Consider the following 57,671-nt stretch of genomic DNA (forward strand, 5'->3'; position numbering starts at 1 on the left):
TTTTAGATTTTAGATTTTAGATTTTAGATTTTAGATTTTAGATTTTAGATTTTAGATTTTAGATTTTAGATTTTAGAGGCTACCCCACGGATAAATGCTCTTTCTTGAGGATTTTCGATTTTCGATTTGGGATTGATTCCACGGATAAATCACGTGGCGGGTATCACATGAAGAAATTCGCTTGTCAGAAAAAGCCTTTACTCTTTCGGGATTGGAAGGTGATTTGCTCCTCGGCGGCAAAGAATTTCAGCTTTTGGGCGATCGCATTTATCGCTGGTACGTAACAGGACTTTCAAAGCCCGTAGTGCAGTGGCTGAGTCAGTGGCTGCAAAATTTGCCCGAAGAGATAGATTTGCGAAATGCTCCGCTGCTAATTCGCTCTTGGGATATTGCTTTTTCTCCCACAAATTACCAGCAATTATTAACAGCCGAACGCCCATTTTTGCCCACCATCAAACTTATTTTTGTGACTCCTACAAGCTTTCGTAGCAAAGGCAATCACTTCCCTTTGCCAGTTACCGAAAATGTTTTTCACAGCTATTTGCGCCGCTGGAATAACTTTTAGGTGGTAAATTTTTACCAAGCATAATTTTTGAACTGGATTGATAAAAATGCAATTATTAGCCGCCACGAATTGGAGTCGCAAAAGGTAGCGGCGGGCAAAAAAGGTATGGTAACGGGATTCACTGGGGCGGTGGAATTTGGGCTAGGGCGATCGGCTCACAATCGCCCTGATTTTGTACAGTTATTTTATGCTTTGGGGCGGTTAGCGCCTTACTGCGGCATCGGCTACAAAACAACTTTTGGATTGGGACAAACGCGATCGCAATGGTTGACAGAAGCCCTACCTGAAGTGTCGATACAAAGCGTATTGGCGGCGCGAATAGAGGAATTGACACAGAAGTTTATGGCGCACAGAAAACGTAAAGGTGGAAGTCGCGCTGCTGAGATTGCGGAAACTTGGGCAACGATTTTGGCGCGCCGGGAATTGGGGGAATCTTTGCTGGATATTGCTGCTGATTTGGAAATGCCTTATGAAACTGTGAAAACTTACGTGAAGTTGGCAAGAAGGGCTGTGAAAGTGGAGGATTAGCGCGAATTTGTTGACTGTTGACTGTTGACTGTTGACTGTTGACTACTGACTGATGACTGCTGACTAATGACTCTTAGGAATGAGAATTAAATAACTTCCACTCTTGAAAGTGGGACGGGCGGGACGCCCATCCCACAATAACAATTAAAATTGTAAGTTATTTAATTCGCGATCCTTAGTGAATAGATATATGTCGTCTCGCTGATATTTTAGTTGAAATTGAGGGGTGTTTTTTAGTTGAGTTACTAAGTTTTTAACAAAAGCTCGATCGCTCATCCAGCCAGGATATCTGAGGTTCAGCAATACATAATCAAATTCTGCGAGATTTGCAGGTGGCGCGTTAGCCTGAGTTAATTTTACCACAGGGCGGTGCGCTAAGTGCGGAGCAATCTGAGCATTTGTTAAAACACTGCCTTTGGTTTCCACAAGAGAAATTGCCTCTTTGGTAGCCGGCAAAGTGTCGATCCCCTTTAAATAAATAGTCCAAAAATAGCCGTATTTCGCTAAAGCTAAGAAAGCAATCAACGACCAAATTACAATGACTCTAGGCAAGGGATAATTAGGAAGTGGCAATCTCTCAAATATTGTTTTTCCCTTTTGCTGATTGGTAGCTGCCAAACTGGAAATTACGGCTACCAACAAAAACGGCAATATCGGCACAGAATATTGATGAATTAAATCCCGCTGAGCGGGGATATCGGAAAGAATATTCATCGCCAACATCGGCACAGCACTAATTAAAGATGACAGATGACGCGGGGACAGCCACCAAATTATAGGTAATAGCAATAACGCTAAATATCCAAAAGTATCTAAAGAAAACAAACGCCCTAAAACTAGATTTGGTTTCACTATTAAATTAATAGCAATTTCAAAAACAGAATTTCCCAAATATTGATATCGCCCGATACCCGCGTGTTCTCTTCCCTGATTAAAATACGGTATAACTGCCTGAGTAACTACCAGAAACCAACCCGCGCCTAGAAAGAGAGCTATGAGCCCACAATTGCGTTTTTTGTCAAAACACAACAGCCACAAACCCATCGCAGCCACAGTTAAAGATAGCACGGCTTTGCAGCTCAAAACTAATACAATAGCAGCACAAAACCACAAGGTTTTATTCAGCCTCGCGGCTAAGATTGCTGCTAGCAATGCTGGTAAAGCAATTACTTCTGGGTGGAAGTCGAAGAGGTTGACATTAAATACTGCGGGATAAAGCAGATATACGGCTGAAATTGCAATTGCTTTTTGTTCGTTTAATCCGGCTTGACGTGCCAAACTCCAACTCGGCCAAGCGCCTAAAGCTAGGGAAACAGCTTGTACTAAAAAAAGCCAGTGAACATCTGGATATATTTTGTAAAGTAAAGCTAGTGGATAGAAAATAAAAGCGGCGTGGTCGCCCCAAATATTGATTGCCATTAAAGAGGAAAATGGCGTTTGATTTTGGGAGATTAAATAAATTGCTTGGTCAAAAATTGCTAAGTCGAATGCAGTTGACTGAAACAAAGCGTGCCGCGCGCTGCTGGCGGTAAATAAGACTATCGTTGTCACGACAATCATTAAAAATACTGGATGAGTTTTTAGGAATTTTAAAGTTCGCATTTTATTATTTAATCAGCGATTCGTTTAAATAGCATAACTTCGTTTTTTTGATAAGTTAATTTAAAATCGGGAGACTTTTTCAGTTGCTTTGCTAAGGTATCACCAAGTTTTTCAGTATCAGGCCAGGGATGGCGCAGGTTTAATAATATGTATTGAAATTCAGCTAAATTTGTTTGGGGCGAAATTTGTGACAGCAATTTTACTATTGGGCGGTGGGCAAAGTGAGGGGCAAGTCTATTATCGGTTAAAATACTGCTTTGCGGTTGAACTTGTGCGACTGCTTCGCGTGTAGCTTGCCAGGTATCTAGTCTATTTAGGTACAGATAAAAATCTTTATATTCGCCCACACCCAGGAAAATTAGTAATGACCAAATTATCATGATTCTCGGCAATTGAATTCCCCGCCAAAGTTTAGAAATTCGGAAGTTTTTAATTTGTGGCAGATTCACCCATGTTAAAAACTGTTGCTTATTTGCTTGATATTCTTCCTTGTTGCCTTTTATTTCTTCCCTCTTCCTGGTTTCTTCCTTCGCGATTACTGCTAAAAATAAAAAGGGAATTACAGGTACTGAATACTGATAGGCTAAGCTGCGTTGAAATGGCAAGTCAGAGAGGATATTGATCAGGAGGGTAGGGAGGGCAGGAATTAGCGCTGTTAGATATTGTATCCGTAGTTTGCCCGAAAATGGCAATAGCAGCCAAATCACAGGTAAGGTGAGGAGAAATAAATATTTGAATGTATCGAAGGAAAGAATTTTTCCTAATACTAACTGTGGTTTTAATATGAGATTGATGATAATTTCTAGTACGGATTTTCCTAAATAGCTGTAGCGCCCGACTCCAGCGACTTCGCTGCCGCTAAAGAAGGGGATTATTTTCTGGGAAGCTATCAAAAACCAAGCTGCACCTAGCAAAAGTGCGATCGCCCCGTACCGTTGCTTTTTTTCGCAAAAAAACAGCCAGAAACCCATAGCAGCAACGGTTATGGACAAAACCGCCTTGCAACTGAGAACTAACACAATAGCGGTACAAAACCACACAATTTTATTTAAACGCGCTGCCAAAATTGCGGCAAAAAGTGCGGGTAAAGCGATTACTTCCGGGTGAAAATCAAATAAATTGATGTTAAATACCACCGGATAGAGCAAATAAATCAATGCGATCGCACGGGATTGTTCTTGATTCAAACCTGCCAAACGCGCTAAACTCCAGGTAGGCCAAGCCCCCAGGGATAATGCAACTGCTTGTACCAACAGCAGCCAATGCACATCTGGGTAAATTTTGTACAGCAAAGCTAGCGGATAATAGATTACCGCTGCGTGATCGCCCAAAATATGAATCCCCATTAAAGAAGAAAAAGGCGTTTGGTTTTGGCTGATTAAGTAAATTGCTTGGTCAAAAATTCCCAAATCGAAAGCAGTTGATTGGAATAAAGCGTGGCGTAAACTGCTACACAACAAGAAAATTGCCGCAGCAGTCGCGATCGCCCAAACCAAACTCGACGGTAGCTGGGATCGACCTTCATCTATATTTTCGGCGATCGAGACACTGATGTCCTCACGGTCATCAGCAAAATTTTCCCTATTCTGCATGAAATCTGGCACCTTGTGGTCAATCGATTTTAGATTTTAGATCTTAGATTTTAGATCGAAGCATTGACCCCACGGATAAATTCGGGGGCTCCTTTATCGGATACAGGTTTTTTATTTCTGGACGGATGAATCACGTGGCGGGTATCCTGGATGCTTTCGGTCACTCAAAATATGATTCCATCGAATGTGCTTTCCACGCAATAGTTAACCACTAATTTTTATCCCCGCAATCGTAATATTAGAATAATCCACAAAACCTTAAAAAATTGTGAAAGCAATAACTCTTCTCGGATCCACAGGCTCGATCGGCACTCAGACTCTGGATATTGTAGCTCAATACCCCGATCAATTTCGGATTGTCGGGTTAACCGCCGGACGAAATGTAACGTTGCTGGCCCAGCAAATTCGCCAGTTTCGACCGGAAATTGTTGCGATTTGCGACGAAGATCAATTACTGGAATTGAAGGAGGCGATCGCAGACATCGACCCTCAACCTATTTTACTTGCTGGCGAGTCAGGCGTTGTCGAAGTTGCCCAATACGGTGACGCTCAAGCCGTCGTCACTGGCATAGTTGGCTGTGCCGGTTTGCTGCCAACAATTGCGGCTATCAAAGCAGGCAAAGATATCGCCTTAGCCAATAAAGAAACATTAATCGCTGGGGGCCCGGTTGTCAACCCCTTAATCGAAAAATACGGCGTTAAAATATTACCTGCTGACTCGGAACATTCGGCAATTTTTCAGTGCCTCCAAGGTGTTATGGTTGGCGGGTTGCGGCGAATTATTCTCACTGCTTCGGGGGGTTCTTTTCGAGATTTGCCGATCGACAAATTAGCAGGAGTAACAGTAGCCGATGCTTTGAAACATCCAAATTGGTCGATGGGGCAGAAAATCACGATCGATTCTGCTACTTTGATGAATAAAGGATTAGAAGTCATCGAGGCTCATTACTTATTCGGAATGGATTATGACGACATTGATATTGTCATCCATCCTCAGAGCATAATTCACTCGTTAATTGAGTTGCAAGATACCTCGGTTTTGGCGCAATTGGGATGGCCGGATATGCGTTTGCCGCTGCTTTACGCTTTGTCTTGGCCGGAGCGAATTCATACAGATTGGGAACGGCTCGATTTGGTAAAAGCTGGGGATTTAACTTTCCGAGAACCAGACCACGAAAAGTATCCTTGTATGCAGTTGGCTTATGCGGCGGGACGTGCGGGCGGTTCGATGCCTGCGGTGCTGAATGCGGCAAACGAACAGGCGGTAGCGCTATTTTTGCAGGAGAAGATTCAGTTTTTGGATATTCCGAAGTTGATTGAGAAGGCGTGCGACAAACATCAAGCCGATAACTGTGAAAGTCCTGGTTTAGACGATATTTTGGCTGCGGATAGGTGGGCGCGGCAGGAAGTTTTGGCAGATAGTATGGAATTGGGCGATCGTATTCTTTCGGTTCGCTAATTCTATCAGCCGACTTGCACTTACCCACAAGCCCTAGGAGTGCATTAATTCCTCGTCTCATAGAAGACAGTCGGTTGAAACTTATATCTTGCACCATTCTCAATAAGCCTTTTAGGAACAGGCAAGATGCCTGTTCCACAAGAAAATTCACTCTTTGTGGAACAGGCATCTTGCCTGTTGCTGATACTGGTGCAATATCAGAGTTGAAACAGACTGCCGAACCTTGATAAATATCCAGTCCTCTTCAGAGGACTTTAGCTATGAGACAGGGGTTTCAACCCCTGACGGACTATGCCAAAAAGTGCAAAATATCGGCAAAACCATATTAAAGCTTGACCTGATTTTAGTTTTTTATTGACTAACTCCCAACTTGTGCCGCAAAATCAGCCGCACTCATCTTTTCGTACATTTCAAAAGGTTGGTGAATCCAAGGATTGTCCGCCAAATAATCTACATAATAATCCGGCTTTGCAACAGAACAAGCCTTGTACCAGAGTACAGCAGTCCGAATTTCCTGAATATCCTCGCCGTAGCGATTCTTGAGCCAAGCGATACCTTGCTCTAAACTAATTCCCGAATCCACCAAATCGTCAACCAGGAGAATGCTGCTGCCCAAATTATCGCCCACCATTGTCAAATCGCGGGCAAACTCGATCGCGCCCCGGACATTTCCCTCGGCCCCACCATAGGACGAGGCCGCTAAAATCGCCAGAGGTTTGTCGAAAATCCGCGACATAGTATCTCCAACCCGCAGCCCTCCCCTCGCCAGACAGACAATTCGATCGAATTTCCACTGAGATTCCTCAATTTTTACAGCCAAATCCTCAATTTTCCGATGGTACTCAGCCCAAGAAACGTAAAGGTCACTCATTCCTAATATTATTTAAATATCAAAGGTATTATTAAATATTTTGGGGAAAATGACATGGATGCAGATGAACTTCTCAGACGGTATGCAGCCGGAGAACGGGTTTTTCACAAAGTAGACCTGAGCGGTGCCAATATGTCAAGGACAAATTTGCGCGATATTGACCTGAGTCACGCTAATTTAAAAGGTGCAAATTCGATCGGTCTCACCCTATACAGAGCTAATCTGTATCAAGCAGATATCAGTCAAGCCAACCTCTCCCAAGCCAACCTCATGTCCGCTAATTTTGGCGAATGCGAGGCGGTGGGAGCGAACTTGAGCGGAGCCATCTTGCGGAGTGTCGTCTTCAGTGGAGCCGATTTAACGGGGGCGAGTCTCAGGGGTGCAGACATGAGAGATGCAAACCTTCAGGGGGCAATTTTGATTCAAGTTTATGCAGTTAACGCTAACTTGCAAGGTGCCAACTTGACAGAAGTAAAGCTTTGCGGAATCAACCTGAGCAAAGCAAATTTAACCGATGCAAACTTAACACAAGCTGACCTCAGCCGTGCTAACCTAACTCAAGCAAATCTGAGTTGGGCTAATTTGACGGAAGCAAATCTGGAAAAAGCTGATTTGAAGGGAGCCGATTTGAGTGGAGCTAACTTGAGCTGTGCAAATCTCCATCAAGCAGATTTGAGCGGAGTTTCCCTTAAGGGAGCAAATCTCCGGGGAGCAAACTTGCATCAAGCTTCTTTGCGTGGGACTAATTTGGATGAAGCGAATCTGAGAGAGGCCATGATGCCTGACGGCACAATCTGTGACTAAATAAGCTGAGAAAATAGAAGTTAAAACGGCAGGGTGCTTATGGCGCACCCTACATTTAGGCTAATGCCTAATTTTTTTAAGGGGATTTAATTCTGCCTTCAAGTGACAGTGCATTTAAAGAGTAGTGGCAAAAAATTTAGCACCGAGTTTAATCTACAACTTTCAGCCAGCCCCGGCGAACTGCGTGGAGCAAGCGGTTGATGGCTGTTTGATCTTCTTCGGTAAGACAGTCATTTAACAGCGCTGTCTTGAGCTGTTGTCGGTGAGTGGGAGTCAGCAGACCGGAGTGATATACCTGAAAGACTAGCTCTGCAATAGTAAATTGAGGTAACAGCGTTTGGGTTGTCATCATGTGTTTTTTTTTGAACTCACTTTTGACAGTATTAACTAATTTTTCCAAAATTTATGTGATTCAACTACGGGAGTAAATGTGATCGATTGGCTCTTGATGAGTGATTTGTGTCAGCCGGACTAGGGGATCGGATATTTCCTCGATAGCCCTGGCACTGTAAACACAAACCCCGTCCCGATTTCTCGCTTTTGGCAACTCCGAAATCTCTACTTTTGGTTAAGAAACGGTGACAAATAAATTAAGATTTATCTATTAAGGAATGAGAATTAAATAACTTCCACTCTTGAAAGTGGGATGGGCGTCCCGCCCGTCCACTCATGACGGGCAGGACGCCCATCCCACAATAACAATTAAAATTGTAAGTTATTTAATTCGCGATCCTAAGAGATTACTAATGACTGCTAGCTAAATCGCATGGCTTAATTGAAGGTACAACTTTTAGCCTGTTTAGGAACCCGCTTTTACCTACATTTACCTAGTTTCTTGGTGTGGTCTTTGTTCCGTGGATATACTTAATAACCCGCCCAAAGACAGATACAAGTTTCCGATAGGAGTGGGCATCGATCCAAAATTTTAAGCTCTAGTTCAAGCTCCCAGATTCATATGTGAAGTCAATCTAAAATCTAAAATCTAAAATCTAAAATCTAAAATCGACTGGCTGCTTCCAATCAAAAATCCCGGCTTCTTCAAGAAACCGGTTCGAGTTTTTCGATCGCACTACAATTTTTTTTTGGAGAGGGTTAATGGATCGACCTACTCACTTCAATCTTATTGTTGGCAAAGCTTGACAGGAGAGAAAGTAAAAATACTCATCTCAACTTTTTGTGTGAGGAGACTAATCGGAAATCCTGACCCATCCGCGGCGGATGGCGTGCAGCAGGCGGTTGACTGCATCTCTGGCATCTTCGCTGAGAGCGCTTTGGCAGAGTTCGCGCAATCCGTGGCTTTGAGTGCGAGTCAGATTGCCTGAATTGGTGACTTGATAGAACAGTTCAGCGATCGCCCGATCGGATTTTAAAGTCAGAGCTTGCATGAAATCTCGTTGAACTCGACTATTATAATATCGAGCATTTGACAAAAGAGTAGGGTGATTGCAGTCGGCTAAGCTGTGCGATCGTTCTTGGCTCGATTTGTGACCGAAGTCTACCAGTATACGTGATTTAAATCACAGCAAACCCAATACCTCGATCGCATAAGCTATGATTGGGGTGGTAGCCTCCAGGTTTGACAAAACCTCGAAAAGCCCTGAACGCAAGGCTTTGAGTTGCCAATACCGCCGCGCAGCAGGAGTAATTCCGCTCAACATTGCAGGCTATGGACTTGCATAGCTGTGAAACTTTTGGTTTAAGACACTTGCAGCTTGTGGCTCAGGGCATAAAGTTGCGATCGGCGAGCCACCGCCTGAGATACAATAATTATAAATACTTCTATCCCATCTATAGACAGGGAGGTCAAAAAATGATAATGATTAGCTACTTTTCTATTGCCTTAATCGTTTTTCTTGTTTGGTTCAAAAGTTTTTGGAATGATACTGCGACATCTAAAAAAGACGTGATATCTTGGATAGCCTTAATAATCGGCCCTCTGTTTTGGCCTGTTGTTCTGCCCCTATCCCTTTTGCAAATTACTAGCAAAAAGTCTGTTGTACAAACAGCTCAATGCGAGCAAAAATTATAATAACTTTTGGAAGTAACTGGCTTCAACACACTCGCTTATCTCTTCCTAAATTATTCGGCGTGCATCGCTTTTGGCAGCGAGTAATTTATCTTGTTTCATACTAAAAAAATGCAGCTAGAAGGTAGAATCAAATAAAAATTCTGAATCCTAAAACAGTATTTTTTTACCGCTATCAAATTCTGCCTTCTGCTTTTTGATCCAGCCCAAAAACGGATACAAGTTTCCGACAGGAGTCGGCTGCTGCCCTAAATTTTAGGATCTTGTTCAAGCTCTCCGATTCATCTGTGGCATAAATCTCAAATCTCCAATCGTTGAACTAAGCGAGATTGACGCACGCCCTAGCCCACGTATCACGCCAAAGTCTCCAATTGACTGATGCCTAATTTTCTTCTGTCACATCGTGAATTAACGGTGCGGCTCAGTCAATCGATTGCGCGATTTTAGATTTTAGATTTTAGATTTTAGATTTTAGATTTGAAGCATTGACTTGCGCGAGATAAATTCGGGGGTTCCTTTATCGGATACAGGTTTTTTATTTCTGGGTACTGAGTCTGCTTTCGGAATGAATCACGTGGCGGGTATCCTGGATGCTTTCAGTTAAAATTGTTCCGGCAAAATTGTCAGACTCACATTGTCGAACAACGACCGCAAAATTTTTTTACTCAAAAATTATCTGCCACCTCAACCAAGCTCAAAATAAATATGTAATGTAACATGGCCTGTTGCTTGCAAAAATATAACTTCAGACATATTTTCGTCGGTCGCTGACCAACTTAAGAATTTTCATTACTTCCGACCACTGCGTACCATTAATCGAAGGTGGGAAAATCCTGGCGAGGCGTGGAAAAACAGCTAGACTCTTTGCCATTTAAGCTTTTCGGGATCCCTTTATTCAAATCGTAGCAGCTCTAAGCAGGAAATTGTAGAGTTCGTTTGCGCCCAAAATCCCTAACTCTTACCGCAGTTAGATAGACAATTCAAGGCAGAGACTGCAATATGAAATAGGCAACCAAAACTGTTTCAAGTCTCAAGTACGACTTATTTTTGGCGATCGGGCATCAGGAGTGTATAACGCGAGCCAGCTAAATTTTTGGAAGTACGAGATGTTTGGGAACTTCAAAAAAAAAGTGCCGTCACGGTATCCAAATTAGTTATTTGCATAAAAAGTAGGAGTCAAAATGAACGAAGTATCTGAGAAACCAATTTATAGAGTTCTTCATCTATTGTCGCTGCTAGCGCTGGCATACTATGGAGCTAGTTCCATCAATTATATTTTCGAGAGTGACTCTCACGCTCACATCTACAAGTACGACAGCCAGAGCAATTATAACGCCTCACCAGCGCAACTAGAAGCACACCGCTAGGAATAAGTAGAGATTTTCTCTGAATGACTGCCGGCTCAAATTTCGGGGAATTGGCTAATCGTTAATGATCGGCTCGAAGTTAACAACCATTAGTAAAAAAGTCTTTGCTAAAAACTCAATATTTTCACTCACAGGTACTAGCCATCGAATGTACCGCAAAAATTAACTATTTAATTTGTTCTCAAAAGAGACCAGAGTGATGAAAGGATGGCCAAGCATTTTCATCAGTAAGAGCCTTAATAGTTTTAGTAATCGCTTCATCAAGAACATTTGAAGGTGGATATGCTTCAGAAGGGAAAATCGCTTTGATTTTTGCCCACTACAGCTCGATGGGAGATAAATCCGGCGAGTATCGAGGTAAGAATTTTACATTGGCTTTGATAGATGCCATCAAAAAATTGACGGCTTCAGCATTCATGATAAACAGGTAAATTATTCATAACTACAATGGGGCTAACCCATAACTGGGGCAGGATTCGCCAGCAGCCCAAAAATTTATATCCTAGTTCCAGTTCCCAGATTCATCTGTGGACTAAATCTAAAATCTAAAATCTAAAATCTAAAATCTAAAATCTAGTGACATTACCCTCACAAATCTACCGGCCCACCGTTCATCCCAACTTTTGACGAAAAGACGCTCGCTACATTGTCTGATTGTGCGGATGGATGCGGATCATGGTTGAAATGACGGATGGGGGTTGAAAAACTGGGTTTTTAGCCAAAATTCTATATTGAGCGTGAGGGATTTGGCTGGAAACATCAAGGCGATGAGGCTCAAAAGTTCGTCCGGGACTGTATTGGGAGCCACTTTTGATTGAATCCGGCCTCCAGCGTGCGTGGGCTTGCTTTCAAAGCGAGTTACAAACTTTTGATTTCTGGGGAACTATTGGCGAAAATCAAAAGTCTGGTCAAGTACAGTGTACTTAAAAAAATCGCAGCTCAGTTCCAGCCTCATTGCGGGCGATCGAACTCTCCGGCGATGACAGGGCCCGCGGGCCCGGTGCAACTTCTCAATCTTGAGAGCATACTTCCATTAAAAATGGTCTCTGTGTATCTTCCGGGTATTGTTTTAATAATGACTAGCCATATCGATGGTCATTATGGTAAACTCGCAAACGTTTAAGTGGAATATTTTCGTGTTAGAGGAGGCAGTGGTGGAGTCGAGAGTCAAAAGCAGGAAACAACCGAGATTTGCTGCTCAACGAATACAGGATTCAACTCGCGCTCCCAGGCTCGCTGCTGACAATTTAAATTACATGACAGCTTATAGCAGCCGGGTCAATTAGGGTCTCAACCGATGTCCGGTTTCATTTATTGAATCCCTTTGGAGGGAAAAGTGTATTGTAGAAAAATGATTGATCTTTTAGGAGGAGTGTAAATGACACAGGTAACAAATCCAACAACACCAACTACACAACCAGGCGGTGTCGGTGGCGGTGGCTCAACCATTATTGGCACCCCCGTAGGCGCTAACAGGTTGAACGGCAGCCCCGGCAGCGATATCATTCTGACTTTTGAGGCCGCTGATGTCATCGCTGGTGGCACTGGCAACGACCTGATTATATCGGGTGGCAACAATGATAGTGTCGGCGGCGGCGACGGCAACGATACCGTCATTTCAGGCAGCGGCAACGATGTGGTCGCTGGCGTTAGCGGCGATGACTTAATCTTTGGCGGTAAAGGGAATGACCTGGTAGACGGTGGCGATGGCAACGACTTGGTTTCTGGCGACAGAGGCAACGACACTGTACTTGGCGGAAGTGGCAGCGATACAGTCTTTGGTGGCCAAGGCAACGATCTTGTCAGCGGTGGCGATGGCAACGACACTCTCTACGGCGGTAAAGAAAACGATACTGTCGATGGTGGCGCTGGCAATGACTTGATCTCTGGCGACAGAGGCAGCGATGTCCTGATCGGCGGTGCTGGCAGCGATACGTTCTACTTCGCGAGTGCTGGTGGCGATTTCGGCGTAGACACGATCACTGACTTTACCCCAGGCGAAGATAAGATCCGCTTGAAACAGGGCGGTGTGTTCGCTGGCTTGGGCAGCAGCTTCGAGGCAAGCGAGTTTGTCGTCGTTTCTAATTTCAACGAAGCTACTCCAGGAACAGCCACGACGAACAAGTTGGTCTACGACCCAACAAGCGGTAAGTTGTTCTTCAACGGCGCCAGCGGAGTGCTAACTGTTGCTCAATTGCAGCCTGGCCTGACTATTACCTCGAACAACTTCGAGTTGTTCTAAAACAACTGGCAGTTGTGGGGCAGCACCGGATAAGATTCGGGGCTGTTCTCACAAAGCCGGTAGTTTTAAAGGATTTCAACCTCACTCTGCTACAAGCGGGGTGAGGTTGAAATCTTCAATGCAGGAACTGAAGCAGGGGCAGTTAAAAAAAATCGATCGACAGTTATTGATAAAATTAACCGATCGCCCGATCGGGCAAAATATAAATAGAAAGTTTTTAAATTAGAATTTCTAGGTTTTACTGAAGCGGTAAAGAAACCGCAACTGCACCGCTAGCAATGAGCACTGAAGAATATATCCGGCAAGCCCAAATTTATTTGAACCGGGGGAAGTTAACTGAGGCGATCGAGTTTTGCAACAAGGCGATCGAACTTCAACCGTTTTCGCCCTCGGCTTACACGACTTTAGGGGAAATTCTCGAAGCTCAAGGCGATCCGACGGCGGCAAGAGACGCTTTTGTGCAAGCTTTGGAGATTTCGCCCCAGTTTTTTCTGGCTCATGCTTATTTGGGTCAACTTTACAGCGACTATGCGTGGCTGGATGAGGCGGTTTTTCACTACCGACAAGCTCTGGATTTGAAACCAGATTGGGCCCAAGTTCATTATAACTTGGGAAATATTTTTCACAAGCAGGGTAATTTGTTGGGGGCGATCGACTGTTACCGAAAGGCGATCGCCCAAAAACCGGATTATCTCGATGCTTTATACAATCTGGCTGTGGTTTTAGGTGAAAATAGTCAGCTCGAAGCGGCAATGGATACCTACCGACAGGCGATCGCTCTAAAGCCGGATTACGTGGAAGCTTACAGCAATCTGGGTGTGATTTTGCTCAAGGACGATCGGGCTGCTGAGGCGATCGAGGTTTACCAGCGGGCGATCGAGATTAAGCCGGATTGGGCGACGCTGCACAATAATTTGGGTCAAGCCTTGCTGGACAAAAATCCCGATAGGGCGATCGCATCTTACCTCACAGCTATTGAGTTGGAGCCGGACATGGTTTTGGCTCACTACAATCTGGGGAAAGCGTGGCAATTGCAGGGGGAACATTCGGCGGCGCTTGCTTGTTTCGATCGCGCGATCGAGCTCAATTCCGACTATATTTCAGGCTATACAGACGCCGGGTTTTCTTTGATGGTTTTGGGCAAAATTGCTGAAGCCATGCCTTATTTTGAGCGGGCAATAGCTCTGAAGCCTGATTTTGTTGAAGCCTACTGCCGCTTAGGAGACAGGCGCAGAGTTGCGGCGGTAGAAGATGATGAATTGTCCAGGGCGATCGCTGCGTGCGATCGATTTCTCACAGCATTGATGGGAAGTTCGGCAACGGATTTTGTAGCGGATGTCACGGATGTCACGGATGTCACGGATGTCACGGATTTAACAGATTTAAAAGTAAATAAAAAAGATGGTGTGGCTAGATATTTGTCAAGTGCAGCTTGCGAATTACCTGTTGCTGAAATTTGCGATAATTTAGCCGAAATTTACTTGCATTTAGGAAATGCTTTAACAGAGTACGGCGGGCATGAATCTGCCACCGCTTATTATCAAAAAGCTTTGCAAATTCAGCCACAAAATGCAGAGATTTACTGGCGGGTGGGAAATTCCTTAGCCCAGCAAAAGCGGTTCATTGCAGCAATTGCCGTTTACCGCATGGCTTTGACGATTCAACCTGCTTTACCGCAGGTTTATTTTGAGTTGGCAAAACTGCTGGAAAAACAGGGGCGCTGGGAACGGGCGCTCGATTATTATCAAAAAGTTTTAGAGTTGCAATTGCACGGGTATGGGGAGCAGAAAGAGTGGAAAAAACTGAGTTTTATCTTGCCAGATAGCACTTCTATCAAACCTCCTGACGGTATTTATTTATCGAGTTGGGATTGGCTGGTTAATGCTAAGTTGGAGGCTGACAATTATGTGGAAATATTTTGGCAACCTGCACCCGAAGCAAGTGCAGAAAATATTCCGAATTCCCAATTTGCGAGATCCAATTCCCAATTGGCAAATTCCGATTGTGCGGGGTTAACTTGCGGGCTGTGTTTGCAGCGACTTTCTAAGTGGTTCGATCCGGTGCATTTGGGTTGGGGAATTTGCCGTTTGTCCAACTCGCAACCGCTACCTGTGGAGTCGCCCAAGACTTTTGTGGCGGCAATTCCCAACGGGCGAGTTTGGATTGTGCCGCAGGAAAATTATTGGCTGATTTGCAAGGCGATCGCTGTAATTACTCCTGACAATTATTTGTTGGCTGATGTGTCGAGAGATTATCCGGGATTTTTGCCGGGATGCGAAAAGCATGATGTGAGGAAACACAGCGTTTTTCAGTTAGAATCCTTTCCAGGTTTAAAGCAAATTGACGGTAGCGTGGCGGTGCTTTCGGGTTTGTCTGGAAATGTCTATTTTCACTGGATGGTTGATGTTTTGCCACGGATAGAATTGCTGCGGCACAGCGGTAGGGATTTGGCGGAGATTGATTGGTTTTTGGTGAATAGTTGTCAGCACCAATTTCAGCGGGAAAGTCTAAGAATTCTGGGCATTCCCGAAGAGAAAGTCTTGGAGAGCGATCGCGTGCCTCACATTCAAGCAACCGAGTTGATTGTGCCGTCTTTTGCGGGATATTTGGGCTGGCCTTCTGGGTGGGCGATGGATTTTTTGAGGCGCGAGTTTCTCAAGGAAATTATACCTAGTTCGAGCTATCCCAAACGCATTTACATCAGCCGCAGCAAAGCAAGATATCGACGAGTTTTGAACGAGGAAGATGCGGTTGAGGTTTTGGAGAACTTTGGCTTTGTTTCAATTTTTCCTGAGTCGATGTCTTTGGCAGAGCAAATTGCTCATTTTTCCCACGCTGAGGTAATAGTTGCAGCCCACGGCAGCGGATTGACAAATACAATTTTTTGTGGCAAGGGAACTAAAGTAATTGAGTTGGTGTCGCCTCACTATATCAGCCATTATTACTGGGGAATCAGTCAATATTTGCAGTTGGAACATTACTTTTTAACGGGCGAGGCTTTTGAATGCTATCCTATTAGACAGTTGATGTATCAGAATTCGCTGACTGAGGATATTTTAGTGAACTTGAGTTCGCTGAAAAGGATGGTTGAGGTGGTGGGTTTGAGTTAGTTGGTGTCTGGAGCAAGTTTAATTATGCCCTCGATTGAGAAGATGGAAAAGGCAGCGGTTGATTTGAGTCGGCAAGCAGAAGTTTATTTAGCCGAAGGAAGGTTAAATGAGGCAGTTGCTGCTTGCGAGTCAGCGTTGAAAATTGAACCGAATTTGGCGGCAGCTTGTCAGACGCTGGGAAAGGTGATGCAGGTTCGAGGTGAAATCGAGCAAGCTAAGCAGTGGTATGAAGCGGCGATCGATCGCAATCCAAATTTGCCGGAAGTTTATGCTAATCTCGGCATTTTGTATTCTCAGGGGAAACAGTGGGAAAAGGCGATCGCCAATTGTGAAAAAGCGATTTCGCTAGCGCCGAATTTTGCTGCTGTTTATCGGCAGTTGGCGAGAATTTGGACGCAGTTGGAGAAGCGAGAAGAGGCGGCAGACTGTTGGTATCAAGCTTTTAATATTGAGCCGAATTGGGCAACTGCTGAGGAGCACGTCACTCTGGGAAATAGTTTGGTTGAATTGGGAAAGTTCGATCGCGCTATTGAATGTTATTCCCGGGCAATTGGGTTAAACCCGCAACTGGCAACAGCTTATCACAATTTGGGGGAAATGCTGATTGGCCAAAAACGGTGGGATGAGGCGATCGCCAATTACCGACAAGCCATTGCCATCAATCCAAATTCTTTTGAATCTTACCACAGTTTGGGTAAAACTTGGGCGGAGCGAGGAGAATTAGATCGGGCGATCGCCTGTTACCGCAAAAGCATCGAACTCAATCCAAATTATGCTCGTGCTTACGTGGGTTTAGGTAATGTTTTGGTGCAGAAGCGCGAGTTGGATGAAGCTATTAAATGTTACCGTCAGGCTCTTGAAATTAATGATAATTCCTACTGGGCATACAATTGTTTAGGGGAAGCTTTGGCTCAAAAACAACTGTGGCCAGAAGCTATTATTTGCTACCGCAAAGCTATTGAATTAAATCCCAATATTCCTTGGTTTTATGTCAATTTGGGAATTGCATTAACCAGTGAACAATCCTGGGATCAAGCTGTGGCTGCTTACCTGCACGCGGTTCAGATTGAGCCGAATTTGACGGGAATCAATCAGAGGTTGGGATATGTTTTGCGGAAGCGCAGCGAATCGGGTTTAGACAGCACAATCGCAACTTATTGTCAAGGTATCGAGGTACTTGCCAGCGGGAAAATTTACCACAAATTGCTGGGAATTGAGTTAGATGGAGCGGAATTTTATATAAATTTAGGCAATAGTTTAGCGAAACAGAAGCAGTTGGAAGGTGCGATCGTATTTTATAGCATGGCACTGAAAATTGAACCCAATGCTGCGGAAGTTGTTGCAAAACTCCAGGAGGTTCGGGCGAAACAACATGAGTTATACGCACAAATTGCCACTTACCGTCGCCAAATAGAAATCGATCCGAGCAATTCTAACCCTTACAACGATTTAGGAAATATTTTACCCCAATTAGGGGAATTGGAAGAAGCAATTATTTGTCACCAAAAAGCAAGCGAATTGAGGGGTTGGCCTGAGTGTGCGGCGAAAGATTATCAATTTACCCAAGATTGGTTTACCCACAATATTCCTATTTGGAAACGGCATTTGCAGGAATTTACCGGAATTGCGGATTTTCAAGTTGTGGAAATCGGCAGTTTTCAGGGAATGTCGGCTTGCTGGCTGCTGGATAATATTTTAACTCATCCGACGGCAAAGATTACTTGTATTGATTTGTATTTCCAACAACATTTTAAGGGCAATATTGTTAAAACGGGAGCAGCCGATCGGGTAATTGAATTAGAAGGTTACTCTCAAAATTTGTTAATTAATTTGACTTCTGAATATTACGATGTTGCTTACATTGACGGCTGTCACAAACCCACAAGTGCTCTGCAAGATGCGATTTTATCTTGGAGGTTGGTGAAAGTTGGGGGATTGATGATTTTTGACGATTACGAGTTTACGTTTCCCGACAGCCCGGAGCAAGATACTAAAATTGGGATAGATGTTTTTTTGGAGATGTTTGGAAGTCAGTTAGAAGTTGTACATAAAGGCTATCAACTGATTGTCCAAAAAATCGGCAATCAAAGTTTGGGCGCCGAGCAAACTTTGTTGTCTCTTGGTTGGGAAAAGTTGGGGGATATTGCGGCAAATGCGGGTTATTTGGATGAGGCGATCGCCCGCTATCAAACAGCTATTAAAATTAAGTCGGGCAACTACTTAACTTACCACAAGTTGGGTAAAGCTCTGCAAGAGAAAGAACTGTTTGACGAAGCTAGGGCAGCTTACCAAGGGGCGATCGCACTCAACCCTAATTTTAGTTGGTCTTACCACTTTTTGGGGGAAACTTTGCAGGCGATTGAGGAACACGAGGAAGCCGCTGCTGCTTACCGCAAAGCTATTGAGTTAAATCCCAATTTTTGTTGGACTTACAACAATTTAGGCGATGTGCTGATGGAGCTTTCTGAGTGGGAGGAAGCTGCTGTTGCTTACCGCAAGTTAGTTGAACTAAATCCCGATTTTTGTTGGTCTTACGACAGATTAGGTAAGGCTTTGGTTGCACTGGAAAATTGGGGAGAAGCTGCCCTTGCTTACCGCAAGTTAGTGGAACTCAATCCCGATTTTTGTTGGTCTTACGACAGATTAGGTAAGGCTTTGATTGCATTGGAAAACTGGGAAGAAGCGGCGGCGGCTTACCGCAAAGCTATTGAATTAAATCCCGATGATTGTTGGTTGTACAATTGTTTGGGGGAAGTTCTGGAATTCCAAGAAAATTGGCCCGAAGCAGCAGTGGCTTTTGGTGGTGCTATTGAGCTAGAATCCGATCATAGTTGGCTGTACAAAAAGTTGGGTGATGCACTGCGGAATCAAGGGGAATTGGAAAGGGCGATCGCAATTTACGAAAAAGGTATCAATCTCGATCCAAAATCCTGTTGGTGTTACGAAGGATTGGGTTTGAGTTTAATGGCTAAACAGCAGTGGGAACCTGCAATCGCTAATTTAGTTCAAGCCCTGCAAATTAAACCCGATTTGTTTGAAGTTTACGATAACATAGGTTATGCTCTGGAACAAAAAGGAGAAGTCGATGAGAGCGAGCGGGGAGAATACAGCAATCAAATCTTACCCTTAAGAATTCTCAAAAAATACTGTGGGTTTACAGAAGATTTGATCGTTGCAGCAGAATCGAATCCGCACCTCACCTGCATTGACATCCATCCTGCGAGTCAAATTAATTTATCTGATTCCAAAACAATCGACAGCAGCCACAGATTTTGGGAGCATCAAAGTCATTCCAGAAAAGCTTTTGTTGCCGTATTGCCAAACGGACGAGCTTGGGCAGATGTGGTGACTACCGCCGTGATTACTTCAAACAATAAACTTGTTACTGATATTTCAATGGGTTGTGCTGAATTGGTAATCACTTCCGACAAATTGCCTCCCGCTGAACACGTCGATGGAAATGTGGCTTTTTTATCTGCTCGCTGGGGTGGAGCCGCTTATTTTCATTGGATGTTTGATGTGATTACGCGATTTGACCTTTTGCAGCGGAGCGGATTGATAGAAACTATAGATAAGTTTGTTGTCAATGCCTCGGATTCTTCCTATCAAGCAGAAACTTTAGAGATTTTAGGAATTCCTCAAGCTAAAATTTTAGAAAGTCGCTGCAATTTACACATTACCGCTGATAAATTAATAGTTCCTTCAATATCTTATGACGGATCTGGGGCAGTTTCAAAATGGAAGTGTGAATATCTAAAACAGACATTTTTAAATGAAAAACAGCCACTAAACACAGACTATTCAGATCGAATTTATATCACCCGTAAACAAGCATCTTATCGGCGACTCGTCAACGAGGAAGAGGTAATTAAATACTTAGAAAAAATTGGGTTTCGCAGTGTCAAGTTAGAAACGATGTCGGTAGGGGAACAAGCATCATGTTTAGCTGCTGCTAAAGTAGTTATCGCACCTCACGGAGGGGGGTTGACTAATCTAGTTTTTTGCAGTCCGGGAACCAAGGTAATTGAGCTTTTTTCTCCCCTTTACGTGCCGCATTGTTATTGGATGATTAGCAATTTGTGCAGCCTGGAACATTACTATTTACTTGGCGAATTGGTGGATGACAAAATTCAGAAATGTCCGGGACATAAAGATATGCGGGTGGATTTGAACTCGCTGGAAAAATTACTGAGTCTTGCAGGAGTTTTGCATGGATAATAACTACCACAATTTGGGTAATTCCCTGCAAGAAAGCGGTCGGTTTGATGAGGCTGTTGCTGCTTACAAAAAAGCTATTGAATTAAATCCTAATTTTTCTTGGTCTTATCACAGTTTGGGCGATGTTTTGCTGAAACTTGAAAAATGGGAGGAAGCTGTCGCTGCTTACAAAAAAGCTGTTGAGTTAAATCCATATTTTTCCTGGTCTTATCACAATTTGGGCGATGCTTTGCTGAAACTTAGGCAATGGGAAGAAGCTGCTGTTGCTTACCGCTGCGAGATTGCACTCAAATCTGATTTTGCTTGGTCTTTTTGCAATTTAGGCGACGCTTTAACTAAACTCAAACAGTGGGATGAAGCTATCGCTACGTATTTAAAAGCTATTGAAATTGACGGAGATTTGCCGGGAAGTTACGAGAAGTTGGGATATGCTCTCAGACAAACTGAGTCGGATTTAAAGTTGGTTTTAGAACAATATCAATTGCAAATTACACCGGAAAATTGGGAGTTTTATTTGCAGTTAGGAGAGAATTTAGCCAAGTACGATCGCCCAAAAAGCGCAATTATTTTTTACCAAATGCTCTTGACAAAATTGCCTATTTGTGCAAGTCTGTCAGCGGAATTGGAGGAGTTGTTGCAGCAGCAAGAAAAGTGCGATCGCGCATTAGCGTCATCTCGCGCAACTGTCGCCCAAAAACCAGATGATTGCTGGTCTTATTATAATTTAGGTGCTGTTCTGAGCCACCAAAAATATTGGGAGGAAGCGGCGGCGGCATTTTTCCAAGCAATAGAAATAAATCCCGATCTTCCTTGGTGGTTTTATTACAATTTATGGGAAGTTTTTGTTAGGCAAAACAAGTTAGATGAAGTTGAAAATTTGTGCCGCGAAGTTGTTGCAGCTAAACCGGAGGCTTTTTGGCCTTATCTGAATTTGGGGGAAGTTTTGACGAGGCAAGGTAAAATTGCCGAGGCGATTAGCTGTTATCAAACTGTTAGTTTTAAACAAAGTTTTGCATCTATTATCAGTAAGAGAACAGGCAAGATGCCTGTTCCACAATCAGATACAGGCAAGATGCTTGTTCCACAAGCAGATACAGGCAAGATGCTTGTTCCACAAGCAGAGACAGGCAAGATGCCTGTTCCACAAGCAGATACAGGCAAGATGCTTGTTCCACAAAATTGGAACTTAAAAGCCGTTAAAGTTCCTAACTTTATAATTATTGGTTCTCAGCGGTGCGGGACGACTTCTCTGTATACTTATTTAGCTCAACACCCGCAAATTTTGACTCCGATTAAAAAGGAGATGGATTTTTTTTCGTGGCACTTTGACAGAGGGATTGATTGGTATTTGGCTCATTTTCCCCCAATGCCTTCGGGAGAGGAATTTTTGACGGGCGAAGCAAGTCCGAGCTATTTTGACTATCGGGAAGCACCGGAACGTCTCTACACCGCGTTTCCAGAGGCTAAGCTGATTGTACTTTTGCGAAATCCGGTCGATCGGGCGATTTCTCAATTCTACCGCTTGACTGACTTAAATTGGGAAGCGCGATCGCTCGATCGAGTAATTAGCGATGAAATTGAACGGTTGAATCAAAATCCAGAATACATCATCGGCGAGGAACCGGGGAATTATTTAGCTCGCGGTAGGTACATAGAATTTATCAAAAACTGGCGGACTTTCTTTCCCCAAGAACAGTTGTTAATTTTGAAAAGCGAAGATTTTTATGCAGGTGCGGCGACAACCGTCAAGCAAGTTTTAGAATTCTTAGATTTGCCGGAATATCAATTGTCTCAATACCAAAATGCTAATCCCGGTTCTTACCAGCCGATCGATCGATCGGTTCGCGACAGGTTGAGCGATTATTTCCGACCTTACAATCAGGAATTAGAGCAATATTTTGGGAGGCAGTTTGATTGGGAATAAAGTTGAGCTAAAATTAGCTTCTTCGTTACTTAAGATCGCGAATTAAATAACTTACAATTTTAATTGTTATTGTGGGATGGGCGTCCCGCAATTCCAAAAAGGACGGGCGGGACGCCCATCCCACTTTCAAGAGTGGAAGTTATTTAATTCTCATTCCTTACTATGCTAAATCAATAGTTAAATCAGTAAAATCAATTGAACAAATATGTCAAAATGCCAATCAAGTCCTTCTCAGGCTTGACATTTAAGCGAGTTTGATTGTTAACTATAAATAGTCACTCTTAGTTTGGGGGAGGAATTATAGTCATCACCACAAAAAAGGTACTAAAGTTCTAACAGAGCTTCTGAATATACAAGGAATTAAAGAATTAAAGCCCAAACCCTACTCCCCACAAAAAAACTTACTCTTTGTGGAACAGGCAGGAAAGCCTGTTAAGCGAGAATGCTAAAAGATGCAATTGCGAGCACTTTCATCTCCTTTAACTTGCTCTACCACCGCCCTAAAACAGAATACTTAAATCCCCGACTTCTTCAAGAAGCCGGGGATTTAAAACAATAAAACTGCCCCTACAAATTAATGACTACCCGCTCCAGCCGCCCGTTTAAACGCCTCATCAAGCACTTCCGAAAGCGTCGGGTGAGTGTGAACTCGGAATGCTAAAGTATTAACAGAATCGCGCTGGGCGATCGCATTTGCCGCCTCCTGAATCAAATCCGCAGCGTGCAAACCGAAAATGTGAACTCCCAACAACTCCCCAGTATCTTTCCGGTAAATCACCTTAGCCATACCGTCAGTTTCACCCTCCGCAATAGCCTTAGAATTTCCCTTAAAATAACTCTTGACAGAACCGACCTCAAACCCTTCAGTTTTTCCTAACTCCTTCGCCGCAGGTTCAGTCATCCCCACATAGCTAATTTCCGGGTGAGTAAACGCCGCCGCCGGGATACTCAAATAGTCAACTTCGCGGGCACGATCGCAAATATTTTCCACTGCAGCAATTCCCTGAGCAGACGCAGAATGCGCTAACATCATCTTGCCATTAACATCGCCGATCGCCCACAAATTTTGCACCGGTTCTCCCGCCGCCAAAACCTGCATCTTATCGTTAACTGGGATATAACCGCGCATCGTTTCCACGCCAACAGTTTCTAACCCCAAATTCTTACTCACAGGAACCCGACCAGTTGCTACCAAACAAGCATCAACTTCCAAAACTTCGACAACTTCCTTAGTTTTGAAATCAGCTAATTCAATAATTACCGGCGAACCAGGAGTAATCTTCTTCGCCAAAACACCCACTTTTGTTTCAATATCGCGGGGTGCAATTAACACTCGTTCTGCCAACTTAGCAATATCCGGGTCAAAAGTCGGCATCAATTGGTCTAAAGCTTCAATCATCGTAATTTCGCAGCCCAGGGCCGTGTAAATATCCGAAAACTCCAAACCGATATAGCCGCTACCAATAATTGCAATCCACTTCGGTAGCGATTCCAACCTGACAGCATCATCGCTGGTAAATACAGTTTTGCCATCAATTTCTATCCCAGGGGGGACGAAGGGAACCGAACCGGGAGCGAGAATAATATCCTTGGCGGTAATAGTTTTCTCGCCTTTATCGGTTTCGACGGTAATTTTTTGAGCACTGGCAATTTTGCCCCAACCTTGGATGACATCGACGTTCAAACGTTTGAGGCTGTTAGTCAAGTCGCCACGAAGTTTGCTAACAATAGTATTAGCGTGATTGGCGATCGCCCCGCGATCGAAATCCACACTGCCCAATTGAATACCCAAAGTCTTTAGGTGGTGGGCATTCCGCAAATCTCGCACCCGCCCGGAAGCCGCCAACAGCGCCTTCGAGGGAATGCAGCCCCGGTTGACGCAAGTCCCCCCCATGTCCCCTGCTTCGATAATTGCCACTTTCAGCCCGCAGCTAACCGCGTGTATGGCAGCCCCGTGTCCGCCCACGCCAGCGCCGATAATTGCTAAATCGTAATCAAATCCCTGAGTCACCTTAAAATCTCCTAATGCCTTTGAAATCTTAGGACTCAAGCAAAAAACACCGTATTTCCGTCCTTTCGGGGTGGCGCGTTGCCATCGCAACCCTTGAACAGCGGTAATAGTTGCATAAGTCCTGTCTCCTTATTCTCGACTAGACTAGGGTTAATTAGACAACGAAAGAGCCCTAACTGAGATTTTTTCAGGGTCAATGATTTTGAGCTGGGTCTGCACCAAGTCTCAAATCACTCAGTAAGCGGGTGTAGAGTTAAATATAGTTTGAAGGCTGACAATGCCCGCAGCAGGTTTTATATGGGGCAGCAAGTTCAGCCACAGGCATTCCCATCGCCCGGTTAAATTCTGTCCTCCTGCTTGTTTTAGTCGGTTTTCATGTCTAATATCTGCACGCGCCGGGGCGGACAGAGTTTGTTGGCAAATTTTAGACCCTATGGAGTGGCTTATGACGGATGACGACGACCAGAAAGATTTACGCCGGGCCTCGGCTCAATCATTTTTTGAGTCCCTGGATGAATTGTTCGATTCTATAGAATCGAACAGCACGCAAGCTGCACAACCGAAATCTCCACCGCCTCCGGCTAAACCTTCGAGTCAGTCTTCGAGTTTGCCGAAGAAGACTAGACCTGCGAAAATTAATTTGTCGGATTTTGAAGATGCGATCGCCGATTTGGAACAGTTTATCCAGAGTAAACACTCCAAACGCCCGGAATCCAATCAATAGGACGATGACACATTTTCAAGTAATGACTGTTGACTGTTGACAAGCGAATTTCTTCATGTGGTACCCGCCACGTGATTGATCCGTGGAATCAATCCAAAATCTCAAATCTAAAATCCTCAAGAAAGAGCATTTATCTCGCGCAAGTCAATCTAAAATCTAAAATCTAAAATCTAAAATCTAAAATCGATTGACTGTTGACTGTTGACAAGCGAAAAATTTTAGATTAATGTTCACGATCCCAGATGAATCTGTGGAGTCAATTTTTAATGTCAAATTCGGCAGCATAGGAATCATTCATCTCTCTGCTCTCTGACTCTGTGATCTCTGTGTCCTCTGCGGTTTAATCATTCCAAAGCAACCAGAATTGATATCAATCTCAAATCTCAAATCTCAAATCTCATAGAATAGAAATGATTCATCTCTCTGTTCTCTGACTCTGTGTTCTCTGTGTCCTCTGCGGTTTAATCATTCCAAATGCCACCGGAATTTATATCAATTCCAAATCTAAAATCGACTGGCTGTTAACGGTGCTTTCGGCTTAACCTGCTTAGGTTGCACCTACAAAACATTCACATTTGCTTGAGGATGGCTTTACAATAATCAAGCCTGATAAATTATCTAAATTTACTATTAATAGCCTTATTTTTAGGCTTTGAGTGCTGCGGTAATTGCCTCGATCGCACTTCGATCGCCCGATCGCCGATCGCACTCACAGGCAACTCCCATTCATCAATATCAAGATCATTGCGGAACTTCACCGGAATATCAGCACCGTTAATAATCGCTCCCAACAGCCGCGGCCCAGATTTATGCGACTCGTCATCCTCAGATTCCAGCAACTGATCTGCAGCCTCAGACAACATACTAGACAAAGTGTAACCAGGCCGCGCCACCAAAATCATACCATCCGTGTACGGTTCCAGCGTCAGCGCGTCGTTGCACTCGCTCAAAGCCGGAGAATCCACAACCACAAAATCAAAGCGGTTGCGAACATCCTCAAACAATCTCCGCATTTCGCTGGATTCTAGTACGGCGGAGGCCTGTCGCAAAAAGCCGGGACTCGGCACTACGTATAGGTTCTCTACCTCTGGAACCAAAAGAACGCACTCGCTAATATTGCCGTAATAGTGCAAAGGTTCCACAGTCGCCAGAGGATCAGCGGCGATTTTCAAAGATTCAACGTTAGAAGCCGATCGCAAATCTGCTTCAATTAGCAAAGTCCGTTTACCCGATCGAGCCGATGCAATTGCCAAATTGTAAGCACTAAAACTTTTCCCCTCCAAAGGCGCCGCCGAAGTCAGCAACACCACCTTCACCGGTTTGTTCCCGATCCGGCGCAAATTAGTACGCAACCGCTCGTAAAACTCCAAATAGGGAGAATTTGCCTCCAAGGCGAGCGGCATTATTTCATCGCCGTAGGAATCAAACACCGTCACTTCAGGCAAAACTGCCAGTATCGGCACCTCTTTTTCCACCAAAGCCGCCCGCACTTCTTCCCAACTGTAAAACTTGCCGTTGAGCATCCCCAACAAAAATATCAACCCCCCGCCCAACAGCAATCCCACAAAGCCGCCCACCGCCAGCATCACGGGCAAACCTCTCTTGTTTGACTCAACGTCATCAGTTTGCGGCAATTGGGCGATTCTCAAACTCCCCGTTGTCTCAGCTACCGCCGCCTCAGCATCTACCAAAGCCGACTGCATCTTGTCGTAGAGAGCTTTTTTGAACGCCACTTGCTGGGCTAACCGCGCTTGTTCTAACTGCTTGTTGGGGATTGTCGCGTGTTCCCGACGCAATTCTTGTTCAGTTTTCTCGATTCCTTGGAGTTGCTGTTGCACCGTATCCCGCTGCGTTTGCAAAGCAATCAAAGTTTGAGCTAACTGCTGTCTAGCCGGATCTAAAGAAGAGTCTACCCGAATTCGATCGGCACTTCTGAGCGGAGCCGCCACCCCGTTACCGCCTAGTACCTCAGACTGCCGCTGCTGCAACTGCTGCTCAAAAGCAAGTTTTTGTTTAAGCAATTCCACAATTTTCGGGTGTTCCTCCTGCAAGTCGCTGCGGAGAATTTTGAGCTGAGATTCGATCGAAAACAATTGCACTCGCAGTTGGGCAATAATTGGATCGGCAGAGAGTGCTTGAGCGACGTAAGCTTGCTCCACATTCAATCCCAAGCGATCCTGCAAACTGTTAATTTGAGCTTCAATTCCTCCCAACTGCACGCGGAGTTGCCGCTGCTGCTGTTGGCTGCTGGTAATCGCTTGCGGCAGTGCACCGCTCTGAGCTGCTAAAATTGAAGTTCCTTCTCGTTTTTCGTAGGCTTCAAGTTTTGCTTCCGTCTCTCTGAGTTCCTGAGTTACTGTCGGCAAACGCTTGTTAATTTGGGCGATCGTCTCACGCAGTCTAGAAGTATTAATACTTTTGCTGTGTTCCACCATTTCGTACATCAGCGTCTTTACTACCGCTTCTGCTTTTTTGCGATCGGCATTTTTATACAATACTTGAATCAAAGCGCTGGGGTCATTATTCTTACTGGGCATTTTTATCTGCACATCTTTTCCCAGCTTTTTAGCCAAAGCTTCTACTTTTTCCGCTTCTTCTTTGTTTAATTTTCCTTCGGGTTTGATGAGTTTTTTCGCTGCTGGTTCAACCACCCTTGTATCCAGCAGCATATCTTTAGTTATTTCTTGTCCTTCCTGTTGGATTTTAGTAGTAGTAGATGAAAAAATCACGCTCGGTCTGTCGTAAGCAAGCGTACCTATTGCAACGTAAACTGGCGCAGGCTTTGGCTGCATGGCAACTACCCCCGACACCCCCACAGTCACCGCGAGAGTAGCCAGTCCCACCCACTTGTATTGGTCGAAAGCAATTAAATAACGTTTAACAACTGATAAAGTCATGACGATTTTAGATTTTAGATTTTAGATTTTAGATTGCTAAGTGTTAACGATAACTAATGATTGCGGACTAATTCTACAAATCCCCCAAAAACCTTAGAACTTTCGGTCGGTGATTAAAACCCATATCGCCTAAGTCATTCTCCATCTTAAATCTTAAATCTTAAATCTTAAATCTAAAATGGTATGACTACCTCTCATTACGTGATGGGCCAAACAAATCTGTTACCCCATTTCTCAACTGCTCAAAGAACAGAATAAATCCCAAAGTATCCCGGAATGGTCGAGTAAAAGTATTGATTACATAACCAATGCGCTCTACCAAATTCCTACCAATCACAATCACATCATTATCTTCGAGCATCGGGTTCTGAGAAACATTGCCCTCCAAAGCAGCTTTAGCATCTATCGAACGGTTGATTGCTCTACCTTGCTTTTCGTCGAACCGAATCAGGGCTATTTTTCGCAAGTCAGCAAGATTAACAGGCAAGTTGTTGAGAGCATCCAAAAACCGACTGCCATTTTCAACATAGAACGAGGTCAAACCACCACTAGCGTAACTCAAAACTCGAACGTAGATCCTGGGCTTAATCAAAGTAGACCGCGAAACCAGAGCTTTATCGTAGTCTAGGTTTTTGGTACTAGCGTCCAATTCCGGGATGACAATCACATCTCCCGATGCCAAAGGAAAATCGAACAAATCGTTACCGTTTGCTAGGGGAGTGTAGAGGTCGATTGGTTCCTCCACCGAGGAGCCGTCCATCAGCGTCCGCCGCACTCGCACCTCCCGCAAATCGGCTTTTCCCGTGACTCCCCCCGCAATCGCCAAAGCAGCCGAAATTCGACCAGAACCCGCAGGAAGCGTGTAAAAACCCGGTTTGCTGACTTCTCCGGTGACAGTGATTTGGACGGGGACAGCAGCAGCAGCGAGGCTGTACCTGGATGCTAAATCTCGATCGGAGTTGCGATCGGGCGTAACCTGTTTATACGGTACGACGATCGCATCTCCATCTTCCAAACGCAAATCCGGTGGAGCAATACCAGTTTGCAACGGTGTCAAAATATCAACAACTTGCTCCGCCACAGCACCGGAAGGCAGAGTCCGCCGCACCCGCACCCCTCGCAGTTCCGCCGTAGGATTAGTCCCAGCAGCCGCCGCCAAAGCCGCAGGAAGCTGGGGAGTTTGCAGCGGATAAAAACCCGGTCTGGCAACTTCCCCCGTCACCGTCACCACTACGGGGCGCTGAACCAGCAAAGCAGCCGAGACTTGAGGATTTTTGATAAATTGACCAAAGCGCTCCCGGAGGCGCTGCTGTGATTCTTCGACAGTAAGACCGCGCACATTTACTGTTCCGATTAGCGGCAGTACAATTACCCCTTCAGGGCTGATTGCACCTGTAAAACCTAGCTCAGGGAAGCGCTGAACTTGAACAGAAATCTGGTCTCCCGGCCCCAGGCGGTAGGGCCGATTCCGAAAAGCTGGGTTAATATCCCGGTTGAAATTGGCAGGCGGCGGTGGCGGTACAGGCGGTGGCGGTGGCGCCACGAGTCGCTCGTCTCTGGGAACAACAGATTGAGCTAAAGCCGTTTCCGAAAAAATTTTGCTATTAAAACCCCAGAATACAGCAGCAAAAGATAGAGTCCAAACAGTGGAATGCAGGCCTGCCAAGTAAAAAGCGAGGCGATTTTTAATAGTGGATTTTTGCCGCATTTTCAGAGGATTTAAAAAAGTAATATTTTGAATAATGACCTGATTTGTAAGTTTCATCTAAATATAGCGACGACAAAAAACAATAAGATATTTTCGTGCGGGTTGAACTAGAATATTGACTAGGAAGCAGTAGATTTTGGCAAAACTCGCCCACGCCCTAGGCTGATTTATTTGCACCTACCTGCTTACTAAAACCGAAAAGTTTCTGTAATTAATTTAGCCTGGACACTTTCGGCAAGAGATTCCAGCAATGGTTGAGCTATCTTAATGTCGCCCTGGGGTTGAATGGGAAGGATGATACTGATAGCAACCCAAGAGGCGCGGCGGTTCGAGAGTCTAGCAATGCTGTCTTCCCAAAACCAGCGACTGGTTGTTGGAGAACCCCCGTTAGGCCAAGCGTACCACTGCACGACAGCAAAAGTTTGTTGGCGAGTCCAGCTTCGGAAAAACCTCGCCTCGACAGTAGGCGGTGGCTGGCCGGGTATTGGTGCTAATTTAACTGTAAACCTCAAAGTGCGATGAGAATCGGTTTGCCATCGGTGAAATCCATCGATATCTAGCCATTCTACTTGGGGCTGGTTTTTGGGGTAATTTTGAGGCAACAGCAATAAAATGGCAATTGTTTTATCCTTTTTAATTTCTTGAACTAACCATCTGTGAGTGCCAATTTGGACGTTATTCTGAACGGCTATAACCTGCCACCCAGGAATTTTTATCCCGTTTTGGCGTACACTTCTTAATTGCTTGAGGTTGGCAAGGGTTGGCGGGTTTGTCCAAGGCCACCTTCCCGTCGCGTAGCCGGGAATTGCTACTGCCCCAACTAATACCAGCAAAAACACCAGTACCATAATTTTAGATAATTGATACCGCCGCAGGAGTTTCTGTGCTGAAATCATCTGTTTCATTAATTGCCAGACTGACTTGGGAAATACTTTTCCATTCCGTTGAGGAGAAGTACCAATAACCCTAGTATACAAGCAGAATATAAATCTCCGCCCCATCCGGCGTGCAGCCAAGTAAAAAGCGCCTCTCTGTCGGTTCCGTGAAAGTAAGTTAGCAAAGTATTGCGAAAAATGTTGGAAGTGATGCTAATAATGGATGTAATCACTAAAAACAAAAGACTTTTTTTGCCCGAGTTCCAAACTCCCGTCCAATCCAGCAGAATTAAGCTAACGTAAAGACTGGTAAACAGCATTTTCAAGCCTGCACAGTGTGGAGCAACTTCTACAATGCGATCGTTCACGTACAGATAAATTTCTTCCACTCTCACGTTGATACCAACCTTAATTAATATCCAGCCTGATGTTTCAGCAATGAATTGCTGTAAGGGCAAGGCGTAGGGTTCTATGAGGTAAGGAATGTGGTTTGGCGAGGCCAGAAATACGAATAAAAGCGGCATCGCCTGCAATTTTAAGCCGGGAATTCCTTTTAAAGATAAGCAAATGCTGGCCAGCATTATGGGAAGGGATAAATTTACTAAATCGCTCAAGCGACTCAGATAAAAAAGCGTGGCTAGTACCAGCAAAAAGCCTCCCAAAGGATGCGGTGAATTGGGCAAGTTGCGCCAGCACTTTCGGTTCATCCAAGCAATATAAGCTGCGTAGGGTAAACCAATTAGTCCGTGGCTGAAATATTCGTGTTCGAGGCTGATGGTTTTGTTGAACCAGCCGTCGTACCAGTGTACTAGCAAGGGGGCGTACAGCAGCACTAGGAGCGCCGTGATACCTTCCCCCAGGAGGTATCGCTTGAAAACAATGCGAATTTTGCGCTGGATTTGCATGGTTTGAGAAGTTTTAAGATTGCCGCGCTGGATTCGCAACGCTTTGGGGTTTTAAAGTGTGAGTTAAAGATTTGTTAATTCCCGACATCAGGCATCAATATCAATAAAGGACTCTCGCGCAGGGTGGGGGCGGGTTTATTTAACCTGTCTGCACCCTTTAAAGCTATTGGTGAACCCGCCCCTACGGGTTTTTGATATGGGTGCCTGATGTGAGTTAATTCGGAACTTAAATGCTTTTATAACTGCACTCTACTGCTGGAAACAGGTTCCGCATAACTTTTATGAACAATTAGCAATTCAATGATAGTACGATCGCCCGAACAACTTGCTCGATCTGAGTATTGCTCAATCCGGGATACATTGGCAATGATAAAATTTGTTGGCACAGGGTTTCTGCGTGGGGGAAGTCGCCCGGATTGCCTAAGTTTTGGTAGGCGGGTTGCAGGTGACAAGGTACGGGATAGTGTATACCTGTTTGAATGCCGTGTTGGGCGAGTTTTTCCTGAAGGGTGTTGCGGTTGAGCGAGCTTTTCTCCGTAATTTGGATAACATAGAGGTGATAAATGTGACCGCTGCTGCTGTGGTTGGCGATGGGTACAATGCCTTTGCGTTTCAGGGGTTCTAATAGACTATTGTAGTGTTGGGCGGCGGCGGCGCGATCGCGATTCCATTTTTCTAAGTAAGGCAATTTAACATTGAGCACGGCGGCTTGCAAATTGTCGAGGCGGCTATTGGTGCCAATTTCTGTGTGCAAATATTTGCTGGGTGCTCCGTAATTGCGGAGAGTTCGCATTTTTTCTGCGAGCTCTGCATCATTAGTAATTAACATCCCGCCGTCGCCAAAAGAACCGAGGTTTTTGCTGGGATAAAAGCTGAATGCTGCTGCTTTTCCAATGGAACCCGCGCGGTATCCTTCTCTGTGGGCTAAGTGCGCTTGGGCGGCATCTTCAAATACGATCAAATCGTGGCGGTTCGCAAAATCTAAAAGCTGTCCCGGCGATACCATTTGACCGTAGAGGTGTACGGGAATAATTGCTTTAGTTTTTGAGGTAACTGCTGTTTCGGCTGCTGTGAGGTCAATCAGGGCGGTTTCCGGGTCGCAATCTACAAGAATAGGTATAGCTTTGGCTTGGAGGACGGCGATCGCGGTGGCGATAAAAGTGTTAGCGGGTATGATAATTTCGTCGCCCGGATTAATGCCGCAAGCTTGGAGTCCCAGAGCGATCGCATCTGTTCCGCAAGCCACTCCTACGCCGTATTTTACTCCAGAAGCTGCAGCAAATGCTGTTTCAAATTCGGCGAGGGCTTGGCCTAAAATAAAATCTCCTTGCTCGATTATTTTCCCAATTGTTTCTGTTATTTGAGATTGGATTGGTTGGTGTTGCAGGGAGAGGTTGACAAATGGAACTTTTGGCGGGCGACTACTCATACATCAGAGGAATACGAATTATTTATATTAACATTTAAGTTCGGATATCTTTGATTTTTTTAACCGCAGAGGGCGCAGAGAGCGCAGAGGAAGAGAGGAGAAAGCCTCGCGCACTTTTCTGGAGCTTTCAATTAAATCAAGGTTTTTCTGTAATATAGAATCAGATATTTTTCCCGCAATCAAACTCATGGAATACAAAAAACTAGGCGACAGCGATTTATCAGTATCTGAAATCTGTTTGGGTACGATGACTTATGGCCAGCAGAATACCGTTGAGGAAGCGGCCCAACAGCTCGATTTTGCGATCGATAGAGGCATCAACTTTATCGATACGGCGGAAATGTATCCTGTCCCTGGAAAGGCGGAAACTCAGGGAAAAACAGAGGAATATATCGGCGAGTGGTTGGCGAAGCAGCAGCGGGATAAAGTCATTATAGCGACTAAAGTGGCGGGCAGAAGCACTCGCTTAAAGTGGATTCGGGAAGGGAAAAATCAGATCGATCGCCCAAATGTCGAAAAAGCCCTGAATGACAGCCTGAAGCGCTTGCAAACTGACTACATCGACCTGTATCAGATCCACTGGCCCGATCGCTACGTGCCGCTATTTGGCGCGCCGGATTACGACATCGCCCAAGAGCACGAAACAGTACCAATTTTGGAACAGTTAGAGGTATTTGCTGACTTGATTAAAGCTGGCAAAATCCGCTATTTAGGTTTGAGTAACGAGACGCCTTGGGGAGTTTGCGAGTTTTGCACGTTGGCTGAAAAACACGGTTTGCCGAAGGTTGTTTCGATTCAGAATGCTTTCAGTTTGAGCAATCGGACATTTCACCTAAATTTAGCAGAAACTTGCCGTTTTAAGAATGTGGGATTGATGGCTTATAGTCCTTTGGGATTTGGGCTGTTAACGGGTAAATACTTGAATGGAATTCCCGAAAATTCCAGGTTGGCTTTATTCGCTGGATTCGGTCAGCGTTACGATAAAACTAATCTGAATGATGCGGTGAAAGCGTATGTTGAGATTGCGGGAAAACATGGGATAAGTCCGGCGCAGATGGCTTTGGCGTATGTGCGATCGCGCTGGTTTGTAACTAGCACAATTATCGGTGCAACCAGCCTCGAACAGTTGGAGGAAAATATCGGTAGTTTGGAGGTGAATTTGGATAAGGATATCATAGCGGAAATCAATGCGGTGCACGCTAAGTATCCGAATCCGACACCGTAAGTTTATTAGTAGGTTGGGTTGAGCTAACGAACCCTACGTTTCACTTCGCCCAACTTACTACTTTAATATGCGAAAATTACATAAACAGAACTTACGCACTCCGCCAAAGAAACCGGGTTTTTTACTGCATCTGCGGGCTCTAACGAAGTTTTCTCGCAAAAAACCCGGTTTCTGAGTTCTCATGCGTAACTCCTATTTGAGGAAGTTTGAAACTTCTGGTTGGGAAAAGGTTTTTGAATGCGATCGCACTCAAGTATTAGATGTGCTGAGAGGTTTTCTTGAGGAAGTGATGCAGCTAGCTGTAGATAAAGGTTACATCACGCTGGAAGAGAAGGAGGAATTTATTCGTCCGGCTTTTGCTAGCAGTACGGATGCTGTGGTATTGAGTAAGTAGTTGGTTTTGGTGGTGTTTTGGGCGATCGGCCTTTTTTATATATTCCTGAAACCCATTACCATGTCTGCCCGCGATCGATTCAATCGGCGCTCAATTCTTAATAGATATTTAGGTGGATTTTGCCTCCATTTTACCCATAGCGCAGTCTACCGCTCTATTCAAGCGTATTAGATTAAAGCGGCATCGGATGTCGGCAAATTGAGGTTGAGTTGGCATCCACTTTACCCATAACGCGGTAGACTGCGTTATTCAAGCGTATTAGATTAAATCGGCATCGAATGTCTGCAATCGGATGTTTAAATCTCCGTAATAAAGAAACCAAACGGTCTTATTGCTTGCTTGACAAGTGACCGAACGAATGTTAAATTCTTAAAATACAAGCTCAAACAAAACTTCCTCACATTCCCAAGTGTAAGAAAGACAACGCTTTAATGTCTTGTAGTTTTTGCAATAGCAAATCATATCTGATACGGAAAAGGCCCGCCTGAAGTAACGATTCAGACAGAGGCCTTGCTTTAGCTAGCGAACTCACGGTGGTTTGACATCTCAACTTCAGACCACCACAAGTCAACCTAACTTGTAAAAAATATGTCCCACCATTATACTCCACAATGCGAGTCGTTGTACACCAACCTTCAGCGGACTAAGAAAACCCTCTCTGTTTTGGCGGAGTCACACCGCGCTTTGGCGCAGTGGAACCGCAGTCTGCTTGAGGAAAACGAAGCAAAGGATGAAACTATCAAAGCTAAGGATAAAACTATCCAATCCTTTGAGCAAAAAGTCCTTGAACAGCAACAAGAAATAGATGACTTGAGGCGCGAACGTGATTGGCAGCCAAATGACTGGGATAACGATGGTTCATCAAATGCAGATTGTCACGATCGCGAATATGCAGCGTATCGACTAGGAATCAGATAGAAAGTACGATCGCCCTTCCCATCCAAAAAATACGACAATGGTAAAGGGCGATCGCACTTCACCCTAAAATCTTTCTCAACTAAACCCATGAGTACAATTCGCTTACAACTAGCCGAATACTTGAAATGTCGAGGTTTCACCCCCGAAAACTTAGTCGAAGCTGTGGGCGAAACACTCAATCCTGAAACCGTATACCAACTGATCGAAAAAGCCGAAAACCTCAACCACCTAAACTTATCCGTCTTAGCCGCCATTATAGATGGCTTGAGCAAACTCAATGGTTTTCCCGTTGGCATCGGAGAAGTGCTAATATTTTTTCCTGACATTTCCGAGGAAGCATTGGCAAAATCGCCTTGGCGTCAACTTTACCTCGTCGATAATGAAATTCCTCCCTATGATTGGGGAGATGTAGACCCGATGAAACTTGGTCAACCCGTGCGCTATATACCGGGAGTAGGTGCTGTTATTCTTGAAGACGAAAGGGTATAGCAATAAGCGTGGCTAATAGATTCACCATCCGCGATATTTTACTGGTTGATTTCCCTCCTCAAACGCCTGCACTGCACGAACAGCAGGGAATACGCCCTGCTGTAGTAGTGGGGAGGCCAAGCAACACAGGTACGATGCGTTTTGAGCTTGTGATTGTTGTGCCAATTACCAGACAATCAGGAGATTGGACTGCACAAAATCCAATTTTATACCCAAGTCTTCAGGCAGGAATGGGAAATCTAACGGCCGACTCGATAGTATTGCTGGATCAAGTACGCGCTGTAGATATCCGGCGAGTATTGCGCTATCTTGGCAGTTTAACCGCAGAAGAGTATCAGCCGATCGCCAATGGACTAAAAGCGATGTTTGGCTTTTGAATTATCCCTTCATTACCTAGCAGTTTATCTTGCAGGTGTTTGGGGCGATCGCACTTTTTGCTGTTTTTCCTGCAAAAACTCCGCAAAGTCGCAGACTTCAGCCACTAACTCGTCAGGTAAATTATTTAAAACCGACAGTAAATGCTCTCGAATCCCCATCATTTGGTCGGCAGATTTTACTAATTGCAACTGATGCGGATAAACTGTTTCAACACCAATCGTTTCCATAAATGCGCCCGGTTCATCCTGAGTTGCAGGCACAAAATCCCCGCCAACTTCTGCTTTCACCCATCCCCCAAATAATTCTACTAAATAAGCTTCACCGTTCTTTAAAACCTCAACAATTGTCCCGGCTGTTTGTGGCGGTGCAATCTCGCCATCAGCGAGGGCGACTGCTTCGGTTAAAGTCACTGCATCCAATAACTGAAATTTGCTCATTCCTGTCTCCCAAAGCGTTGAGGAAATGCGGTAACAAATCTAGCAATATCTTCACCAAATAAAACAATCCAACCTGTACGGATTTGCCAAGATACTTCCGATCGCCCTGTAACTAAAATAATAGCTTGGTAGCGTTCTCCATAGTCATTCTGTCCGGCTGGCTGTAACAATTCTAGCGAGATTTGGGCTATAATTGCGTCTCGAATCGCCTCCGGTGACTCAAACCCCATCACCTCCCGCCAGAATTTCTGCTTATCTCCGCCTACTCCTGCTTCCGTGGCCCTGCTGAAGAGATATTGCGCCTTAGCAATGGGAAACTCTAAACGAGTGGGTGCATTCATAGCATTGAGGTTGAGAGTTGATACTGGAGGGTAGCTTTAATATCCTCAGCTTCCAAATAAGGATAAGCTGCCAAAATTTCCTCTACACTCATCCCATTTGCTACTAAACTCACTACCAAAGAAACAGTAATTCGCATTCCTCGAATGCAAGCTCTTCCTCCCATAATTTTTGGATCGAAGGTAATGCGATCGAACATCATATCCTCCCACTCTTCCTTAATGTCCCAATAGCTTATCCCGCAAATGCTTAATCCGATCGCGCAATTTACCCGCCTCCTCAAACTCCAACTTCTTAGCCGCCGCCTTCATCTGCGCTTCCAACCGCCCGATTAACTGAGGAATCTCATCCAAAGATAACTCGTTCACCTGTTCGTAAACCTCCTCCAACTGCTGAGAATTCAGCTTGCGCGACACATCCAAAAATGCCAAAATCGCATTACTCGATCGCTTTTTCGCGATCGGCTGCGGCGTAATCCCGTGCATCTTATTGTACGCTAGCTGAATCCCCCGGCGTCGATCGGTTTCGTCGATCGCCTTAACCATACTGTCAGTCAAATTATCCGCGTATAAAATAGCCTGTCCCTGAACGTGCCGCGCCGCCCTTCCAATCGTTTGAATCAACGAACGTCCCGATCGCAAAAACCCCTCTTTATCCGCATCCAAAATTACCACCAGCGAAACTTCCGGCAAATCCAAACCTTCCCGCAGCAAGTTAACCCCAATCAATACATCAAACTTACCATCCTGCAAATCTTGGATAATTTCGATGCGTTGAATCGACTGAATTTCCGAGTGCAAATACCGGACTTTAATAGCTCTCTCCTGCAAATATTCGGTTAAATCTTCCGCCATCCGCTTCGTTAAAGTCGTCACCAAAACTCGCTCGTCCCGACTTACTCTCTCCTTAACTTCCCCCAACAAATCATCAATTTGTCCTTGCGTCGGGCGCACAAAAATAGTCGGATCTATTACTCCGGTAGGGCGAATTACTTGTTCTGCAACTCGGCCTTCCGATATCTCCATTTCCCAATCCCCCGGCGTAGCAGAAACAAAGATGCACTGATTTTCTTTTGCCCAGAATTCCTCTGCTTTTAAAGGGCGGTTATCTGCCGCGCTGGGCAATCGAAAACCGTGTTCGATCAATACTCTTTTGCGCGCTTGGTCGCCGTTGTACATCCCCCGAATCTGCGGCACTGTGACGTGAGATTCATCTATCACCAACATCCAATCTTTCGGGAAATAATCAATCAAACATTCTGGCGGTTCCCCCGCATTTCTTCCTGCCAAATGTCGCGAATAATTCTCGACTCCGTTGCAGTAACCTACCTCGCGCAGCATTTCCAAATCGTATCGCGTGCGCTGTTCCAACCGCTGAGCTTCTAATAGTTTACCCTGTTTTTCAAATTCTGCCAGTCGGTCTTCTAATTCGAGTTCTATTCCTTGGCAAGCTGCCTCTAATTTATCTTCTGCTGTGACAAAGTGGCGCGCTGGATAGATATTTAAAGCCGTTGAACTTTGCAGAATTTTACCTGTTACCGGGTCAACGTAGCGAATGGCATCGATTTCATCCCCGAAGAATTCAACGCGAATAATTCTATCTTCGTAAGCGGGGCCAATTTCCAAAACATCGCCTTTGACGCGAAATTTGCCTCTGCCTAAATCTATATCGTTGCGGCTGTATTGGACGTTGACTAAATCACGCAAAACTTGCCGCTGGTTGACTTCCATTCCTACTCGCAAAGGAATAGCCGCTTTCAGGTATTCTGCGGGCATTCCTAAACCGTAGATGCAGCTAATTGAAGCAACTACAATTACGTCGCGGCGTTCAAAGAGCGATCGCGTAGCTGAGTGCCGCAACATATCGATCTCGTCGTTAATTGCTGCCGTTTTCTCAATGAAAGTATCGGTGACGGCAATGTATGCTTCAGGTTGGTAGTAGTCGTAATAACTGACAAAGTATTCGACTGCATTGTTCGGGAAAAAATTTCGCAGTTCGTTGCACAGTTGAGCTGCCAGGGTTTTGTTGTGTGCTAAGACTAACGTGGGTCTGCCGATTTTTTCAATCACCGAGGCAATGGAGAAGGTTTTGCCCGTACCTGTGGCACCGAGTAAGGTTTGAAATCGATCCCCGGCTTCGATGCCTTTGACAAGTTGCTCGATCGCTAGCGGTTGGTCGCCTGTGGGCTGGAAGGGCGCTTGCAATTGAAAAGATGCTGCCGCAGTTACCATAGGAAAATGTAGCTATTACCCATAAATCTTAACAAAAATGCAGATATTCTGCAATTTCTCTAAGAAAATAGTTAGACTTTTTGACACTCCCCAGCTATCAAGGCGAGGGGATTCTTTGTTCACAGACTCAACTTGCTTGCGACTGGATTTCTCCAGCCAAAGTAGAGGTCGAATCTCCCAAAGCGTTCGGGTCTTTGACCCAAGTTCCGGTATGCCCTACCGTACTCAAGGCTAATTTCAGAATGTTAATCGCGGCGTTCCAATCCCTATCCATAACAAATCCACATTCACAAACGTGGGTTCTTACGGATAGGGATTTTTTGACGATTGCACCGCAGTTAGAACATTTTTGCGAAGTATAAGCAGGATTGACAGCAACCGTTACCCTGCCAAACTTTACGCCAAAATATTCCAACCACTTCCTGAATTGATACCAACCAGCATCGTTAATCGATTTAGCCAGACAGTGATTCTTTGCAAGATTCTTAATCCTCAAATCTTCGTAGGCGACCAAATCGTTAGATTGGATTACGTAACGCGCCAGTCTCTTAGCGTGTTCTTCACGTTGCCTACTTATTTTGAGGTGTGCTCGCCCTAATCGATTAATTGCTTTCTTTCGGTTGGCAGAGCCTTTCTTTGTGCGAGAGACACGTCGCTGTCGAAACTTCAACCGTTTCTCGCTTGTTCGGTAAAACTTGGGATTTGGTTCAGTGTGACCGTCGGAGTCTGTATAAAACTCTTTCAAGCCCACGTCCAATCCAACTGTTTTACCTGCTGGCGTTGTATCTACATTGCGATCAGCACTGATTGCCAACTGAACGTAGTAGCCGTCAGCGCGACATATTAAGCGAACTCGCTTGATCTGATCGATTTGGTAGAAGTTAAGATCCCACGTCCCTTTTAGTTTGAGCTTGCCAATTCCCTTTTTGTCAGTGAATGTGATTTGCTTCCGAGTTTCTGAAAGTTTCCAACCGCTGACTTTGTACTCAACAGACCGACTGTTTTTCTTGAAAGTCGGATAGCATTTCTTTCCGGGAACGGCTTTCTTGCAGTTGTCGTAAAACCGAGCAATCGCAGAATAAGCCCTTTCCACAGAAGCTTGGCAAGCACTAGAATTCAAATCTTTGACAAAGGCAAACTCTTCTCTGAGCGCAGTGATGTGCCGATACAAGTCTTTTTGCCCTACTCCTCGGTTGTCTATCCAAAATCGGATGCACTTGTTCCGAACGAATTGAGCAGTTCTGATTGCCTCGTCTATTGCTGCGTACTGATTTGGTTTGCCTTTAGCCTTGAATTCTAAAACGAACATTTTACGTGAGAACTCGCTACGTTAAAAGTCTAACACAAAGCCGTCCTATAAGGACGGGGCTTTAAACCCAAGTTTTTGGTAATATTATTTTAATCATCGGCCCAAATAGAAAGCAGAAAGCCCACAAAAGCAGTTGTCCGAACCCAGCAATCAACAGTAATAAGCGAGGAAAAGAATTATGGATACGAGGAGCACAGGTACAGGCAAAGGCAAAGCACTCGCCCGCCGCGGCAAAGGCAGTTCCAAAAGCCAACCGACAGAACCCACGGATGCCAAAGCAACAGGAATTCAACTTTATCGGCCGCAACTCATGCATGACAACCGCCCCGTCGGCCCCGACGATTTTACCATCAGCGAGACCGTCTCGATATCGGGGAACCGCCCGATCGGCACTAGCACCCTGCATATCAGCGAAACCTACGGCATTGTAGGCAATCGCCCGATCGAATCCAGCGACTTTGAAGTGGTTGCTACACTCGGCAATCGCCCGATCGGTTCCAGCGCCATGCAAGTCAGTGAAATGTTCAGTATGTCCGGTGCTCGCCCTATTGCAATCAGCACTCTTCACATTGATGAAGTTTACTCCACAATGGGAGGAAACCGCCCTATTGCCTCAAACGAAATTGACGATAGCTCGACATTAATGGGCTTCTTAGATTAATTAGTCAATTGTTAGTTGACCGTTGTCAGTTGTCAGTTGACTGTTGTTATTTCTTATTGGTTACCTGCTACTAATAAGCAATAACCATAGCACTTCTGGGTTTAATGAAGTACGTCTGGTAATTGGTAATCGAGAGGGATGTATAGCGGTTTTCTCTTGAAGTGAAATGCTAATCTGTAGGGTGCGTCGCCCTCAGATGAGAAATGAAACTTGCAGATTTTTCCGGGCGACGCACCTTACCCTTATCAATAGCGGATCTAACAATTTGTGGCGTCCAGAACAGTAATAATTACAGTCAACAGTCAACAGTCAACTAACTACTTCCCGATACCCTGATATTTACTCAATAAAGCAGCAAAGCGCTTGTAATCCACAGGCTTCCTCACATACTCCGCCGCTCCAAATTCCAAACCCTGATTTTGGTCGTCCAAAAAAGTTATCATAATCACTGGAATATCAACCAAATCTCGATCGGCTTTCAGCGCAGACAGCACCGCCCAGCCGTCCATACTTGGCATCATCACGTCCAGAATAATCGCGTCGGGCAGCAACTCCTTCGCCAACAGCAGCCCCCCTTCACCGCTAGCCGACGATCGCACCCGAAAGCCCTGTTTCGACAAGCAGCGAGTCATCAAATCCCGCGCATCTGGATCGTCATCAATCACCAGCACCGTAGCAGCATCGGGCAGATCCAGCGGTTGCGATCGCACTTCTTTTTGCTTCGCTTCAGTCGCCGCTACACTCGTTTCCAACTCCTCGCCATACTTCGGCTGCATTTCTTCAATTTCTCGATCTTCCTGCGCTTCTTTTGGGTTTTTAACCGCAATCGGCAACCGGATCGTAAAACTAGAACCGCAGCCAAACTCACTCTCAACGGTAATGTCTCCGCCCATCATCTGGCAAAACTTCCGGCTAATTGTCAGCCCCAAACCGGTGCCACCGTATTTGCGGGTAGTAGAATCGTCCGCTTGAGCGAAAGCTCCGAACAGCCTCGACACCTGATCCTCAGTCATGCCGATGCCACTATCGGTGACTTGAAACACGATCGACGGCTGTTGACACCGAGAAGGATCTGCCGAGAGTTCTTCGGAATTGCCGACCGACAAAACCTCCCCTTCTTCCTTCCAAACATTAATCGTAATTTTGCCTCGATCGGTAAACTTAGCAGCATTGCTCACCAAATTCAACAGCGCTTGTCGCAGCTTCGACGAATCCGAGTAGATCGTGCCAATATTGCGATCGCAATTGACGATCAAAGTATTGCCATTTTTCCCTAGCGTCGGTTGAACAGTAGTGACAACTTGCTCGATCAAATCCCACACCTCAAAAGTCTCCAAGAAAAGAGTCATCTTTCCTGCTTCAATTTTAGAAATATCCAGGATGTCACTAATAATGTAGAGTAACTGCTTGCCAGCCATATTAATGCTTGCCAAATCCATCACAAACTCTTCTTCGCCGAGTTCCAGAGCCTCTTCTTGCAGCAGCTCGCTGTAGCCGATAATCGCATTCAAGGGCGTCCGCAACTCGTGAGTCATATTTGCCAAAAAAGTGCTTTTTGCCCGGTTGGCAGCTTCCGCAGCATTCTTAGCGACTTCCAATTCCTCCGATCGTTCCTCTAGCTGCTGCTGCCGCACCTCCAAACCGTTGAGCAAACTGCTAATTTGCTGAGCCATTGTATTGAGAGTAGAAGATAGCACCCCGATCGCGTCATTAGAAACCACCGGCGATCGAGCCGTCAAATCACCGCTAGCCATCTGTTCGGCAGTTTCCCGCAGCAAGCCGAGATTCCGAATAATTGCCGACACCGACACAAAACCCCCTATTCCCGCGATCAAACTCAAAGCCAAAGCCCCCATCAGCCAGTGCTGAGTGCGGCTCGCCACAAACAGAGTTTGCTGCACCAACACCGCCATTGCGGCCTCAGAAACCCCCGCAGGAGCTGAGGCCGCCTCTATTGCCAGCAAATAGTTCTTCATCTCCACAGAACCCATCCACCCGACTCCCACCGCCATCCAAGTTATCAGTACCAAGATGACAAACAGCCCGCTCAAAGACGCCCGAGTTCCCAGAGAAATCCCCCTCGTAGCAAGTGCCGCCGCCCAAGGATAGCCCTTGAGAAAAGGATCGGGCCGAACCGGTGCGCCGGAATTCCAAATCTCCTCAATTTGACCGTCCAGCCTCACCTTGCCAATCCGCACTGTTTTCCAAATATGCTGAGTTTGGGCATCTATTTTTACCTTCCCCGAAGGCGCTGCAAACTCAATATTTTTAGCAGCCGCCCTGACTTTAACCACATTTGTCGAACCAGCTTTTTCTACTGCTTGCTTCCACAGGTAAACGCCCAAATAAGCTGCTTCGATCGGGTCATCCGTGACTCGATTTTCCCCGTATCGGGCTTTATAAGCCTTGACAAATTTACGGTTTTCCGGTGTATCCACCGTTTGAAAATAGTTCCAAACCACCAAATGTCCGGCAATATTGGACGGCCCGATCGCCCGCACTTCCTCTTCTGCTACGCTAACCGACATCACCGGCAAATCATCGGGTTTCACGCCAGCTTCCCGCAACTTTTGGAAAAAAGCCACATTGCTGTCCCCGTTGAGAGTGTTGAGAATCGCATCCGGTTTCACTGCTAAGATATGTGCGATCGCCTCGCCCACTTCCCTCGAACCCAGCGGCAGATACACTTCCCCCGCCAACTCTCCCCCCAGTGCCGCCAGTTGAACTTTCACAATCCGATTTGCCGTGCGGGGAAAGATATAATCCGAACCCAACAGGAAAATTTTCCGCTTCCCCTGTGCCAGCAAGTAATTCACCCCAGGCACAATCTGTTGGTTTGGGGCAGCACCAGTGTAGAAAATATTCGGACACTTTTCTAGCCCTTCATACTGCACCGGATAGAACAGCAAACCGCTGCCGTGTTCAAAAACCGGCTGTACAGCTTTGCGGCTCGCCGAAGTCCAACAGCCAAATACCACCGCCACCTGCGCTTCTAGGAGCAATTGCTTAGCTTTTTGAGCAAAAGTTTGCAAATCGCTGGCTCCATCCTCTATAACCGCTTCCAAGGGGCGTCCGAGCACCCCTCCCGCCGCATTAATTTCCTCAACAGCCAACAGCGTCGCATCTTTAACAGAAATTTCGCTGATGGACATCGTGCCCGTCAGCGAATGCAAAACGCCTATTTTGATCGGCTCACGAGTCGAGCCTGCTGCTGCGAGGGGGTTACTGCTCCTTGCTCCCATAGGGTTTTAGATAATTTTTACTAATAACAGAAATTTTAGTTCGATCCTGCACGAAGTTAGCCTTGAGGCTAAATCTTGTTTAGCAGATTATTTAACCCGATCGCCACCAAACGTGGAAATTGCTGCACCCTGTTGATTTTAACTGTCAAACTCTCAGCATAGACCTAAGTCTGGACTAAACAGCCTCCCATTTCTCTCTTCATCTTTTACCGATGTCCAAAGAGCCTCATACAACAACATTCGACACTTAATGCCATCGCGCGCGCTGCAGAACAATTCTCCCCCCTCCTCGCCGTTCCCCAACTCATTCACAGCCCGCGCCTTGCTACTCACCAAGCAATCTCACGCACTATTCCCCTTCCCCTATCTCCTTTCGGGCTAATGCAATTTTCCGTAATTTATCTTAACTATAAAACTCAAAACTCTTCACCAGCCCCTATCTCCCTTCAGACAGAGGGAAGCCCTCGTGATTTCCCTTATGATAAATATAAGGTTAACTTCTAAGTACCCTTGTTAAAAATAAATTTTGCAAACAATAGGGGAAAAACTAATGAATAGTCAAGAAAACGCGACCCACACTGGCAGCGAAAATCAAGTCACGCTACCAAAATCAAAGGAAACCTTGCTCGGCGAGGAAACAGAAAAAGCCCTCGGCCAGCAAAAAAAAGAAGATGCTCAAACTATGCACGCTGTCGAACAGTTTAAAGAAGAACTTCAGCACAAAATTGATGAAGAATGTCATCACAAGGTAGATTAAAACTACTAATACGGAATTTTTTCGGGTGTGGGTAAGATACAGTCTTGCCGACACCCGCCTTTTTAAGGCAGAATTAAAGATAATTTTAAAATTATAAATTCTTTTGGGTTTAAAAAAATACTCTTGGACGCACGGGCGACCATCCAGCATTTTTTTACAAAAATAAATACTTAATTGCAGCCAGTAGAAGCGGTAAAAAAAATGCGGCAAGTATGAAAGTGGCAGTCCGTCTAAAATTTTAAAATAATTTTTCCACATTCCCTATTCCCTATTCCCTATTCCATTTGTTATTCATTCTTTCTTCCTAGAGGTAGAGTGCAACGCAGCTCATAGTTACCTATGATGAGTTTAAGTAAAAAATGTCAAATTAAATACAGATAGGGAGAAACCCATGACCACTAAAGATAGAGCAGAGGCAACTGGCAACAACATCGCAGGCAAAGCTCAAGAAGCCCTAGGTAATATTACTGGCGACCCGAAGGATAAAGCAGAAGGCAAAGCCAAGCAGGCAAAAGCTGAAGCTGGTCACGCCATCGAAGATGTAAAAGATGAGCTCAAAAAGAAACTAGACTAAGCCTAATACTAATTGAGAGGGTCGAGCAACCTGACCCTTTCAAGTATTCAAGTTGTTTTCAGAAGGGAGGAAAAAAGGTGAGTTTATTGCAGCAGAGTCGCAAAATAATTGCGGGCGTACTCTTGGTATTAATGCTGGCTATTACGACTGCGTGCGCGCCCAGCGTTTCAACCCAAAAACCGAGTGATGTACCTGTAGCAATTGGTGGCAGTCAGGGTTATTACGCGCAACTAGAACGTGGCAATACCGCCGCAGGTCAAGATTTTGGTCAATGGGTAACAAAGACGGCTCAGGGTCTTGTTCAGGATGCTTACGTGCGCGACAATAACAAGTTGGGAGTTGTAATTACTCCGCAAGTCCGCCCGACTGAAGTGAAAGATTTGGCCAAATCTTTAGCACAAGGTTTTCACCGCAATTTTCCAAATCAAGATGTAAGTGTTTTGGTTTACGCTCCTGACAAAAAACTGATTTTGACTGCTAAGTACGACCAGCAATCAAATCAAATTGAATACAAGTCTTGACCGAGTTAGCAAGCTTAAATGATAGCCGCGAGGCGGTTTAATATTCAGCAGTTTTTTGATTGCGAAGCCATCTCAATTTAAGACTGAAATGTTGTGTAGATTGGAAGAGAGTTACCATGAGTAGCAGCGATAATTACAAGCGTCAAATCATGAACGATTTAGCCCAGGGCGATCGAGAAATGATGCCGCAGACAACTGGTGAAGATTACGAAAACTTTGACGATTTTGCTCAGAGAACTTCGCCCGCTCAGCGCAAACAATTATTCGGGCGTTCCCTGAATCACGACTCCCTCCCGCCGGCTCAGTTGGAACCGGAATTGCAAAAGGCGATCGCCCAAATTAAGCCAAATGAACGCGACGATGTAGCGCGGGAATTCTTCAAGCATTTGGGCAAGAGAGGATTGGACGATCGCAAATTGGAAAAGCAGCTAGGACTTTCTACCCACCACGCCAGCCGCATGAATGCTGACGATGTTACCAAGTTGGCCTCGTTTACCTATCACAATCACCCGGATATTTTCCAAGAAGTGCTGGCCGAACAGCCAAGTTTGATGAAGTTTTTGGGAAATCCAGTTGTTGCAGGTATTTTGGGAATAGTTGCTGCTAAATGGCTCAACAACCGCAAATAATCTTGGATTCAGACAAGCCTAAAAACTGATAATACCTGCCGCAAATAAAAGGACGATCGCCTGGGCGATCGTCCTTTTATATTTTATATCTCGTCCGGTCAATTCCCTCCGCTTCGCTTTACCCGAAATCAGGTAGGGGCGGGTTCACGAACCATATCTGCCAATAATTGACAATCTCAAAAACCCGCCCGGCCGGGATATTAGGGTCAATCGATCGGACTAGATGTTATATCTAGTCCGGTAGTAAAATAACCGCGATCGCGTTTTTATGGAGGATTTTAGTCATCATAAAACTCACTCAAAATTTAGTCCTCAGTACAAACATCTTTGATGGCGGTCGTTCGAGGAAACATAAGATTATAATACTAAATCCCGATTGTTTAAATCTTAATTATGGGGTTCCTAGCGGTTCCGGTAAGTAAAAAAACTTGCCAATTACTGATTACGAATTACTAATTATTGCTTAAAGCTAAAAATAACTGCACCGCAGTCAACAGCGGTATACCTGACACTCCGCAAAATTAAATGTAGGATTAAGTGTTGTCGTGAATCAGAAAAAAAAGATGAACATATCCACTATTTGGCGAAAACTCCGCAGCCAGCAAGCCTTCTGCTTGGCTGCAATCCTCGCAGGTTGCCTGGTATTTATCGGTTGTTCCCCCGCACAGTCAACGGCTGGCAATTCAGTCGATCCCAAGTTCAAAGAGCAAGTCTTGCAGGTGATCCGCGAAAACCCGCAAGTAATTTTAGAGTCTGTACAAGCGTACCAGCAACAGCAGCAGCAGTCTCTCAAAGCAGCGCAGGAATCATTTTTGCAGGAGATGAAAACTAATCCCAAATCGGCGATCGGGGATTCTCCCACTACGGGCTCACCTTCCCAGCAAATTGTACTTTTAGAATTCTCTGACTTTCAATGTCCGTTTTGCGCGCGCGCTCACGATACTGTCAAGCAGTTTATGGCAAAACACCAGGACAAAGTTACTTTAGCTTACAAGCATTTTCCCTTAACTTCTATTCACCCTCAAGCGCTACCGGCAGCTAAAGCAGCTTGGGCGGCGGGGCAGCAGGGCAAATTCTGGGAATATTACAGCGCTTTGTTTGAAGGGCAGAAAGATTTAGGCGATCCATTGTACCCATCGATCGCCCAAAAGCTCAATCTAAAATTAGATAAATTCAACACCGATCGCAACAGCCCCGCTGCAGAAGCCGCCATTGCCAAAGACGTGCAACTTGCTCAACAACTAGGCATTGAAGGCACTCCGTTTTTTATTATGAACGGCGAAACTTTCTCCGGGGCGGTCGAGCTTTCTGAGATGGAAAGCATTCTCGCCTCTGTCTCGAAATAAGTAATTCCTGACTCTTGGAAACCGAGTATAAAAATGCGTTCCCAGCCAAAGCAGGCTGGGAACGAGAAAAACCCGAAAAACTCGAAAAATCTTTGATTAAACCGCAGCCAACTCAGGAGTCGGGCGCTTGCTGTGGCGGATACCCTCGATCGCCGCTGCGTAATCATTCGCCTTAAACACAGCAGAACCAGCAACGATCGCATTTGCGCCCGCTTCCAGAACCTGCCAAGTATTGTTCCCCTTCAAACCGCCATCTACCTCAATCCAAGGATCGAGGCCCTTGTCGTCGCACATTTTACGCAACTGGCGAATTTTCGGCAAAACAGCCGGGATAAAACTTTGACCGCCGAAGCCCGGATTGACGCTCATAATCAGCACCAAATCGCAAAGTTCCAGCACGTACTCGATCAACTCCAAAGGCGTCGAAGGATTCAGAACCACACCAGCCATTTTCCCCAATTCCCGAATTTGGCCGAGGGTGCGGTGCAAGTGAGGCGAAGCATTGTGTTCCGCGTGAACCGAAATAATGTCAGCACCAGCCTTAGCGAAGTCCTCGACGTACTTCTCCGGCTCCACAATCATCAAGTGGACATCGATTACCTTGGTAGTAACAGGGCGAATTGCCTCAACAATCAGCGGCCCGATAGTAATATTAGGAACAAAGCGACCGTCCATCACATCTACGTGAATCCAGTCAGCCCCAGCTCGATCGACAGCCTGAATCTCTTCTCCAAGACGGCTAAAATCGGCTGATAATATGGATGGAGCAATAACGATGGGTTTTTGGGATTGGGTCATGGCTAAGTCTGTTCTCCTGACTGCTGTGCTGTATCCAGTTTATCAAAATACGGGTCTCCGGGTCGAAAAGTTGCCAACGATCGGTCGCGAGATTGGGAGGGCAGAAAAATTTGGCCTGTGACAGACAATTTTGGCGATATCCCCAGCCCTGCTCTCGGAATTTTGGTTTAGGATATAAATTTTCCCTCTAACAAATAACTTGTGTGCAAAATCTCACCTTCTGCAAATTTTGAGTACCGAATTGTCAGTAACTCAGGGCTAAAGCCACTGAGCTTGTAGGAGAAATCGAGCAAGCTATGCTGACCAGACCCCTCGCAAGAGGAGACGTTATTTAGGTCACGACACCGGCGAATGCGACGCCAGTTTTCCGCTCTGTCACCTGCGATTAAACAGTTTTAAAGTCACTGAAACAGTGTCGCAGGTCTAACAAGCCTTTATAACCAGGTCTGCACGAACATTACCCCGCAAGGGAGACTGAGGCAACCATACCTCATCGGAGGGGCAACCATACCCCTCCAACCCGACAGGGGAAAGATTCAAGGCGATTGAAATCGCCGAGTCGTTTTCCTCTCAGGACTGAAGTCGCTGAGTTTCCCACTTACCGAGTTTTTTTATGAAAAATACAGATCCCTTAGAAAATCCTGAACTCGATCGTGCCAGTCTGTTTGTATTAATGATCCCAGTCATCGGCTTTTTCCCCGCCCTGTGGACTCTTTACCGCCGTCAGGGTAGTCCCGAACGCAAAGCCGTCAGCCGCTTGGCAATTGCCCTTGCTTTTAGTTGGCTCTTAGGACATATTCTTTTAGAAGCTGGAGCGATTTCTGCGGAATCTCCGACACTTCCCATGTTATTAATGAGTAGCCTGCTAACAACCAGCTATTTCATCGTTGCTCTGGGACTGATGGTTCGCCTCTGGAAGCGTCAACCGCTATGGTTGCCTGGAATTAGTCGCTTAGCCGAGCAAGTAGTAGGCAAACATTTATCATAATTTAGGGTTTTTTTAAGCCCCTACCCTATTGATTGAGTGCGTCTTCAGCTTGATACTACATATTGCCATTATCTTTTTTATTTTTGTTGTGTGTGAGGAAGCCAGTGCCAGCTCAAAAAATTCCTAATCAAGACCCTATCCAACAATCAACTGCTCAACCTGCAACCAAAAAAGCTTCCCAGCCCCATCGAGGCCGCTGGCTGGGTTTTGGTTTTGGTTTGGCTGGAGTAGCCATGCTCTCAGCCACAGCCGGAGCATTGCTAGCCGTCTCCCTTTCTACAACGCCGCTTCAGCAACAAAAGTTGAGCCCTGAAGAAGCAGCCGTATTTTCTCAAGGCGACATGGCAAAGCTCAACATGAAGATGCCGGAGCTGACTCGGCCAGTTAATATTTTAGTTTTAGGGCTTAAAGTTCTGACCTCTGACATCGAAGGAAGTGTCAACAAAGATGTCGGACACGAGGTTTGGGAAAACTCATTTAAGGGCTTAACCGATACCATGCTGTTGGTGAGGTTTGACCCTCAAAATAAAAAGTTAAGCGTGCTTTCCATTCCGCGAGACACCCGCACCTATGTTGAAGGCAGGGGCGAGGTGAAAATCAACGAAGCTAATTACCACGGTGGCCCGGCTTCGTCAGCGAAGGCAGTCAGCGGACTCCTGGGCGGTGTGGGAATTGACCGCTACGTCACAGTTAATATTCATGGCATAAAAAGTTTGGTCGATGCCCTGGGTGGCATTACTATTAATGTCCCTAAAGACATGAAATATACCGATCACAGTCAGCATTTATATATAGATTTAAAGGCTGGCAAGCAGAAACTCAACGGCGAACAAATCGTGCAATATTTGCTTTATCGGCACGACGATTTGGGCGACATCGGGCGGGTGCAGCGCCAACAATTGTTGATGCGGGCTTTTGTGGAACAGGAAGTAAATGTAGGTTTGCTGTCTCGACTACCGAAGATTTTATCGGTGATTCAGTCTCACCTTGACACGAATTTGAGTATAGAAGAATTGGTAGCTTTGGCTGGTTTTGCTACTCAAACCGATCGCGCTGGCGTGCAGATGTTGATGGTTCCCGGCAAATTTAGCGATTCTAAGGACTACAAAGCAAGTTTTTGGTTGCCCGACCAATATGCCATCGAAACTATGGTGGCGGAACATTTTGACTTCGGCCAAAATACTTGGACAATTGAGAATGCTGATTCGACTTTTCTGAAGGTGGCGATTCAAGATAGTACCGGAGATCCATCGGCTGTTGAAGATTTTGTCAATAATTTGACTCAAGCCGGTTATCGGAATGTTCAGGTTTATAAAGCTTGGCCCGAACCGCTGGAGGTAACTACTCTAGTAGCTCAACAGGGCGATATTAAAGGTGCTCAAGCGATTCGCCAGTTTTTGGGTTTTGGAGATGTGTTGGTTGAGAGTACCGGTTCTTTGAATTCGGATGTCACAATCAGATTGGGTCAGGATTGGTTGGAGAAAAAGGCTCAGTCCGGCAGTGTGCCTAAGTCTTTTTAAACTGGATTTTAACTGGGGTATTTGTAGGGACACAGCATTGCTGTGTCCTCTTATTTTCTGTTGGTAGAGATGGAGGCGATCGCTTTTTTGTCTATTTACTGATAGTATATTTTTGGGTGATGATGAATCACGATCGCAATACCGATACTTCCCTCCGCAGTCACAAGTGAAACAATAATCAACGAGGGAAAGCTTAAGATATTTTATCAAGGTAGGGTTGATGAACAAGGGTGATAAAATAGACCGACAGCGAGAACATCAGGCAAATGAACGCACCTTTCTGGCATGGTTACGAACTTCACTGGCTTTAGTTGGTTTTGGGTTTGCAATCAGTCGGTTCAGTTTATTTCTCCGTCAATTTCAAGCTACAGTGACTCAGCAAGAAGTTTCCTCCCCTCCCTTCTTCAACTCCGAAACTTTAGGGCTGAGTCTGGTCGTTTTTGGGATTGCGGTCATTGCCTTAGCAGCATGGCGTTATAATCGAGTATTCTGGCAAATTGAGCGAGGTGATTATCGCCCAAATCGTGTGCTAGTTTGGATTCTAACTGGAGTTGTAATGATTTTAGGAACGTTAAGCATTCCGTTGGTGCTATGGCGCGATCGCGCAAATATAGCTCCCACTTCAACTCCTAAAAACTCTCAATTCTAAGTTAACCCGATCGCTTAGCTAAAGTGCCTCTTCCTTTGTTGATTAAAGGGGAGGATTGTCGGCAAATCTCGATCGCTCTTTAATCCAATCGAGTAAAATAGGATTGACCAATTCCGGCGCTTCATCCTGGGGACAATGGCCCACTCCCTCCAAAGGAATAAACTTTTCAACAGCCGGAAACTTTGCCAATTCTCGCCCCAAGGCGATCGGCTCCCAAGGGTCATCCGTACCCCACAAAATCAAAGCCGGACAGCTCAAACGCGGCAACAAATCCTCCGGTAGCGGGCCTTGAGAATAACTGATAAAGGCCACAAATACTTCAACTGCGCCGCTGTCTTTAGCAGGTTCCAGCAGCATATTTACCAGTTCGTCGCTGACAGCTTCAGGACGGTGATAAGCTTGCAAAAGCACTTTTTTTACTGTTTTTGGCGTTGCTAATTGTTTAAAAAATAATTGACTTATCCACTTGACATTTAAAACTTTTTGTGCAATTGGCGCTCCAAAACTGCGATACCAAGGCATTTCGGCGCGTTTGCGATCGTGCAGCAAGCGTAGGGAACAATTGAGTAAAATTACGCCAGAAGCAATATCGGGAAAATCAACAGCCGCTTGCATAATTGCCACACAGCCGATCGAATTTCCCACCAAAAAAGCCGGCCCGCCCGCAACTTCCCGACAAAAATCAGCAATTAGCTGACCCCAAGTTTCAAAAGTATAGTCAATCTCAAGCTTGGGCGCGGGTTTAGCAGAACCGCCAAAACCGATGAGGTCGATCGCATAACAGCGGCAATCAGCAGCCAGCGCCGGCAAATTCTTGCGCCAGTGGCCCCAAGACGCACCAAAACCGTGGACAAACACCACCGCAGGCCCCTGGGAACCCGCAGCCTGGTAGCAAATCGGAAAGCCTTTCCACAGCCAAGTTTGAGGCGAAATAAGTGTTGACGAAGCGGGAGTAGAAGATGTCATGCGATTTTAGATTTTAGATTTTAGATTTTAGATTGGGCATGGGGCATAGGGCATGGGGCATTGTTAGCTGCTGACTGCTGACTAATGACTAATGACTAATGACTAATGACTAATGACTACTTTGCAGTTAGAGCCGATAGTATGTCACGATTAAACCTGCTGACTTCTTTGCTGTATTAAAATTTCCCTTATGCCAACGATCGTTTCCACAGCAGTCGTACCATTTCTGGGGTCTGAAATTGTACCCGACTACGACACCGCCAAAGTAGTAATCTTACCAATTCCCTACGAAGCTACCACCACTTACCGCCGGGGGTGCGAAAACGGGCCCGCCAAACTTCTAGAAGCTTCTCATCAACTCGAGTGCTACGACGAAGAATTGGATGCCGAAGTTTGCTACGATGTCGGAATTTATACAAAAGAGCCGATCGCCGATACCCGCAACAGACAACCAGTTTCATCCTCAGAAATGCTGCAAGTAACCCAAGCAGCAGTCTACCAGCTAGTTACCGAAAATAAATTTGTCATCTCCCTCGGAGGCGAACACAGCATCACTGCCGGCGTTGTCGAAGGTTATCGCCAAGCATACCCGGATGAACCTTTCACAGTCGTGCAAATTGACGCCCACGGCGACTTGCGACACGAATACGAAGGCTCGATTCACAACCACGCCTGCGTGATGCGACGTGTTGTCGATATGGGCTTACCGACACTGCAAATCGGGATTCGCGCTATCTGCAAGGAAGAAGCCGACTTGATTAAAGCCAAACAGCTAAACGTGATTCGAGCCAGAGAAATTGCTACTCAACCGGATTGGGCCGATCGCGCAATTGCCAGCATAACAACTAAGCGAGTATTTTTGACGATCGACTTAGACGGCATCGATCCGACTTTAATTCCAGGGGTGGGAACACCCGAACCGGGCGGGTTAAATTGGTATTCCCTCACCGCATTTTTGCGCCGCGTCTTCGAGTCCTACGAAGTAATCGGGTGTGACATTATGGAATTAGCACCTATTGTAGATTCTGTCGTCTCAGAATTTACCGCCGCCAAATTAGCATACAAACTTATTGGATACCAAGCTCTGGCTCAAGGTTGGCTAAAGCCAGACGAGGAATAAATCGCGAAGCACGAATCACAATAGGCTGTTGGCAAGGCTAGAATTAAGCTAAAGCCAAACAACAGCCAATTTTATTCGTGCTGACAGTTTCATCTTTCATGCTGGCAAATACTCCTCTTCACCTCCTGAAAACATGAGTTTACTAATGGATACAACGGGTACTCCCATTAACGGCTACGCTCCCGATTTTGAACTGCCGGGAGTTGACGACGAAGTTCACCATTTAGCTCGATATTTAGAAAAATTTCGGGCGATCGCGGTGATATTTATGTGCAATCATTGCCCTTACGTGCAGTTGTATCTCAATCGCATGAAAGAACTTCAAGCAGATTTTCAAGATCGAGATGTTACTTTAATCGGGATTAATGCTAATGATGCAAACCAGTATCCCGACGACAGTTTTGAGAATATGAAAATTTTTGCCACCAACAATCAACTCAACTTCCCGTATATCCGAGATGTTGCTCAAGATGTGGCTGAAAGTTTTGGGGCTTCTAAAACCCCGGAGGTTTTTTTGTTAGACCAAGACGGCAAACTGCGCTATAAAGGTTTAATTGACGACAACGCTGACGATCCGGCGGCGGTGCAGGTTTCTTATCTGCGGAGTGCGATCGACCAATTGCTCAACAGTCAACCCGTTGAGCCTTCAACTACAGAGGCAATAGGCTGTTCCGTCAAATGGCGATCGTAGGCAGATTTAAAATTAACGTTCCCGCACTAATTATTAACTGGTTCCCTGGCTGTGCCTGGGAACCTATCTCCAGAGGCTCTGCCTCGTCAAAGACTGGATGAAAATTGGAGATACAGCCTCCGAATCTGCTTTACTAGGCAGAGCCTGGTAAGGAGTAAAAAGATTCAAAACAATTGTCTGTGAACTTAAAAAGTAGACGTATTCCCAACTTAATTTTCGCAGTCGCCTTCCTGCTAGCACTGCTGATTAGTTGGAACTTATTTAAGAACTTTTCCTCAGTCGATACGTTGCAGCGCACCTCCTTAAACGTATCCGCTGCTATCAGTCTCTCGAAAGCTTTAGGGGAAATCAAAACTGTTTATCAAAGCAGTAATCCGAATTTTACTATTACTTATAATTTTGGTGCTTCCGGTGCTCTAGAACAGCAAATTCAGCAGGGAGCACCGATAGATGTATTTTTCAGCGCCGCCACCAACCCAATGGATGCTTTGCAGCAATCTAACCTGCTAATTAACGACACGCGCCGCAATTTGCTGACAAATCGCCTGGTTTTGATTACTCCCAAAAACGGTGTTGCTTTGAGCGATTTCAAACAGTTGACAGATGCCAGAATCAAGAAAATTGCGATCGGCGAAGCCAAGAGCGTACCTGTCGGACAATACGCTCAGGAAATGTTAAATAAACTTGGATTGTGGGGGCAAATACAGCCAAAATTAGTGCTAGGAAATAACGTCCGCCAAGTGCTGACATTCGTCGAAAGCGGTAACGTTGATGCTGGTATAGTTTATGCGACTGACGCCACAGCCTCCGACAAAGTAACTGTGCTGCTAACGGCTGCCGAAAATTTGCATTCGCCCATTGTTTATCCGCTGGCAGTTATCAGAAACAGCCGCAATCCGGCTGCTGCGAAAAGGTTTGTTGACTTTTTGGGGGGCGATCGGGCTAAAATAGTATTTCAGAAATACGGATTTGGGATGGCTCGCCAATTAGTCTCATACAACTGAGATGTTGCACTATTCTCAATTACTTGTTTAGCAACAGGCTTTCCGGCCTGTTCCACAAGAAAATTCACTCTTTGTGGAACAGGCCGGAAAGCCTGTTCTTGAGAATGGTGCAAGATGTGAGATACAACCAAATTTTGTAGGGGCGGGTTCACCAACAATATCTAATTCCCGCCAACAATCTATATAAACCCGCCCTCACACAACAGATAACCTTGTGTATTCAAAGAGGTACATTTCGATTTGCCGCCCAAGTGGGGGCGGGTTTACGGGATTATTTGTATTAGCCGAAGATTGTTGGTAAAACCCGCCCCTAGGAGCGAATCCCCAAATTATACATTTTGATTTATCTTTGGGTGGAAGCGGGTTTAGTAAATTATGTGTTTGAGGCAATTATTGTTGGTGAAACCCGTCCCTAGGATTTATGGAATTTGATATTTCTCCCTTCTGGATATCTCTAAAATCCTCCGCTATTGCGACATTTATTACCTTTTTCCTGGGAATAGCCGCCGCCCGGTGGATGCTTTCAACTCGCATCAGAGGTAAAGCTTTAATTGAAGGGATTTTCATTTCTCCCTTAGTTTTGCCGCCGACAGTAGTGGGATTTTTGCTGCTGCTGCTGTTTGGGAGAAATGGGGCGATCGGGCAATTTTTGCTACAATTCGACTTAACTATAATTTTCACTTGGCAAGCCGCCGCGATTACTGCCACAGTTGTATCATTTCCCCTCATGTACAAAACTGCTTTGGGAGCTTTTGAGCAAATTGATGCCAATCTTCTCAATGCAGCCCGCACTTTGGGAGCATCGGAGTGGCAAGTTTTTTGGCGGATTATGTTGCCGCTAGCATGGCCGGGAATTTTAGCAGGAACTATTCTCGCATTTGCTCGCGCTTTGGGTGAATTCGGCGCGACGTTGATGTTAGCGGGGAATATTCCCGGACAAACTCAAACTATCCCGATGGCAATTTATTTTGCTGTGGAAGCTGGGGATATGAGGCAAGCTGCTATTTGGGTTTTGATTATTCTGAGTATTTCTTTGAGCGTGCTAACTGCTGTTAACTTTTGGACTGATTTACAAAAGATATCGCCCAAACCGAATTCGAGTTATAGATTGCAATCAAATATTCCTAAATTCGCGTCTGTTTTTACCACAAAATCCCAACAACAACCTAAAAACGGACTTTTTTTAAACATTTTTAAACCTCTCTCCAGCTTTGCCTTGGATGTCGGCTTCGATATCGGCCCGGAAGTGCTGGGAATTTTGGGCGCGTCGGGTTCGGGAAAAAGCATGACTCTGCGCTGCATCGCTGGTTTGGAAACTCCAATGAGCGGTAAAATTGCAGTCAATGGCAGGGTTTTATTTGACTCCGCACAGGGCATTAATGTAGCTTCTAAAGACCGCCGCATCGGTTTTTTGTTTCAAAACTATGCTTTATTTCCTCACCTGACTGTTGCTCAAAATATTGCGTTTGGTTTGCAGCATTTATCTGAAAGCGAGCAAGAACTTCGGGTAAAAGAACAACTAATTTCGGTGCAAATGTCGGGAATGGAAAATCGCTACCCGCACGAACTTTCGGGGGGCCAACAGCAGCGGGTGGCTTTGGCTAGGGCGATCGCCCCTTCTCCAGAAT

Annotated in this window: 46 protein-coding genes and 1 pseudogene (1 of these 47 running past the window's edge); 27 read left to right on the forward strand and 20 right to left on the reverse strand. The window is 45.3% G+C overall.

Annotation, left to right across the window (positions count from 1 at the left end; genetic code table 11):
- The first annotated feature begins 304 nt into the window (after positions 1-304).
- Positions 305-1,093, forward strand: a pseudogene (gene cas6, locus QUB39_RS13695) (CRISPR system precrRNA processing endoribonuclease RAMP protein Cas6).
- A gap of 144 nt (positions 1,094-1,237) precedes the next feature.
- Here cas6 and QUB39_RS13700 read toward each other — a convergent pair.
- A complete protein-coding gene (locus QUB39_RS13700) occupies positions 1,238-2,695 on the reverse strand; it encodes a DUF2079 domain-containing protein (protein WP_333209213.1) in 1,458 nt (485 codons plus the stop codon).
- A gap of 8 nt (positions 2,696-2,703) precedes the next feature.
- Positions 2,704-4,287 (reverse strand): DUF2079 domain-containing protein, encoded by a 1,584-nt coding sequence (locus QUB39_RS13705; protein ID WP_333056484.1) that lies wholly within the window; start codon positions 4,285-4,287, stop codon positions 2,704-2,706.
- 268 nt (positions 4,288-4,555) lie between these two features.
- Between QUB39_RS13705 and dxr the strand changes: the two genes are divergently transcribed.
- Positions 4,556-5,746, forward strand: coding sequence for a 1-deoxy-D-xylulose-5-phosphate reductoisomerase (dxr, locus tag QUB39_RS13710; protein WP_333209211.1), 1,191 nt, complete (start codon positions 4,556-4,558; stop codon positions 5,744-5,746).
- Positions 5,747-6,104: 358 nt separating this feature from the next.
- On the opposite strand, the gene QUB39_RS13715 is transcribed toward dxr, so the two are convergent.
- The gene (locus QUB39_RS13715; RefSeq protein WP_333209209.1) at positions 6,105-6,617 is read right to left on the reverse strand and encodes a phosphoribosyltransferase family protein; all 513 of its coding nucleotides are present in this window, start codon (positions 6,615-6,617) and stop codon (positions 6,105-6,107) included.
- Between the two features lie 54 nt (positions 6,618-6,671).
- Here QUB39_RS13715 and QUB39_RS13720 point away from each other — a divergent pair, with 54 nt between their 5' ends.
- Entirely contained in the window at positions 6,672-7,421 is a 750-nt protein-coding gene (locus tag QUB39_RS13720) for a pentapeptide repeat-containing protein (protein WP_333056487.1), read from the forward strand.
- A gap of 148 nt (positions 7,422-7,569) precedes the next feature.
- Here QUB39_RS13720 and QUB39_RS13725 read toward each other — a convergent pair whose 3' ends face one another.
- The 3 genes from QUB39_RS13725 to QUB39_RS13735 all read right to left on the reverse strand — a co-directional run bounded on the left by QUB39_RS13725 (position 7,570) and on the right by QUB39_RS13735 (position 9,079).
- Complete coding sequence (locus QUB39_RS13725; RefSeq protein WP_333056545.1) at positions 7,570-7,770, reverse strand: hypothetical protein; 201 nt, start codon at positions 7,768-7,770, stop codon at positions 7,570-7,572.
- Between the two features lie 838 nt (positions 7,771-8,608).
- Entirely contained in the window at positions 8,609-8,806 is a 198-nt protein-coding gene (locus QUB39_RS13730; protein ID WP_333056488.1) for a hypothetical protein, read from the reverse strand.
- A gap of 132 nt (positions 8,807-8,938) precedes the next feature.
- Positions 8,939-9,079 carry a hypothetical protein gene (locus tag QUB39_RS13735; protein WP_333056489.1) on the reverse strand — a complete coding sequence of 47 codons (141 nt, stop codon included), beginning with the start codon at positions 9,077-9,079 and terminating at the stop codon, positions 8,939-8,941.
- A gap of 1,549 nt (positions 9,080-10,628) precedes the next feature.
- Between QUB39_RS13735 and QUB39_RS13740 the strand changes: the two genes are divergently transcribed.
- The 5 genes from QUB39_RS13740 to QUB39_RS13760 all read left to right on the forward strand — a co-directional run bounded on the left by QUB39_RS13740 (position 10,629) and on the right by QUB39_RS13760 (position 22,308).
- The gene (locus tag QUB39_RS13740) at positions 10,629-10,814 is read left to right on the forward strand and encodes a hypothetical protein (protein WP_333209206.1); all 186 of its coding nucleotides are present in this window, start codon (positions 10,629-10,631) and stop codon (positions 10,812-10,814) included.
- A gap of 1,378 nt (positions 10,815-12,192) precedes the next feature.
- The gene (locus tag QUB39_RS13745; RefSeq protein WP_333056491.1) at positions 12,193-13,056 is read left to right on the forward strand and encodes a calcium-binding protein; all 864 of its coding nucleotides are present in this window, start codon (positions 12,193-12,195) and stop codon (positions 13,054-13,056) included.
- 278 nt (positions 13,057-13,334) lie between these two features.
- The gene (locus QUB39_RS13750) at positions 13,335-16,166 is read left to right on the forward strand and encodes a tetratricopeptide repeat protein (RefSeq protein ID WP_333396355.1); all 2,832 of its coding nucleotides are present in this window, start codon (positions 13,335-13,337) and stop codon (positions 16,164-16,166) included.
- Between the two features lie 24 nt (positions 16,167-16,190).
- Entirely contained in the window at positions 16,191-20,384 is a 4,194-nt protein-coding gene (locus QUB39_RS13755) for a tetratricopeptide repeat protein (RefSeq protein WP_333485081.1), read from the forward strand.
- Positions 20,377-22,308, forward strand: coding sequence for a tetratricopeptide repeat protein (locus QUB39_RS13760; protein ID WP_333374757.1), 1,932 nt, complete (start codon positions 20,377-20,379; stop codon positions 22,306-22,308). The genes QUB39_RS13755 and QUB39_RS13760 overlap by 8 nt, the downstream gene beginning before the upstream one ends.
- A 574-nt stretch (positions 22,309-22,882) precedes the next feature.
- On the opposite strand, the gene lpdA is transcribed toward QUB39_RS13760, so the two are convergent.
- Complete coding sequence (lpdA, locus tag QUB39_RS13765; protein ID WP_333056495.1) at positions 22,883-24,319, reverse strand: dihydrolipoyl dehydrogenase; 1,437 nt, start codon at positions 24,317-24,319, stop codon at positions 22,883-22,885.
- 445 nt (positions 24,320-24,764) lie between these two features.
- Here lpdA and QUB39_RS13770 point away from each other — a divergent pair, with 445 nt between their 5' ends.
- Positions 24,765-25,043 (forward strand): hypothetical protein, encoded by a 279-nt coding sequence (locus QUB39_RS13770; protein ID WP_333209194.1) that lies wholly within the window; start codon positions 24,765-24,767, stop codon positions 25,041-25,043.
- A 614-nt stretch (positions 25,044-25,657) separates the two neighbouring features.
- On the opposite strand, the gene QUB39_RS13775 is transcribed toward QUB39_RS13770, so the two are convergent.
- The 5 genes from QUB39_RS13775 to QUB39_RS13795 form a co-directional block, all read right to left on the reverse strand.
- Positions 25,658-27,940 carry an AAA family ATPase gene (locus QUB39_RS13775; RefSeq protein WP_333209192.1) on the reverse strand — a complete coding sequence of 761 codons (2,283 nt, stop codon included), beginning with the start codon at positions 27,938-27,940 and terminating at the stop codon, positions 25,658-25,660.
- Between the two features lie 187 nt (positions 27,941-28,127).
- A complete protein-coding gene (locus QUB39_RS13780; protein WP_333209190.1) occupies positions 28,128-29,705 on the reverse strand; it encodes a polysaccharide biosynthesis/export family protein in 1,578 nt (525 codons plus the stop codon).
- Positions 29,706-29,836: 131 nt separating this feature from the next.
- Positions 29,837-30,553 (reverse strand): cyanoexosortase B system-associated protein, encoded by a 717-nt coding sequence (locus QUB39_RS13785; protein WP_333056499.1) that lies wholly within the window; start codon positions 30,551-30,553, stop codon positions 29,837-29,839.
- Positions 30,553-31,428, reverse strand: coding sequence for a cyanoexosortase B (gene crtB / locus QUB39_RS13790; RefSeq protein WP_333056500.1), 876 nt, complete (start codon positions 31,426-31,428; stop codon positions 30,553-30,555). Before crtB ends, QUB39_RS13785 begins: the two co-directional genes overlap by 1 nt.
- A 289-nt stretch (positions 31,429-31,717) precedes the next feature.
- Positions 31,718-32,857 (reverse strand): DegT/DnrJ/EryC1/StrS family aminotransferase, encoded by a 1,140-nt coding sequence (locus tag QUB39_RS13795; RefSeq protein WP_333056501.1) that lies wholly within the window; start codon positions 32,855-32,857, stop codon positions 31,718-31,720.
- A 187-nt stretch (positions 32,858-33,044) separates the two neighbouring features.
- Here QUB39_RS13795 and QUB39_RS13800 point away from each other — a divergent pair, with 187 nt between their 5' ends.
- From QUB39_RS13800 to QUB39_RS13820, 5 genes are all read left to right on the forward strand, one after another.
- Positions 33,045-34,082: an NADP(H)-dependent aldo-keto reductase gene (locus tag QUB39_RS13800; RefSeq protein ID WP_333204769.1), complete on the forward strand. Its 1,038-nt coding sequence runs from the start codon at positions 33,045-33,047 to the stop codon at positions 34,080-34,082.
- A gap of 181 nt (positions 34,083-34,263) precedes the next feature.
- Positions 34,264-34,476, forward strand: coding sequence for a hypothetical protein (locus QUB39_RS13805; protein ID WP_333204767.1), 213 nt, complete (start codon positions 34,264-34,266; stop codon positions 34,474-34,476).
- A gap of 588 nt (positions 34,477-35,064) precedes the next feature.
- Complete coding sequence (locus tag QUB39_RS13810) at positions 35,065-35,394, forward strand: hypothetical protein (RefSeq protein ID WP_333209185.1); 330 nt, start codon at positions 35,065-35,067, stop codon at positions 35,392-35,394.
- 87 nt (positions 35,395-35,481) lie between these two features.
- Complete coding sequence (locus QUB39_RS13815; RefSeq protein WP_333209183.1) at positions 35,482-35,883, forward strand: hypothetical protein; 402 nt, start codon at positions 35,482-35,484, stop codon at positions 35,881-35,883.
- 8 nt (positions 35,884-35,891) lie between these two features.
- The gene (locus tag QUB39_RS13820; protein WP_333209181.1) at positions 35,892-36,260 is read left to right on the forward strand and encodes a type II toxin-antitoxin system PemK/MazF family toxin; all 369 of its coding nucleotides are present in this window, start codon (positions 35,892-35,894) and stop codon (positions 36,258-36,260) included.
- A 24-nt stretch (positions 36,261-36,284) separates the two neighbouring features.
- Here QUB39_RS13820 and QUB39_RS13825 read toward each other — a convergent pair whose 3' ends face one another.
- From QUB39_RS13825 to QUB39_RS13845, 5 genes are all read right to left on the reverse strand, one after another.
- Complete coding sequence (locus QUB39_RS13825; protein WP_333209179.1) at positions 36,285-36,698, reverse strand: DUF2281 domain-containing protein; 414 nt, start codon at positions 36,696-36,698, stop codon at positions 36,285-36,287.
- A complete protein-coding gene (locus tag QUB39_RS13830; RefSeq protein WP_333209177.1) occupies positions 36,695-37,039 on the reverse strand; it encodes a DUF6883 domain-containing protein in 345 nt (114 codons plus the stop codon). Before QUB39_RS13830 ends, QUB39_RS13825 begins: the two co-directional genes overlap by 4 nt.
- Entirely contained in the window at positions 37,036-37,239 is a 204-nt protein-coding gene (locus QUB39_RS13835) for a DUF433 domain-containing protein (RefSeq protein WP_333209175.1), read from the reverse strand. The genes QUB39_RS13830 and QUB39_RS13835 overlap by 4 nt, the downstream gene beginning before the upstream one ends.
- 16 nt (positions 37,240-37,255) lie before the next feature.
- Positions 37,256-39,268: an excinuclease ABC subunit UvrB gene (gene uvrB / locus QUB39_RS13840; RefSeq protein ID WP_333209173.1), complete on the reverse strand. Its 2,013-nt coding sequence runs from the start codon at positions 39,266-39,268 to the stop codon at positions 37,256-37,258.
- A gap of 127 nt (positions 39,269-39,395) precedes the next feature.
- A complete protein-coding gene (locus QUB39_RS13845; RefSeq protein WP_445243084.1) occupies positions 39,396-40,577 on the reverse strand; it encodes an RNA-guided endonuclease InsQ/TnpB family protein in 1,182 nt (393 codons plus the stop codon).
- A 178-nt stretch (positions 40,578-40,755) separates the two neighbouring features.
- On the opposite strand from QUB39_RS13845, the gene QUB39_RS13850 reads away from it, so the two are divergent.
- Positions 40,756-41,238: a hypothetical protein gene (locus tag QUB39_RS13850; protein WP_333056520.1), complete on the forward strand. Its 483-nt coding sequence runs from the start codon at positions 40,756-40,758 to the stop codon at positions 41,236-41,238.
- A 317-nt stretch (positions 41,239-41,555) separates the two neighbouring features.
- Here QUB39_RS13850 and urtA read toward each other — a convergent pair whose 3' ends face one another.
- Positions 41,556-44,480 carry an urea ABC transporter substrate-binding protein gene (urtA, locus tag QUB39_RS13855; RefSeq protein ID WP_333056521.1) on the reverse strand — a complete coding sequence of 975 codons (2,925 nt, stop codon included), beginning with the start codon at positions 44,478-44,480 and terminating at the stop codon, positions 41,556-41,558.
- A gap of 550 nt (positions 44,481-45,030) precedes the next feature.
- Between urtA and QUB39_RS13860 the strand changes: the two genes are divergently transcribed.
- The 5 genes from QUB39_RS13860 to QUB39_RS13880 all read left to right on the forward strand — a co-directional run bounded on the left by QUB39_RS13860 (position 45,031) and on the right by QUB39_RS13880 (position 48,307).
- Entirely contained in the window at positions 45,031-45,237 is a 207-nt protein-coding gene (locus tag QUB39_RS13860; protein WP_333056522.1) for a hypothetical protein, read from the forward strand.
- Between the two features lie 391 nt (positions 45,238-45,628).
- Complete coding sequence (locus QUB39_RS13865) at positions 45,629-45,811, forward strand: CsbD family protein (protein WP_333056523.1); 183 nt, start codon at positions 45,629-45,631, stop codon at positions 45,809-45,811.
- 77 nt (positions 45,812-45,888) lie between these two features.
- Positions 45,889-46,332 carry a hypothetical protein gene (locus tag QUB39_RS13870; protein WP_333209170.1) on the forward strand — a complete coding sequence of 148 codons (444 nt, stop codon included), beginning with the start codon at positions 45,889-45,891 and terminating at the stop codon, positions 46,330-46,332.
- 116 nt (positions 46,333-46,448) lie between these two features.
- Positions 46,449-46,961 (forward strand): hypothetical protein, encoded by a 513-nt coding sequence (locus tag QUB39_RS13875; protein WP_333056526.1) that lies wholly within the window; start codon positions 46,449-46,451, stop codon positions 46,959-46,961.
- A gap of 563 nt (positions 46,962-47,524) precedes the next feature.
- Complete coding sequence (locus QUB39_RS13880) at positions 47,525-48,307, forward strand: DsbA family protein (RefSeq protein ID WP_333209168.1); 783 nt, start codon at positions 47,525-47,527, stop codon at positions 48,305-48,307.
- 96 nt (positions 48,308-48,403) lie between these two features.
- Here the strand turns inward: QUB39_RS13880 and rpe are convergent, their stop codons facing one another.
- Positions 48,404-49,105 carry a ribulose-phosphate 3-epimerase gene (rpe, locus tag QUB39_RS13885; RefSeq protein ID WP_006632078.1) on the reverse strand — a complete coding sequence of 234 codons (702 nt, stop codon included), beginning with the start codon at positions 49,103-49,105 and terminating at the stop codon, positions 48,404-48,406.
- A 613-nt stretch (positions 49,106-49,718) separates the two neighbouring features.
- On the opposite strand from rpe, the gene QUB39_RS13890 reads away from it, so the two are divergent.
- The 3 genes from QUB39_RS13890 to QUB39_RS13900 all read left to right on the forward strand — a co-directional run bounded on the left by QUB39_RS13890 (position 49,719) and on the right by QUB39_RS13900 (position 52,262).
- Positions 49,719-50,093 (forward strand): hypothetical protein, encoded by a 375-nt coding sequence (locus tag QUB39_RS13890; protein WP_333269899.1) that lies wholly within the window; start codon positions 49,719-49,721, stop codon positions 50,091-50,093.
- Between the two features lie 104 nt (positions 50,094-50,197).
- Complete coding sequence (locus tag QUB39_RS13895; RefSeq protein ID WP_333056529.1) at positions 50,198-51,613, forward strand: LCP family protein; 1,416 nt, start codon at positions 50,198-50,200, stop codon at positions 51,611-51,613.
- Between the two features lie 220 nt (positions 51,614-51,833).
- Entirely contained in the window at positions 51,834-52,262 is a 429-nt protein-coding gene (locus tag QUB39_RS13900) for a DUF202 domain-containing protein (RefSeq protein WP_333209163.1), read from the forward strand.
- Positions 52,263-52,304: 42 nt separating this feature from the next.
- Here QUB39_RS13900 and QUB39_RS13905 read toward each other — a convergent pair whose 3' ends face one another.
- The gene (locus QUB39_RS13905; protein ID WP_333056531.1) at positions 52,305-53,228 is read right to left on the reverse strand and encodes an alpha/beta fold hydrolase; all 924 of its coding nucleotides are present in this window, start codon (positions 53,226-53,228) and stop codon (positions 52,305-52,307) included.
- Between the two features lie 190 nt (positions 53,229-53,418).
- On the opposite strand from QUB39_RS13905, the gene speB reads away from it, so the two are divergent.
- The 4 genes from speB to modB form a co-directional block, all read left to right on the forward strand.
- Complete coding sequence (speB, locus tag QUB39_RS13910) at positions 53,419-54,348, forward strand: agmatinase (RefSeq protein ID WP_333056532.1); 930 nt, start codon at positions 53,419-53,421, stop codon at positions 54,346-54,348.
- Positions 54,349-54,481: 133 nt separating this feature from the next.
- Positions 54,482-55,039: a thioredoxin family protein gene (locus tag QUB39_RS13915; protein WP_333056533.1), complete on the forward strand. Its 558-nt coding sequence runs from the start codon at positions 54,482-54,484 to the stop codon at positions 55,037-55,039.
- Positions 55,040-55,218: 179 nt separating this feature from the next.
- Positions 55,219-56,043, forward strand: coding sequence for a molybdate ABC transporter substrate-binding protein (gene modA, locus QUB39_RS13920; RefSeq protein WP_333056534.1), 825 nt, complete (start codon positions 55,219-55,221; stop codon positions 56,041-56,043).
- 421 nt (positions 56,044-56,464) lie between these two features.
- On the forward strand, positions 56,465-57,671 hold the 5' portion of the coding sequence (gene modB / locus QUB39_RS13925) for a molybdate ABC transporter permease subunit (RefSeq protein ID WP_333056535.1). 611 nt of this gene lie beyond the right edge of the window; 1,207 of the gene's 1,818 nt are visible here — the first part of the coding sequence; its start codon is at positions 56,465-56,467; its stop codon lies off the right edge, out of view.

It is taken from the genome of Microcoleus sp. AT8-B5 (genome assembly GCF_036705565.1).
Lineage (GTDB): Bacteria > Cyanobacteriota > Cyanobacteriia > Cyanobacteriales > Microcoleaceae > Microcoleus.

Coding starts and splice junctions, on each gene's coding strand:
- QUB39_RS13700 (WP_333209213.1), bottom strand. CDS start 2,695: ATGCGAACTTTAAAATTCCTAAAAACTCATCCAGTATTTTTAATGATT.
- QUB39_RS13705 (WP_333056484.1), bottom strand. CDS start 4,287: ATGCAGAATAGGGAAAATTTTGCTGATGACCGTGAGGACATCAGTGTC.
- QUB39_RS13715 (WP_333209209.1), bottom strand. CDS start 6,617: ATGAGTGACCTTTACGTTTCTTGGGCTGAGTACCATCGGAAAATTGAG.
- QUB39_RS13720 (WP_333056487.1), top strand. CDS start 6,672: ATGGATGCAGATGAACTTCTCAGACGGTATGCAGCCGGAGAACGGGTT.
- QUB39_RS13725 (WP_333056545.1), bottom strand. CDS start 7,770: ATGACAACCCAAACGCTGTTACCTCAATTTACTATTGCAGAGCTAGTC.
- QUB39_RS13730 (WP_333056488.1), bottom strand. CDS start 8,806: ATGCAAGCTCTGACTTTAAAATCCGATCGGGCGATCGCTGAACTGTTC.
- QUB39_RS13735 (WP_333056489.1), bottom strand. CDS start 9,079: ATGTTGAGCGGAATTACTCCTGCTGCGCGGCGGTATTGGCAACTCAAA.
- QUB39_RS13740 (WP_333209206.1), top strand. CDS start 10,629: ATGAACGAAGTATCTGAGAAACCAATTTATAGAGTTCTTCATCTATTG.
- QUB39_RS13745 (WP_333056491.1), top strand. CDS start 12,193: ATGACACAGGTAACAAATCCAACAACACCAACTACACAACCAGGCGGT.
- QUB39_RS13750 (WP_333396355.1), top strand. CDS start 13,335: ATGAGCACTGAAGAATATATCCGGCAAGCCCAAATTTATTTGAACCGG.
- QUB39_RS13755 (WP_333485081.1), top strand. CDS start 16,191: ATGCCCTCGATTGAGAAGATGGAAAAGGCAGCGGTTGATTTGAGTCGG.
- QUB39_RS13760 (WP_333374757.1), top strand. CDS start 20,377: ATGGATAATAACTACCACAATTTGGGTAATTCCCTGCAAGAAAGCGGT.
- QUB39_RS13770 (WP_333209194.1), top strand. CDS start 24,765: ATGACGGATGACGACGACCAGAAAGATTTACGCCGGGCCTCGGCTCAA.
- QUB39_RS13775 (WP_333209192.1), bottom strand. CDS start 27,940: ATGACTTTATCAGTTGTTAAACGTTATTTAATTGCTTTCGACCAATAC.
- QUB39_RS13780 (WP_333209190.1), bottom strand. CDS start 29,705: ATGAAACTTACAAATCAGGTCATTATTCAAAATATTACTTTTTTAAAT.
- QUB39_RS13785 (WP_333056499.1), bottom strand. CDS start 30,553: ATGAAACAGATGATTTCAGCACAGAAACTCCTGCGGCGGTATCAATTA.
- crtB (WP_333056500.1), bottom strand. CDS start 31,428: ATGCAAATCCAGCGCAAAATTCGCATTGTTTTCAAGCGATACCTCCTG.
- QUB39_RS13795 (WP_333056501.1), bottom strand. CDS start 32,857: ATGAGTAGTCGCCCGCCAAAAGTTCCATTTGTCAACCTCTCCCTGCAA.
- QUB39_RS13800 (WP_333204769.1), top strand. CDS start 33,045: ATGGAATACAAAAAACTAGGCGACAGCGATTTATCAGTATCTGAAATC.
- QUB39_RS13805 (WP_333204767.1), top strand. CDS start 34,264: ATGCGTAACTCCTATTTGAGGAAGTTTGAAACTTCTGGTTGGGAAAAG.
- QUB39_RS13810 (WP_333209185.1), top strand. CDS start 35,065: ATGTCCCACCATTATACTCCACAATGCGAGTCGTTGTACACCAACCTT.
- QUB39_RS13815 (WP_333209183.1), top strand. CDS start 35,482: ATGAGTACAATTCGCTTACAACTAGCCGAATACTTGAAATGTCGAGGT.
- QUB39_RS13825 (WP_333209179.1), bottom strand. CDS start 36,698: ATGAGCAAATTTCAGTTATTGGATGCAGTGACTTTAACCGAAGCAGTC.
- QUB39_RS13830 (WP_333209177.1), bottom strand. CDS start 37,039: ATGAATGCACCCACTCGTTTAGAGTTTCCCATTGCTAAGGCGCAATAT.
- QUB39_RS13835 (WP_333209175.1), bottom strand. CDS start 37,239: ATGATGTTCGATCGCATTACCTTCGATCCAAAAATTATGGGAGGAAGA.
- uvrB (WP_333209173.1), bottom strand. CDS start 39,268: ATGGTAACTGCGGCAGCATCTTTTCAATTGCAAGCGCCCTTCCAGCCC.
- QUB39_RS13845 (WP_445243084.1), bottom strand. CDS start 40,577: ATGTTCGTTTTAGAATTCAAGGCTAAAGGCAAACCAAATCAGTACGCA.
- QUB39_RS13850 (WP_333056520.1), top strand. CDS start 40,756: ATGGATACGAGGAGCACAGGTACAGGCAAAGGCAAAGCACTCGCCCGC.
- urtA (WP_333056521.1), bottom strand. CDS start 44,480: ATGGGAGCAAGGAGCAGTAACCCCCTCGCAGCAGCAGGCTCGACTCGT.
- QUB39_RS13860 (WP_333056522.1), top strand. CDS start 45,031: ATGAATAGTCAAGAAAACGCGACCCACACTGGCAGCGAAAATCAAGTC.
- QUB39_RS13865 (WP_333056523.1), top strand. CDS start 45,629: ATGACCACTAAAGATAGAGCAGAGGCAACTGGCAACAACATCGCAGGC.
- QUB39_RS13875 (WP_333056526.1), top strand. CDS start 46,449: ATGAGTAGCAGCGATAATTACAAGCGTCAAATCATGAACGATTTAGCC.
- QUB39_RS13880 (WP_333209168.1), top strand. CDS start 47,525: ATGAACATATCCACTATTTGGCGAAAACTCCGCAGCCAGCAAGCCTTC.
- rpe (WP_006632078.1), bottom strand. CDS start 49,105: ATGACCCAATCCCAAAAACCCATCGTTATTGCTCCATCCATATTATCA.
- QUB39_RS13890 (WP_333269899.1), top strand. CDS start 49,719: ATGAAAAATACAGATCCCTTAGAAAATCCTGAACTCGATCGTGCCAGT.
- QUB39_RS13900 (WP_333209163.1), top strand. CDS start 51,834: ATGAACAAGGGTGATAAAATAGACCGACAGCGAGAACATCAGGCAAAT.
- QUB39_RS13905 (WP_333056531.1), bottom strand. CDS start 53,228: ATGACATCTTCTACTCCCGCTTCGTCAACACTTATTTCGCCTCAAACT.
- speB (WP_333056532.1), top strand. CDS start 53,419: ATGCCAACGATCGTTTCCACAGCAGTCGTACCATTTCTGGGGTCTGAA.
- QUB39_RS13915 (WP_333056533.1), top strand. CDS start 54,482: ATGAGTTTACTAATGGATACAACGGGTACTCCCATTAACGGCTACGCT.